The sequence below is a fragment of the Microbacterium sp. TS-1 genome (genome assembly GCF_000509385.1).
GTDB lineage: Bacteria > Actinomycetota > Actinomycetes > Actinomycetales > Microbacteriaceae > Microbacterium > Microbacterium arborescens.
Genome location: NZ_BASQ01000001.1, coordinates 2441281 through 2496371 on the forward strand (window position 1 = coordinate 2441281; position 55091 = coordinate 2496371).

63 protein-coding genes (2 of these 63 only partly in view) are annotated in these 55091 nt (G+C 69.6%); 55 read left to right on the forward strand and 8 right to left on the reverse strand.

Going from position 1 to position 55091, the window contains the following annotated elements:
• Window positions 1–455, forward strand: the 3' portion of a protein-coding gene (locus MTS1_RS11410) for an ABC transporter ATP-binding protein (protein ID WP_023953979.1). It extends 307 nt beyond the left edge of the window; the window shows 455 of its 762 coding nt (coding positions 308–762); its start codon lies beyond the left edge, outside the window; it ends in the stop codon at window positions 453–455.
• Complete coding sequence (locus MTS1_RS11415; protein WP_023953981.1) at window positions 452–1942, forward strand: ABC transporter permease; 1491 nt, start codon at window positions 452–454, stop codon at window positions 1940–1942. Before MTS1_RS11410 ends, MTS1_RS11415 begins: the two co-directional genes overlap by 4 nt.
• A gap of 37 nt (window positions 1943–1979) precedes the next feature.
• On the opposite strand, the gene MTS1_RS11420 is transcribed toward MTS1_RS11415, so the two are convergent.
• Together MTS1_RS11420 and MTS1_RS11425 are read right to left on the reverse strand one after the other, a co-directional pair.
• Window positions 1980–2540, reverse strand: a complete 561-nt coding sequence (locus MTS1_RS11420) for a GNAT family N-acetyltransferase (protein WP_023953983.1) — start codon at window positions 2538–2540, stop codon at window positions 1980–1982.
• On the reverse strand, window positions 2537–3067 hold the full coding sequence (locus MTS1_RS11425; protein WP_023953985.1) for a hypothetical protein: 531 nt from the start codon (window positions 3065–3067) through the stop codon (window positions 2537–2539). Before MTS1_RS11425 ends, MTS1_RS11420 begins: the two co-directional genes overlap by 4 nt.
• A 32-nt stretch (window positions 3068–3099) precedes the next feature.
• On the opposite strand from MTS1_RS11425, the gene MTS1_RS11430 reads away from it, so the two are divergent.
• Window positions 3100–3744 carry a 2-phosphosulfolactate phosphatase gene (locus MTS1_RS11430; protein WP_023953987.1) on the forward strand — a complete coding sequence of 215 codons (645 nt, stop codon included), beginning with the start codon at window positions 3100–3102 and terminating at the stop codon, window positions 3742–3744.
• Between the two features lie 88 nt (window positions 3745–3832).
• On the opposite strand, the gene MTS1_RS11435 is transcribed toward MTS1_RS11430, so the two are convergent.
• From MTS1_RS11435 to MTS1_RS11445, 3 genes are all read right to left on the reverse strand, one after another.
• Window positions 3833–4321 (reverse strand): SprT-like domain-containing protein, encoded by a 489-nt coding sequence (locus MTS1_RS11435; RefSeq protein WP_023953989.1) that lies wholly within the window; start codon window positions 4319–4321, stop codon window positions 3833–3835.
• Window positions 4322–4364: 43 nt separating this feature from the next.
• On the reverse strand, window positions 4365–4889 hold the full coding sequence (locus MTS1_RS11440) for a hypothetical protein (RefSeq protein WP_036305638.1): 525 nt from the start codon (window positions 4887–4889) through the stop codon (window positions 4365–4367).
• Between the two features lie 79 nt (window positions 4890–4968).
• Window positions 4969–5832, reverse strand: a complete 864-nt coding sequence (locus tag MTS1_RS11445) for a spermidine synthase (RefSeq protein ID WP_023953993.1) — start codon at window positions 5830–5832, stop codon at window positions 4969–4971.
• Window positions 5833–6005: 173 nt separating this feature from the next.
• On the opposite strand from MTS1_RS11445, the gene MTS1_RS11450 reads away from it, so the two are divergent.
• The 3 genes from MTS1_RS11450 (at window position 6006) to MTS1_RS11460 (ending at window position 9716) form a co-directional block, all read left to right on the forward strand.
• Complete coding sequence (locus MTS1_RS11450; protein ID WP_023953995.1) at window positions 6006–7679, forward strand: ABC transporter substrate-binding protein; 1674 nt, start codon at window positions 6006–6008, stop codon at window positions 7677–7679.
• Window positions 7680–7761: 82 nt separating this feature from the next.
• Entirely contained in the window at window positions 7762–8766 is a 1005-nt protein-coding gene (locus MTS1_RS11455) for an ABC transporter permease (RefSeq protein WP_023953997.1), read from the forward strand.
• Entirely contained in the window at window positions 8763–9716 is a 954-nt protein-coding gene (locus tag MTS1_RS11460) for an ABC transporter permease (RefSeq protein ID WP_023953999.1), read from the forward strand. Before MTS1_RS11455 ends, MTS1_RS11460 begins: the two co-directional genes overlap by 4 nt.
• Window positions 9717–9872: 156 nt before the next feature.
• Here MTS1_RS11460 and MTS1_RS11465 read toward each other — a convergent pair whose 3' ends face one another.
• Window positions 9873–11570, reverse strand: coding sequence for an ABC transporter ATP-binding protein (locus MTS1_RS11465; protein ID WP_023954001.1), 1698 nt, complete (start codon window positions 11568–11570; stop codon window positions 9873–9875).
• 210 nt (window positions 11571–11780) lie between these two features.
• Here MTS1_RS11465 and pxpA point away from each other — a divergent pair, with 210 nt between their 5' ends.
• The 7 genes from pxpA to MTS1_RS11500 all read left to right on the forward strand — a co-directional run bounded on the left by pxpA (window position 11781) and on the right by MTS1_RS11500 (window position 23971).
• Window positions 11781–12527 carry a 5-oxoprolinase subunit PxpA gene (gene pxpA / locus MTS1_RS11470; RefSeq protein WP_023954003.1) on the forward strand — a complete coding sequence of 249 codons (747 nt, stop codon included), beginning with the start codon at window positions 11781–11783 and terminating at the stop codon, window positions 12525–12527.
• Window positions 12528–12600: 73 nt separating this feature from the next.
• Window positions 12601–14220 carry a carboxyltransferase domain-containing protein gene (locus MTS1_RS11475; protein ID WP_052007672.1) on the forward strand — a complete coding sequence of 540 codons (1620 nt, stop codon included), beginning with the start codon at window positions 12601–12603 and terminating at the stop codon, window positions 14218–14220.
• A 70-nt stretch (window positions 14221–14290) separates the two neighbouring features.
• On the forward strand, window positions 14291–14929 hold the full coding sequence (locus tag MTS1_RS11480) for a hypothetical protein (protein ID WP_023954007.1): 639 nt from the start codon (window positions 14291–14293) through the stop codon (window positions 14927–14929).
• 98 nt (window positions 14930–15027) lie between these two features.
• Complete coding sequence (locus tag MTS1_RS16105; protein ID WP_023954009.1) at window positions 15028–15636, forward strand: hypothetical protein; 609 nt, start codon at window positions 15028–15030, stop codon at window positions 15634–15636.
• A 249-nt stretch (window positions 15637–15885) separates the two neighbouring features.
• Window positions 15886–19380: a DNA-directed RNA polymerase subunit beta gene (locus tag MTS1_RS11490; protein ID WP_023954011.1), complete on the forward strand. Its 3495-nt coding sequence runs from the start codon at window positions 15886–15888 to the stop codon at window positions 19378–19380.
• A gap of 41 nt (window positions 19381–19421) precedes the next feature.
• Entirely contained in the window at window positions 19422–23294 is a 3873-nt protein-coding gene (rpoC, locus tag MTS1_RS11495; protein WP_023954013.1) for a DNA-directed RNA polymerase subunit beta', read from the forward strand.
• A 95-nt stretch (window positions 23295–23389) separates the two neighbouring features.
• Window positions 23390–23971 (forward strand): hypothetical protein, encoded by a 582-nt coding sequence (locus MTS1_RS11500; protein WP_023954015.1) that lies wholly within the window; start codon window positions 23390–23392, stop codon window positions 23969–23971.
• Between the two features lie 31 nt (window positions 23972–24002).
• Here the strand turns inward: MTS1_RS11500 and MTS1_RS11505 are convergent, their stop codons facing one another.
• A complete protein-coding gene (locus tag MTS1_RS11505) occupies window positions 24003–24650 on the reverse strand; it encodes a hypothetical protein (RefSeq protein ID WP_023954017.1) in 648 nt (215 codons plus the stop codon).
• 129 nt (window positions 24651–24779) lie between these two features.
• Here MTS1_RS11505 and MTS1_RS11510 point away from each other — a divergent pair, with 129 nt between their 5' ends.
• The 41 genes from MTS1_RS11510 to MTS1_RS11710 all read left to right on the forward strand — a co-directional run bounded on the left by MTS1_RS11510 (window position 24780) and on the right by MTS1_RS11710 (window position 52784).
• Window positions 24780–25871 carry a hypothetical protein gene (locus tag MTS1_RS11510; RefSeq protein ID WP_023954019.1) on the forward strand — a complete coding sequence of 364 codons (1092 nt, stop codon included), beginning with the start codon at window positions 24780–24782 and terminating at the stop codon, window positions 25869–25871.
• Window positions 25871–26344, forward strand: a complete 474-nt coding sequence (locus MTS1_RS11515) for a hypothetical protein (protein ID WP_023954021.1) — start codon at window positions 25871–25873, stop codon at window positions 26342–26344. Before MTS1_RS11510 ends, MTS1_RS11515 begins: the two co-directional genes overlap by 1 nt.
• Window positions 26345–26389: 45 nt before the next feature.
• Entirely contained in the window at window positions 26390–27052 is a 663-nt protein-coding gene (locus MTS1_RS11520; RefSeq protein ID WP_023954023.1) for a hypothetical protein, read from the forward strand.
• Window positions 27053–27092: 40 nt separating this feature from the next.
• A complete protein-coding gene (locus tag MTS1_RS11525; protein WP_023954024.1) occupies window positions 27093–28820 on the forward strand; it encodes a DUF5684 domain-containing protein in 1728 nt (575 codons plus the stop codon).
• 261 nt (window positions 28821–29081) lie between these two features.
• A complete protein-coding gene (gene rpsL, locus MTS1_RS11530; protein ID WP_018187369.1) occupies window positions 29082–29450 on the forward strand; it encodes a 30S ribosomal protein S12 in 369 nt (122 codons plus the stop codon).
• 5 nt (window positions 29451–29455) lie between these two features.
• On the forward strand, window positions 29456–29926 hold the full coding sequence (gene rpsG, locus MTS1_RS11535) for a 30S ribosomal protein S7 (RefSeq protein WP_023954027.1): 471 nt from the start codon (window positions 29456–29458) through the stop codon (window positions 29924–29926).
• Between the two features lie 69 nt (window positions 29927–29995).
• Window positions 29996–32110: an elongation factor G gene (fusA, locus tag MTS1_RS11540; RefSeq protein ID WP_023954028.1), complete on the forward strand. Its 2115-nt coding sequence runs from the start codon at window positions 29996–29998 to the stop codon at window positions 32108–32110.
• A 144-nt stretch (window positions 32111–32254) separates the two neighbouring features.
• Complete coding sequence (gene tuf / locus MTS1_RS11545; RefSeq protein WP_023954029.1) at window positions 32255–33448, forward strand: elongation factor Tu; 1194 nt, start codon at window positions 32255–32257, stop codon at window positions 33446–33448.
• 138 nt (window positions 33449–33586) lie between these two features.
• Window positions 33587–33802: an Rv0909 family putative TA system antitoxin gene (locus MTS1_RS11550; protein WP_023954031.1), complete on the forward strand. Its 216-nt coding sequence runs from the start codon at window positions 33587–33589 to the stop codon at window positions 33800–33802.
• 178 nt (window positions 33803–33980) lie between these two features.
• Window positions 33981–34937: a hypothetical protein gene (locus MTS1_RS11555; protein ID WP_023954033.1), complete on the forward strand. Its 957-nt coding sequence runs from the start codon at window positions 33981–33983 to the stop codon at window positions 34935–34937.
• Window positions 34938–35414: 477 nt separating this feature from the next.
• Complete coding sequence (gene rpsJ / locus MTS1_RS11560) at window positions 35415–35723, forward strand: 30S ribosomal protein S10 (protein WP_017201594.1); 309 nt, start codon at window positions 35415–35417, stop codon at window positions 35721–35723.
• 8 nt (window positions 35724–35731) lie between these two features.
• A complete protein-coding gene (rplC, locus tag MTS1_RS11565; protein ID WP_023954036.1) occupies window positions 35732–36391 on the forward strand; it encodes a 50S ribosomal protein L3 in 660 nt (219 codons plus the stop codon).
• 2 nt (window positions 36392–36393) lie between these two features.
• Window positions 36394–37056: a 50S ribosomal protein L4 gene (gene rplD, locus MTS1_RS11570; protein ID WP_023954038.1), complete on the forward strand. Its 663-nt coding sequence runs from the start codon at window positions 36394–36396 to the stop codon at window positions 37054–37056.
• Window positions 37053–37352, forward strand: coding sequence for a 50S ribosomal protein L23 (gene rplW, locus MTS1_RS11575; RefSeq protein WP_023954040.1), 300 nt, complete (start codon window positions 37053–37055; stop codon window positions 37350–37352). Before rplD ends, rplW begins: the two co-directional genes overlap by 4 nt.
• A gap of 24 nt (window positions 37353–37376) precedes the next feature.
• Window positions 37377–38216, forward strand: a complete 840-nt coding sequence (rplB, locus tag MTS1_RS11580; RefSeq protein WP_023954042.1) for a 50S ribosomal protein L2 — start codon at window positions 37377–37379, stop codon at window positions 38214–38216.
• A 12-nt stretch (window positions 38217–38228) separates the two neighbouring features.
• On the forward strand, window positions 38229–38510 hold the full coding sequence (gene rpsS / locus MTS1_RS11585; RefSeq protein WP_023954043.1) for a 30S ribosomal protein S19: 282 nt from the start codon (window positions 38229–38231) through the stop codon (window positions 38508–38510).
• Window positions 38511–38548: 38 nt separating this feature from the next.
• Window positions 38549–38947 (forward strand): 50S ribosomal protein L22, encoded by a 399-nt coding sequence (gene rplV, locus MTS1_RS11590; protein WP_036304774.1) that lies wholly within the window; start codon window positions 38549–38551, stop codon window positions 38945–38947.
• Window positions 38947–39705, forward strand: a complete 759-nt coding sequence (gene rpsC, locus MTS1_RS11595) for a 30S ribosomal protein S3 (protein ID WP_023954045.1) — start codon at window positions 38947–38949, stop codon at window positions 39703–39705. Before rplV ends, rpsC begins: the two co-directional genes overlap by 1 nt.
• Entirely contained in the window at window positions 39705–40124 is a 420-nt protein-coding gene (gene rplP, locus MTS1_RS11600) for a 50S ribosomal protein L16 (RefSeq protein ID WP_023954047.1), read from the forward strand. Before rpsC ends, rplP begins: the two co-directional genes overlap by 1 nt.
• Complete coding sequence (gene rpmC / locus MTS1_RS11605; protein WP_023954048.1) at window positions 40124–40432, forward strand: 50S ribosomal protein L29; 309 nt, start codon at window positions 40124–40126, stop codon at window positions 40430–40432. The genes rplP and rpmC overlap by 1 nt, the downstream gene beginning before the upstream one ends.
• Entirely contained in the window at window positions 40432–40761 is a 330-nt protein-coding gene (rpsQ, locus tag MTS1_RS11610) for a 30S ribosomal protein S17 (protein WP_023954049.1), read from the forward strand. The genes rpmC and rpsQ overlap by 1 nt, the downstream gene beginning before the upstream one ends.
• A gap of 4 nt (window positions 40762–40765) precedes the next feature.
• Entirely contained in the window at window positions 40766–41134 is a 369-nt protein-coding gene (gene rplN / locus MTS1_RS11615) for a 50S ribosomal protein L14 (RefSeq protein ID WP_023954050.1), read from the forward strand.
• A gap of 2 nt (window positions 41135–41136) precedes the next feature.
• Window positions 41137–41496 carry a 50S ribosomal protein L24 gene (gene rplX / locus MTS1_RS11620; protein WP_023954051.1) on the forward strand — a complete coding sequence of 120 codons (360 nt, stop codon included), beginning with the start codon at window positions 41137–41139 and terminating at the stop codon, window positions 41494–41496.
• 2 nt (window positions 41497–41498) lie between these two features.
• The gene (gene rplE, locus MTS1_RS11625; RefSeq protein WP_023954052.1) at window positions 41499–42089 is read left to right on the forward strand and encodes a 50S ribosomal protein L5; all 591 of its coding nucleotides are present in this window, start codon (window positions 41499–41501) and stop codon (window positions 42087–42089) included.
• Between the two features lie 133 nt (window positions 42090–42222).
• Window positions 42223–42621: a 30S ribosomal protein S8 gene (rpsH, locus tag MTS1_RS11630; RefSeq protein ID WP_023954054.1), complete on the forward strand. Its 399-nt coding sequence runs from the start codon at window positions 42223–42225 to the stop codon at window positions 42619–42621.
• 4 nt (window positions 42622–42625) lie between these two features.
• Entirely contained in the window at window positions 42626–43162 is a 537-nt protein-coding gene (rplF, locus tag MTS1_RS11635) for a 50S ribosomal protein L6 (RefSeq protein WP_023954056.1), read from the forward strand.
• A gap of 2 nt (window positions 43163–43164) precedes the next feature.
• The gene (gene rplR / locus MTS1_RS11640) at window positions 43165–43524 is read left to right on the forward strand and encodes a 50S ribosomal protein L18 (RefSeq protein ID WP_023954058.1); all 360 of its coding nucleotides are present in this window, start codon (window positions 43165–43167) and stop codon (window positions 43522–43524) included.
• Window positions 43521–44219 (forward strand): 30S ribosomal protein S5, encoded by a 699-nt coding sequence (gene rpsE, locus MTS1_RS11645; RefSeq protein ID WP_023954060.1) that lies wholly within the window; start codon window positions 43521–43523, stop codon window positions 44217–44219. Before rplR ends, rpsE begins: the two co-directional genes overlap by 4 nt.
• Window positions 44219–44404: a 50S ribosomal protein L30 gene (gene rpmD, locus MTS1_RS16715; RefSeq protein ID WP_023954062.1), complete on the forward strand. Its 186-nt coding sequence runs from the start codon at window positions 44219–44221 to the stop codon at window positions 44402–44404. Before rpsE ends, rpmD begins: the two co-directional genes overlap by 1 nt.
• Window positions 44404–44895 (forward strand): 50S ribosomal protein L15, encoded by a 492-nt coding sequence (gene rplO, locus MTS1_RS11655; protein WP_023954063.1) that lies wholly within the window; start codon window positions 44404–44406, stop codon window positions 44893–44895. Before rpmD ends, rplO begins: the two co-directional genes overlap by 1 nt.
• 131 nt (window positions 44896–45026) lie before the next feature.
• Complete coding sequence (secY, locus tag MTS1_RS11660; RefSeq protein WP_023954067.1) at window positions 45027–46352, forward strand: preprotein translocase subunit SecY; 1326 nt, start codon at window positions 45027–45029, stop codon at window positions 46350–46352.
• Window positions 46349–46936 (forward strand): adenylate kinase, encoded by a 588-nt coding sequence (locus tag MTS1_RS11665; protein WP_023954070.1) that lies wholly within the window; start codon window positions 46349–46351, stop codon window positions 46934–46936. Before secY ends, MTS1_RS11665 begins: the two co-directional genes overlap by 4 nt.
• Window positions 46933–47766 (forward strand): type I methionyl aminopeptidase, encoded by an 834-nt coding sequence (gene map, locus MTS1_RS11670; RefSeq protein WP_023954072.1) that lies wholly within the window; start codon window positions 46933–46935, stop codon window positions 47764–47766. The genes MTS1_RS11665 and map overlap by 4 nt, the downstream gene beginning before the upstream one ends.
• Before the next feature lie 11 nt (window positions 47767–47777).
• Window positions 47778–48464 carry a thioredoxin domain-containing protein gene (locus MTS1_RS11675; RefSeq protein ID WP_023954074.1) on the forward strand — a complete coding sequence of 229 codons (687 nt, stop codon included), beginning with the start codon at window positions 47778–47780 and terminating at the stop codon, window positions 48462–48464.
• Window positions 48465–48620: 156 nt separating this feature from the next.
• The gene (gene infA, locus MTS1_RS11680; protein ID WP_017201569.1) at window positions 48621–48842 is read left to right on the forward strand and encodes a translation initiation factor IF-1; all 222 of its coding nucleotides are present in this window, start codon (window positions 48621–48623) and stop codon (window positions 48840–48842) included.
• A gap of 76 nt (window positions 48843–48918) precedes the next feature.
• Window positions 48919–49035: a 50S ribosomal protein L36 gene (gene rpmJ / locus MTS1_RS11685; RefSeq protein WP_005050492.1), complete on the forward strand. Its 117-nt coding sequence runs from the start codon at window positions 48919–48921 to the stop codon at window positions 49033–49035.
• Between the two features lie 156 nt (window positions 49036–49191).
• On the forward strand, window positions 49192–49566 hold the full coding sequence (rpsM, locus tag MTS1_RS11690; RefSeq protein WP_023954076.1) for a 30S ribosomal protein S13: 375 nt from the start codon (window positions 49192–49194) through the stop codon (window positions 49564–49566).
• Between the two features lie 34 nt (window positions 49567–49600).
• Entirely contained in the window at window positions 49601–49999 is a 399-nt protein-coding gene (gene rpsK / locus MTS1_RS11695) for a 30S ribosomal protein S11 (RefSeq protein WP_023954078.1), read from the forward strand.
• Window positions 50000–50121: 122 nt separating this feature from the next.
• On the forward strand, window positions 50122–51111 hold the full coding sequence (locus tag MTS1_RS11700) for a DNA-directed RNA polymerase subunit alpha (protein ID WP_023954080.1): 990 nt from the start codon (window positions 50122–50124) through the stop codon (window positions 51109–51111).
• A 29-nt stretch (window positions 51112–51140) separates the two neighbouring features.
• Window positions 51141–51710 carry a 50S ribosomal protein L17 gene (gene rplQ, locus MTS1_RS11705; RefSeq protein ID WP_023954082.1) on the forward strand — a complete coding sequence of 190 codons (570 nt, stop codon included), beginning with the start codon at window positions 51141–51143 and terminating at the stop codon, window positions 51708–51710.
• A 72-nt stretch (window positions 51711–51782) separates the two neighbouring features.
• Complete coding sequence (locus MTS1_RS11710; RefSeq protein ID WP_052007674.1) at window positions 51783–52784, forward strand: GNAT family N-acetyltransferase; 1002 nt, start codon at window positions 51783–51785, stop codon at window positions 52782–52784.
• Between the two features lie 21 nt (window positions 52785–52805).
• On the opposite strand, the gene MTS1_RS11715 is transcribed toward MTS1_RS11710, so the two are convergent.
• Window positions 52806–54680 carry an acyltransferase family protein gene (locus MTS1_RS11715; RefSeq protein ID WP_052007675.1) on the reverse strand — a complete coding sequence of 625 codons (1875 nt, stop codon included), beginning with the start codon at window positions 54678–54680 and terminating at the stop codon, window positions 52806–52808.
• A gap of 133 nt (window positions 54681–54813) precedes the next feature.
• Here MTS1_RS11715 and MTS1_RS11720 point away from each other — a divergent pair, with 133 nt between their 5' ends.
• Window positions 54814–55091, forward strand: the beginning of a protein-coding gene (locus MTS1_RS11720; protein ID WP_023954085.1) for a PfkB family carbohydrate kinase. 607 nt of this gene lie beyond the right edge of the window; 278 of the gene's 885 nt are visible here — the first part of the coding sequence; its start codon is at window positions 54814–54816; its stop codon lies beyond the right edge, outside the window.

Sequence of the window (55091 nt, forward strand, 5' to 3'; positions counted from 1 at the left end):
ACCTCGTGCCGACCCTCGACGTCATCGGCAACATCACACTGCCGTTCGAGCTCGACGGGCGCTCGCCCTCGGCGCTCGAGCGCTCGCGCATCGACGGGCTCGTCGACTCCCTCGGGCTCGGGGCCCGCCTCCGGCACCGTCCGCACGAGCTGTCGGGCGGACAGCAGCAGCGAGTCGCGATCGCCCGAGCGCTCGCGACCGCTCCCGACCTCGTCTTCGCCGACGAGCCGACCGGCAACCTCGACTCCCGCTCGGGTCGAGAGGTGCTCGCCCTCCTCGCCACCGCGAGCCGCGAGCACGGTCAGTCCATCGCGATGGTCACGCACGACCCGGTCGCCGCCTCGCACGCCGACCGCGTGATCTTCCTCGGCGACGGTCGCATCGTCGCCGACAAGCCCCGGCAGAGCGCCGAGGAGATCTCGGCCCACATGCTCGCCGCCGAGGTGTCGGCATGACCGCGGTGACCGTGCCCGGCGCCGCATCCGCATCGGCGTCCGAGCGTCCCGGGCCGCGCCCGTCGGCCAGGACGTCCGGGCGGTGGGCGTGGCTGCGCGAGCGGGGCATGGGGGCCTCGGTGCTCGTCGCCGCGATCTCCGGCGGGTTCGGCGTGCTGCTGGTCGCGGTGACCGGACTCATCGGCGCGTGGCTCATGGCCGATCCGTTCCTCTCCGGTGGCGAGACCATCATCATCGTCGTCGCGATCCTCAGCGTGCTGCTCGTCGCCGTCGCGATGTACGTCGCCGCGATCGTGACGGCCAACACCTTCGCCACGATCGTCGCGGGGCGCACCCGTCAGATCGCACTCATGCGTCTCATCGGGGCGTCGGCCCGCTCGCAGCGCTCCCGTATCGCGCGGCAGGGCCTCATCGTCGGCGCGATCGGAGCCGTGATCGGGCTCATCGGCGGAACCGCCGCGGCCGCTGGGCTGCAGGAGCTCGCCGCCCGGGCGTGGGGACTGAACGTCGACTACAGCATCGTTCAGCCGGTGCTCCTCGCGCCCGCGCTCGTCGTCGCGCTGACGACCTGGGTCGCCGCGTGGGCCGGCTCGCGCCGCGTGCTCGAGGTCACGCCCCTCGCCGCCCTCGCGGGATCCGCGCCGCGCACGGCGGAAGAGGCCGCCGGCCGCACGCGTCGCCGCGTCACCGCGGTGTCGCTCTTCGCGGTAGGTGCGGTCCTGCTCGCCCTCGGCATCCTCGCCGGCTTCGTCACACCCCTCGGCGTCGTCGTCGCGTTCTTCGGCGGGCTCGCCTCGTTCACCGGGCTGAGCCTGGGCGCCGCCCTCGTCATGCCGCCGCTGCTCCGCCTGACCGGTCGGCTCTTCGGTCGGTCGGCGTCGGCGCGGCTCGCGGCCGAGAACGCGCTGCGCTACCCGGAGCGGTCGAGCCGAATGGCGATCGGCGTGGTGATGGGCGTCACGCTCGTGACGATGTTCGCCGTCGCCTCGGAGTCGGTCAAGGGCGTCATGGCCGCGTCGGGCGGGGGTGAGGTGTCGGGTGAGATGGCTCGCCTGCTCGACACGTTCAGTGCGGTCATGATGGCCCTCGTCGGCGTGTCGGCCGTGATCGCGGCAGTCGGTCTGGTCAACCTCCTCACGATCGGCGTCGTGCAGCGAACCCGAGAGCTCGGGCTGCTGCGCGCCCTGGGGCTCACGGGGCGCCAGATCCGCTCGATGGTGCTGTTCGAGGCGGCGCACATCACGATCACCTCGGTCGTGTTCGGCCTGCTCCTCGGCATCGCCTACGGCTGGGCCGCGGCGCAGTCGCTGCTCGGGTCGGTGCGAGTGCCGCCGCTGTGGCTTGCGCCGAACTTCGTCCTGCCGGGCATCCCGTGGCTCACCGTCGCCGGGATCGTCGTCGCCACCGCCGTGCTCACGCTCGTGGCCGCCGTCGTTCCCACCCGCCTCGCAACCCGGGTGTCGCCGGTGGAGGCGCTCGCCGAGTGACGCGGCTCACCCGTCGCCGGCCGGTCCGGCTCGCCCGTCATCCGCGGACGAGCCGGACCTCGCTGATGCTCTCGCCCCAGCTGGTGTCGTCCTTCGCCGCGCCGTCCGGGCGGAATCCGTTGCGGGCGTAGAACGCGTGGGCACGCGGGTTGTCGTCGAGGACCCACAGCGACGCGCGCTCGTCGCCGAGGGCGGCGTCGATCAGGGCCTGTCCCGCGCCGGTGCCGTGGTGGGCGGCGAGGACGTAGATCGCGTACAGCTCGACGGGGGCGACGGGAGGGTCGTCGCGGGAGGCGCCGCTGACCGCGAACCCCACGATCGACCCGGCCGTCACGGCGACCCACGTTCGGCCGAGGTCGTGCGTGCGCGCGGGTCCGGGCCGCACCGTCCCGGTCGTCTGCGACGGCAATCGGTCGCTGATCCGTTCCTCATGGCCGAGCAGCTCGCGTCGTACCCGCGTCAGGCGGTCGAGATCGAGCCGATCGAGGATGCTCTGCGGCATCCGCCCCGTGTACGCCTCGTGCCACCCGCGGACGTGCACGCGCGCGATCGCCGCGGCATCGGCGGGCACCGCCCGCCGTACGGCGACCGCGGTCACGATGCCGGATCGGCGGCAGGCTCGGGGTCGTAGGCCCAGGTCGGCGCGACCTGCCGCAGGCGCGTCGAACGCCACTGCCACGTCGCCCAGAGCATCGGCCACAGCGCCGGCGCGGCGAGGCCTCCGATGACCAGGCGCTCGCGCCACAGCGTCCGGGTCGGGTCGCCGGGAGCGGGCGAGACCGCCATCTGGTGGTCCCATACGTCGAGCACCGAGAGGGGGCCCGTCAGCGGGATGCCGCTGTCGCGCAGGATCCGCACCGTCGATGCCTCCGTCGCGCCGGGGCGGCGTTCCTCGACCGCGCGGTCCGACACGTGGATCAGCTGGCGCCCCACCGGGACCCCGAGAGCCGACAGCTGCACGGGCACGTCGGCGCCGGGCTCGAGCGAGGTCGGCATGCCCTCGGCGGCGAGGGGCTCGAGCCCCATGAGCGGCGCGTAGAGCTCGGCGAGGGCGCGCGGCGAGTGGAGGGCGCGCCAGGCGGCGTCGGCGTCGCAGTCGAGCACGAGCTTCTGGAGGATGCGCATGAGCCCAGTCTGCCCCGTCGTAGGCTGATCGGATGCCGTCGCCCGCCGTATCGTCGCCGTTCGACCAGTCGCGCTACCAGGTTCGCCTGGACTGGGGAGTCGCCGGTCTTCGTCGTACGGCACCCGCCGACGTCGTCGTCGTGGTCGACGTGCTGCGGTTCTCGTCGACCGTCTCGGCACGCGTGGCTGCGGGCGAGCACGTCCCGCTCGACGACGCCGCGCGGGCGGTCTCACGCAACGGCGCGGTGATCGCCGCGTCGGCATCCGATTCGGTCGTGCTGCTCGGCTGCCTGCGCAACGCCGAGGCGGTCGCGGCCGCTGCGCTCGCGGAGCAGCAGCGGCGCGGCGCTCGGACGAGCATCGCCGTGATCGCGGCGGGCGAGCTCTCGCCGGACGGGCAGGCCGAGCTGCGGTTCGCGGTCGAAGACCTGCTGGGCGCCGGTGCCGTCGTCGACGCGCTGTCACGGCTCGGCATCGACCACTCCTCGCCCGAGGCCGCGGCGGCCTGCGAATCGTTCCGCGGACTCGGCGGCGCGGTGCGCCATCTGCTCACGGCGAGCGGTTCGGGGCAGGAGCTGCTCGACCGCGGGCTTCGCGACGACGCGCTCGCCGCCGCGCAGATCGGGGTCGACCGGGTCGCTCCGATGCTCCGCGACGGCGTCTTCACCGCCGCCTGACGTCGACTCCTCAGAATCCGCGAGATTCGAGCTCGAGGCGCCCGGGGCGGCGGCGGTGCGTCCAGAACTGAGGAGTTCGTGCCATCGGTCAGCGCGGGGTCGCGGCAGCGCGCCGGTCGGCCGAGGAGATCTCGCGGCGCACCCACCGGAAGAGGTAGCGCTCGTCGTACGACGACGCGCACATCCGGCACGACGCCGCGCGCGTGGGACGCCGGTGACGGTAGGCCACATGACCGGCGGGGCAGTGGCCCACCCAGGGGGCCAGCTCGACGGCCGTCTCACCACGATGGGTCGTGCCGCCGACGTACCCGAGCTCACGGGCCGTGCGCAGCCAGTCGCGACCGTGGCGGGCGGCGGGCCCCGCGATCGCGTGCGCGACCTCGTGCAAGAGGGTCTGGTGGTTCTCGTCGTCGTCGAACCGGGCCGCGAGGTAGCGCGAGACGCTGATGCACCGGCGCGTGTAGTCGCACTGGCCCGCGCGGCGCTTGGCGTTGTCGAACCGGAACGTCCACGAGTCGTCGAGGTGCGCTGCGATCAGCGCCTCCGCCCAGACCCGGACCCGATCGAGATCACTCATGCGGTCGACGCTACGCGCGGGGTGAGACAGCGGTACGCGGCGCTCAGCTGGCGATGATGGAGCGCGAGCGGCGCTCGGCGGCATCGACGGCGAGCAGGGTGGACTCGAGCTGGTCCTCGGGAGCGCCGCCCTCCTGACGGAGGAACAGTGCACGCTTGAAGTCGGTGCGGGCGTCGGCGTACTCGCGGGCATCGTACGAGACCTTGCCGCGGTGCTGGTACGCGAAGGCCGCCAGGAGCGGCCAGCTCTGACCCTCCGCCTCTTCCGCACACGTCGTCAGCTCCTGGATCGCCGCAGCGAACGCACCGCGGTGCTGCAGGATCGTCGCGTGCAGCACCCGGGCGCGCAGCAGGTCCTTGCGGGTCCCGGCCATGCGGGCCACCCGCACCGCCTGCTCCGCGAGGACGAGTGCCTCGTCGAGCCGGTCGAGCACCTTCAGCAGCCAGACGCGCTCGAGAAGCGCGGGCAGGCTGCGCTGCTCGCCGATCTCGGCGAGGCGCTCTGCGCACTGTTCCGGGTCGACGATCTCCCGCAGCGTGTCCGGGTCGTACCCGAGGATGTAGCCCACCGTCATCCACCTCCGCGACTCGAGAACGGTGGATCCCAGTCTCCTCGAAAGCGCCGGATGCAGCCGCCCGCCGCGCCGATCACCGTTCGAACACGGATGCCGACGGCTTCGGCGACGGGGTCGCGTCGGCGTCGGTCGAGACCCGGGCTCCCCGGGCGAACTCGTCGATCTCCGCACCCTGCGCGACCTTCGCGGGGAACGGCCCGGCGGCCATCAGGCGCGGGAGCCACTCCGACGGCAGGGGCGAGGCCGACGCGGCGATGACGATGTTGCCGAAGCGCCGGCCCTTCAGCAGCTGCACCTCGGCGAGCAGCAGCACCTCGGGAAGCACCTCGCGGACGGTGGCGACCTGGCGCCGGGCGAAGGTCAGCCCCGCGCCGTCGGCGACGTTGACCAGGAGCACGCCGCTGGGGTCGAGCAGCCGCGCGAGGGAGCGGTAGTACTCCACCGTCGTCAGGTGGGCGGGGGTCTGCGCCCCCGCGAACACGTCGGAGACGACGAGGTCGGCCGCGCCGGTCAGGCCCGCGGGAAGCTTCTCGGCGACGGCGCGGGCATCGCCGATGCGCACGCGCACCTGCGCGCCTCGGGGGAGGGGCAGCGCCTCGCGCACGAGGTCGACGAGGGGCTGCTCGAGCTCGATCACCTGCTGACGTGATCCCGGCCGGGTGTGCGCGATGTAGCGCGGGAGGGTGAGCGCGCCGGCGCCCAGGTGGACCGCGGTGAGCGGCTGTCCCGGCATCCGCAGGCGGTCGATGACGGCCGCCATCCGGGCGATGTACTCGAAGTGCAGGTGCGTCGGATCGTCGAGGTCGACGTGCGACTGGGGCGTGCCGTCGACGTCGAGCTCGAAGCCCGACGTGAACGAGGACGCCAGGATGCGCGCGATCGTGCCATCGGACAGGCGGGTCTGCGGACCGGACTCCTCGACGCGCGCTCGTGCCATCCCTCAACGCTATCGGCCCGTGTCGGCACGTGGGCGAGCCGGTCTGCGCAGTCGAAACACGATCGAGACATCGATGTAATGACTTCGACCCTCCGGCCCGTATAGGTTCGGACCCAATTACCTCGGAGCGCGCCGCGGTGGGCCCGCTCCGGACCTCAGAAAGGGACACCCCCATGCTCTCCACTCCTCGCAAGCGCGCGCTCGCGGGACTGGCGGCGGTCGCCATCGGCGCCCTCGCCCTCTCGGCGTGCACCAGCCAGCGCGGAGGTGGCGGCGAGACGGATGCCGCGACCGACGTCGACGGCACCTTCGTCTTCGCCGCCTCCGCCGACCCGGCCAGCCTCGATCCCGCCTTCGCGCAGGACGGCGAGACTTTCCGCGTCTCCCGCCAGATCTTCGAAGGCCTCGTCGGCACCGAGCCCGGCACGGCCGACCCCGCGCCCCTGCTCGCCGAGAGCTGGGAGTCGTCCGAGGACGGGCTGACCCACACTTTCCAGCTGAAGGAGGGCGTGACCTTCCACGACGGCACCCCGTTCAACGCCGAAGCGGTGTGCGCCAACTTCGACCGCTGGTACAACTGGACCGGCCTGGCGGCCAGCGAAGCCCTGTCGTATTACTACGGCAAGCTCTTCCGCGGCTACGTCGAGACCCCCGACACCGCCGTGTTCGACTCGTGCACCGCCGACGGCGACCTCGAGGCCACGGTGACGCTGAAGCAGCCCTTCGCCGGCTTCATCCCCGCCCTCTCGCTCCCCGCCTTCGCCATGCAGAGCCCGACCGCGCTCGAGGAGTACGGCGCCGACGAGATCGGCGGCACCGAAGAGGCCCCCTCGCTCTCGGAGTACGGCGCCGGGCACCCGACGGGCACCGGCCCGTACAAGTTCGACGAGTGGTCGCCGGGCGAGGAGCTCACGCTCTCGGCCTACGACGACTACTGGGGCGAGTCGGGCCAGGTGAACAAGATCATCTTCCGCGTCATCGACGACCCCACCGCGCGCCGTCAGGCCCTCGAGGCCGGATCGATCGACGGCTACGACCTCGTCGGCCCCGCCGACACCGCCGCCCTCGAAGAGGCCGGTTTCACGATGGTCTCGCGCCCGCCGTTCACGATCCTCTACCTCGCCTTCAACCAGGCGCAGCCCGAGCTGCAGGACGTGCGCGTCCGTGAGGCCCTGTCGCACGCGATCGACAAGGAGGCCCTCATCTCGCAGGTGCTCCCCGAGGGCACCGAGGTCGCGACGCAGTTCATGCCCGACACCGTCAACGGCTACAACCCCGACGTCACCACCTACGACTACGACCCCGAGAAGGCCAAGGCGCTCCTGGCCGAGGCCGGCTACACCGAGGCCAACCCGCTGACGCTGACCTTCAACTACCCGGTCAACGTCTCGCGCCCCTACATGCCCGACCCCGAGCAGATCGCGACGGTCATCTCGACGCAGCTGACCGACGTGGGCGTGCAGCTGACGCCGCAGACGGATGCCTGGAGCCCCGACTACCTCGACAAGATCACGGGCACCGCCGACCACGGCATCCACCTGCTGGGCTGGACGGGCGACTACAACGACACCGACAACTTCGTCGGCGTGTTCTTCGGTGCGCCCTCGGCCGAGTGGGGCTTCGACAACCCCGAGCTGTTCGCGGCGCTCAACTCCGCGCGCGGCGTGCCGAACCTCGAGGAGCAGACCGCGCTGTACGAGCAGATCAACGAGCAGGTCGCCCAGTTCATCCCGGGCGTCCCGCTGGCCCACCCGGCCCCGACGCTCGCGTTCGACCCGCGCGTCGAGAGCTACCCGGCCAGCCCGGTCAACGACGAGGTGTTCACGGACATCGTCCTGACCGAGTGACGACGACCCGCTGATCCCCGCGGGGCGGGCCACCGCCTCGGGCGCGAGCCCGCCCCGCACTCCTCGACCGAAAGATTCCGCGTTGCTGCGAACCATCGGCCAACGGCTGCTTCTGCTGATCCCGACGCTCCTCGGGCTCAGCATCCTCCTCTTCCTCTGGGTCCGCGCCCTGCCCGGCGGTCCCGCCGTCGCCCTCCTCGGCGAGAAGGCGACCCCCGAGGCGATCGCCCGGATCAACGAGCTGTACGGCTTCAACCGGCCGATCCTCGAGCAGTACGCCACCTATGTGGGGCGGCTGCTCACCGGCGACTTCGGGTCGTCGATCGAGACCGGTCGCCCCGTCGTCGAGGAGTTCCTCCGGCGCTTCCCGGCGACCGTGGAGCTCTCGATCGCCGCCCTCATCTTCGCCGTCGGCATCGGCATCCCGCTCGGGTACCTCGCCGCGCGTCACCACGGCAAGATCAGCGATCACGTCGCGGTCGTGCTGAGCCTCGTGGGCGTCACGATCCCGGTGTTCTTCCTGGCGTTCATCCTCAAGTACGTCTTCGCCGTCCAGCTCGGCTGGCTGCCCTCCGACGGCCGCCAGGACCCGCGCATCGACGCGACCCACTACACGAACTTCTACGTGCTCGACGGCCTGCTCACGGGGGAGTTCGACGCCGCGTGGGATGCCGCCCTGCACCTCATCCTGCCGGCGCTCGCCCTCGGCACCATTCCGCTCGCGATCATCGTGCGCATCACCCGCGCCTCGGTGCTCGAGGTGCAGAACTCCGACTACGTCCGCACCGGCCGGGCCAAGGGCATCGCCCGGCGGACGCTCCGCGGTCGCTTCATCCTGCGAAACGCCATGCTGCCGGTCGCCACGACCGTCGGCCTCCAGGTCGGGCTGCTGCTGGCGGGGGCGATCCTGACCGAGACCGTGTTCGCGTTCCCCGGGATCGGCTCGTTCCTGGCCCGGGCCATCAGTGCCCGCGACTTCCCGGTGCTGCAGGGGTTCATCCTCTTCATCGCCGTCATCTACGCGCTCATCAACCTCATCGTCGATGTCTCGTACAGCCTGATCGATCCGAGAGTGAGGGTCTCATGAGCACCAACGCGCTCCCGCCCGCCCCCGGCGACGGACCCGCCACCGCCGTCGCCGAGCACGAGGTGCTCGAGGCCCGCACCGGCGGCGGGTTCTGGCACGACGTCTTCGCGCGCCTGCGCCGCAACCCGGTGGCCTGGATCGGCGCCGCCATCGTGCTGGTGTTCCTGCTCGTGGCGATCCTCGCGCCCTGGCTCGCGCCGTACCCCGAGACCGCCCTTCCCGGCGCACGGGAGGTCACCCCGACCCACATCCCCGGTCCCGGCGAGATCGCCGGCTTCCCGCTCGGCCTCGACCGCTTCGGCGGCGACGTGCTGTCGAAGCTCATCTGGGGTGCGCGGGCCTCGCTGCTCATCGGCGTCATCTCGACCGCGTTCGGTCTCGCCGGCGGCATGCTCCTGGGCCTGATCGCCGGCATGTTCGGGGGCTGGGTCGACACGGTCGTCATGCGATTCGTCGACATCCTCCTGTCGGTCCCCAACCTGCTGCTCGCGGTCTCGATCGCGGCGATCCTCGGTCAGTCGCAGCTCGCGATCATGATCGCGATCGGAGCCTCGCAGGTGCCGATCTTCGCGCGCCTCCTGCGGGCGTCGATGCTGCAGCAGCGCAGCGCCGACTACATCCTCTCGGCGCAGACCCTCGGACTCGGCCGCGGCAAGATCACCATGAGCCACGTGCTGCCCAACAGCCTCGGGCCCGTCATCGTCCAGGGGACGCTCACCCTCGCGACCGCCGTCATCGACGCCGCGGCGCTGTCGTTCCTCGGTCTCGGCGGCGGGGGAGCGGCAACCGCCGAGTGGGGCCGCATGCTCACCTACGCGCAGAACGAGCTCGCGATCGCGCCGTGGCTCGCCTTCCTCCCGGGCCTGTGCATCATGATCACCGCCCTCGGCTTCACGCTGCTCGGCGAGTCGCTGCGCGAGGCCATGGACCCCCGCACCCGCGCCCGCTGACCCGGCCCGGGGTCGCCGCTCGGCGATACACCTGCAGGACCGGTGGGGCTGGTGTCGCCGCACCGGTCTTCGCGGGTCGCGCCAGCCCCACGGGTCCGACGGCTGTATCGCCGCCGGGCGCGACGGGGAGCCGGCGGCGTGGCAGGAGGCGCCGGCTCAGGAGGCGATGTCGAGCTCGTTGCCCGGGATCGACGACAGCAGTCGCCGCGTGTACGGGTCGCGCGGGTTGGTGAAGATCTCCTCGCTCGACGCCGCCTCGACGAGGGCACCGTCCTTCATGACGCAGACGTAGTCCGAGATGAGGCGCACCACGGCGAGGTCGTGCGAGATGAAGAGGTAGCTCAGCCCGTACTCGCCCTGCAGGTCGCGCAGCAGCGTGAGGATCTGGTCCTGGACGAGCACGTCGAGCGCCGACACCGGCTCGTCGCAGACGATCAGCTCGGGGTTCAGCGCGAGGGCCCGCGCGATCGCGACGCGCTGACGCTGGCCGCCCGAGAGCTCGGAGGGGTACCGGCGCAGCATCGTCTGCGGCAGGGCGACGTCGTCGAGCAGCTTCCGGACGCGGACGGCGCGGTCCTTCGCGGAGCCGCGCCTGTAGAACTCCAGCGGCTCGGCGATGATCCGCTCGATCGTGAACATGGGGTTCAGCGACGAGTACGGGTCCTGGAAGATCGGCTGCACTCTCTGCCGGAACTCGCGCAGCTGCGCCCCCTTCAGCCCCGCGACGTCCTGCCCCTCGAACCGGATCGTGCCCGACGTCGGCTCGATCACCTTCAGCAGCATCCGGGCCGTCGTCGTCTTGCCCGACCCGGACTCGCCGACGATCGCGACCGTCTCACCCCGCGGGATGGACAGCGAGAAGTCGCTGACGGCGGCGAAGTCGTCCTTGCGCCCGCGGATCTTGTAGAGCTTCGTGAGGTTCTCGATCTCGACGATGTTGTCGCGCCGCGCCGGCTCAGCCGGTGCCTGCGCTGCGGGGGAGACGGATGCCGCGGGGCCGGCGATCGCAACGGGCGGCGGTGTCGCGCGGTAGGCCTCGGGCCGCAGGCGCACCGCCGCGACCGACGGGGCCGCCTTGACGAGAGCCTGCGTGTAGGGCTGCTGCGGATCCTCCAGGATCTGGCGGGCCGGGCCCTGCTCGACGATCCGGCCGCGGTGCATGACGACGACGCGGGCGGCCCGCTCGGCGGCGAGGCCGAGGTCGTGGGTGATCAGCAGCACCGATGTGCCCAGCTCGCCCGTCATCCGGCCGAGCTGGTCGAGGATCGTCTTCTGCACCGTCACATCGAGCGCGCTCGTCGGCTCGTCGGCGATGAGCAGCCGAGGGTTGCATGCCAGCCCGATCGCGATGAGCGCCCGCTGCCGCATCCCGCCCGAGAACTCGTGGGGGTACTGCTTCGCGCGCTCGGCGGCATCCGGGAGGCCCGCGGCGGCGAGGGTCTCGATGACCTTGGCGTCGACGTCCTTCGAGGTGGCGAGTCCGTGCGCGAGCAGGGTCTCGGCGACCTGCGTGCCGATCTTCGAGACCGGGTTCAGGTTGGACATCGGATCCTGCGGCACGAGTCCGATCGACCCCCCTCGGATGCGGCGCAGCGTGCTCTCGGGCGCGCCGACGAGCTCTTCGCCGTCGAGGCGGATGCTGCCGCGCACGACGCGTCCGTTGCCGGGGAGCAGTCCGATCACGGCCATCGCCGTCGTCGACTTGCCCGAGCCGGATTCGCCAACGATCGCGACGGTCTCGCCTGCCGAGATCTCGAGGTCGACGCCCTCGACCGCGTGCACCGGGCCTTCGAGCGTGCGGAAGTCGACGGCCATGTCGCTCACCCGCAGCAGGGGAGTGGAGGAGTCTGCCATTGGCCCATCCTGCCCGCCCGCGGCGTCGAGCGCACCGTGTCGGGCCCACCCGTTACATCGACGTAACGCCGGCCCGTCGTGTCGCGGACCGGGCGTGCTCGTGCCGTGGACAGGCTGAGCCGCGCCGGAGTGGCGTTCGCGGGGGCTGGCGGAGCCGTTCAACCTGTCGACGGCACAGCCGGGTACGGCGGCGCGGGCTAGCGTTGGTCCATGGACCTCAACGCAGATCTGGGCGAGACGGTCGGCGGTGTCGCGACGGCGGACGACGCCGCGATGTTCGCCCTCGTGTCGAGCGCGTCGATCGCCTGCGGCGGCCACGCCGGCGACGCGGCGTCGATGCGGACAGCGGTGGCCGGAGCGGCAGCCGCCCGCGTCGCGGTCGGGGCTCACCCCTCCTACCTCGATCGGGCCGGCTTCGGGCGGGTGCGGGTCGCCGTCGAGCCTGACGTGCTGCGGCCGCAGGTCGTCGCGCAGCTGCGCGCGCTCGTCGCGGCGGGAGGAGACATCCGCTACGTCAAACCGCACGGGGCCCTCTACCACGCTGCGACGGAGGATGCCGCGACCGCGCGCGCCGTCGCCGCCGCGGTCGCGGACCTCTCGGCCGAGCTCGGCCGGGCGGTCCCGGTGCTGGGTCTGGGCGGTGCGATCGCGTCGGCGGCGTCGGACGCCGGCCTGCCGTTCCATCTCGAGGCCTTCCTCGACCGCGGCTATCGTGCCGACGGCTCGCTCGTCCCGCGCGGGGCTCCCGGCGCCCTGCTCGACGACCCGAGCCTGGTCGCCGAGCGCGCGCTGCGCCTCGCGTCCGAGGGGGTCGTGGTCGCCGTCTCGGGCGAGACGGTGCACAGCGAGGCGGCGTCGCTCTGCGTGCACGGCGATTCCCCCGGTGCCGTCGCGATGGCTCGCGCGGTGCGGTCGGCGCTCGATGCCGCCGGGATCGAGGTGCGCTCGCCGTGGTGACCGTCGGGCCCGCTTCGCCGGCAGGATCGCCGAGACGGGGTCGTTGTCGGCGTGCCGAGCCCGGGACGCCGGCATGAGGATGCTGCCCATCGGACCCGACGCGGTGCTCGTCGAGGTCTCGGACCTGGCGGAGGTGATGGCGCTGCACGCGCGGCTGACCGCCGCGCCGCCGGCGGGCGTCGTCGACGTCGTGCCCGCGGCGGCGACGGTGCTCGTCCGCGTCGATCCCGTCGTGCTGTCCCTCGCCGCGACCCGCACCTGGGTCTCGACCGCTGCGACGTCAGCAGCGCCGCCGGCATCCGCCCCCGCGCCCGTGACGCTGCCGATCCGCTACGACGGCGACGACCTCGACGACCTCGCCGCCGCGCTCGGCTTCAGCCCCGAGGCGCTCGCCGCTCGCCATGTCGCCACGGACTGGACGGTCGCCTTCACGGGCTTCGCCCCCGGGTTCGGTTATCTCGTCGGTGCGGGCTGGGATCTCGACATCCCGCGCCGGCCCTCGCCGCGGACGAGGGTGCCGGCGGGATCGGTCGGTCTGGCCGGGGTCTTCTCGGGCGCGTACCCCCGCGAGACCCCCGGAGGGTGGCAGCTCATCGGCACGACGGACGCGCCGCTGTTCGACCCCGATGCCGCCCAGCCCGCGCTCCTCGTTCCCGGTGGCGCGGTGCGATTCGATGTCGTCCGCGCCCGCGCCCGCGCCCGCGCCATCGGGTCGGATGCCGCCCTGCCCGGTGACACCGCGTCGCCGACTGCGGGGGAGCCGCGCGCCCGCTCGGAGTCCGCCGCCGCTCCCGGCGGCATCCGCGTCATCGCGCCGGGGCCGCAGGCGACGGTTCAGGATGCCGGCCGCTCGGGTCGTGCCGCCGAGGGCGTCGGCGCTGCGGGCGCGGCCGACCCCGCCGCCTGGGCGCTCGCCAACCGTCTCGTCGGCAATCGGGACGGAGCGGCCGCGATCGAGATCGCCGTCGGCGGTTTCCGGGCCGTGGCGGAACGCGATCTGACGGTGGTCGTGACGGGCGCGTGGGCGCCGGTCGCGATCGACGGCCGGACCGGTGACCCGTACGTCGTACATGCGTGGACCGCCGGGACCGAGCTGCGCCTCGACGGATTCCTCGCGGGCACCCGCGCCTACCTCGCGGTGCGCGGCGGCTGGGACATCGCCCCCGTTCTGGGCTCGCGGTCCACCGATACGCTCTCAGGGCTCGGCCCGCCGCCGCTCCGGCCGGGCGACGTCGTCGCCGCCGGATGTGAGACCGCGGGTCCGGTCCCCGCGCTGCCCCTTCATCCGTGGGGTCTGCCGCCGACGGGCACGGATGCCGTTCCCCTCGACATCCCGTTCACGACCGGCCCGCGCGCGGACTGGCTCACCCCTTCGTCCCGTCGCCTGCTCGCCGAGGCCACCTGGGTCGTGTCGGCGGCGGCTGACCGGGTCGGCATCCGCCTGGAGGGGCCGCGCCTCGAACGCGCGCGCGCCGAGGAGCTGGCGAGCGAGGGGATGGTTCCGGGGGCGATTCAGGTTCCGCCGGCCGGCCACCCCGTCGTGTTCGGAGTCGACGCGCCCGTGACGGGCGGGTACCCCGTCGTGGGTGTCGTGACGTCGACGGGCCGGAACCGGCTCGCGCAGGCCCGGCCCGGCGATCGCGTGCGGTTGCGTCCGACGTTCCGGGGCGCGTCTGACGCTCAGCGAGGCTGATTCGTCAAGGGGGAGAACTCCCCGTGTCAAGACCCCGTGCGGATCCGGCGGGTCCCCTAGCGTCGAAGCCATGACTCGCACCAAGACCACCACGTCCGCCGCGCTGCTCGTCTCCGCGGCTCTTCTCCTCGCCGGATGCGGCGGGCAGTCGGGCGACACCGCGGCGTCGGGGGACGCCGGCGCGTCGTCCGCCCCGTCGTCGTCCGCCTCGTCCGCGCCGGGCGCGAGCGCGCCCGATGTCGCGCCGGCCTCCGGCGAGATGATCACGGGCACCGGCTACAGCTTCTCGGTTCCCGAGGGCTGGGCGATCCCCGAGCAGCAGCTCCCCGGCATGGAGAAGGTCGACGTGTTCGTCGCCGATCTCTCCGACCCCTCGGCGACGTTCGCCGACAACGTCAACGTCGTGCTCTCGCCCGCGCCGCAGGCGATCTCCGCCGACGACGTCGAAAAGTACGGCGTCGAGGAGCTCGAGGGGCAGGCGGGCGCGACCGACGTCACCGTCCAGGAGCGCACCTCCATCGCCGGCGGCGAGTCGGCCCACATCACGGCATCCGTCACGCAGCAGGACGTCACCTACAACGTCGACCAGTTCTACCCGTCGCACGACGACCAGACCTACGTCGTGACCTTCTCGTTCAGCCCCGACGTCTCGGAGGCCGACCGTGCGGCGGTCTACGACGCGGTCCTCGCATCGTGGGCGTGGGCCTGATCCACACGTCCGCAACGCGCCGTCCGCTCTCGCAGCGGGCGGCGCGTTCTCGTGTCAAGGGGAGTTCCGGCGCGGCGGATTCGCCTAGCGTGTGACGCATGACGCGCTCCCGGATCGCTCCGATCGCCGCCGCGCTCATCTCGGCGGCGCTGCTGCTCGCGGCGTGCGACGCGCGGCCGGGCGGGACCGGCGGATCCTCCGAGTCACCCGCACCCGGCTCGGCATCGGGGACTCCGACGCCCACCGCGACCTCGCCGAGCGACGCCGCCCCCGGCGAGACCGTGCGCGGAACCGGATACAGCTTCGCCGTGCCGGCCGGCTGGGCGGTGCCCGCCGAGGACCCGACGGGCGGCCAGGTCGACGTCTTCGTGTCGGAGTCCGCGGATGCGGACAGCCGCTACGTCAGCGTCGTCGTCTCGCCCGGTGTCATCACCGCTGCCGACGTCGAGGCGGACGGGGTGGCGAGCCTCGAAGCGGTCGGGGCCACCGACGTGTCGCTGGAGGATCGTGTCGACATCGCCGGGAGCGAGTCGGCGCACCTCGTGGCATCCCTGGCCCAGGACGGGGTGGAGACGGTGATCGATCAGTACTACGCCACGCGCGACGAGCAGACGTTCGTCATCACCTTCGCTTCGCCGGCCGACACGAGCGACGACGACCGCCGCCGACTCGCCGACACCGTGCTCTCGAGCTGGGCCTGGGAGTGACCGCGATGCCGGGTGGCGCGCATTTATACCGCAGCATCCGGGGGTCGTCAAGGATTGTGCTGGACATGGCGCGTCGCGCCGCCTATAGTTGGTAGTTGCGCTCCCGTCCCCCTTGCCCTCATATGGTGGTCGGCTTGTGCTCTGCGCGATTCCGCCCCGTCCGACGGCGTGAGACGCGCGAGCTCGGACCGGGAGCACTCCACCTGACGACAAGGAACCGGCCCCACCCGGGCCACGGAGGTAATCCCCTTGGCTGCTGCGAGCAACGCATCCACCACCACCCCCAAGAACGGTCGCGGCGCTTCCCGCCTCTCGTTCGCGAAGATCTCCGACAAGCTGACGGTCCCCGACCTGCTGGCGCTGCAGACGGAGTCTTTCGACTGGCTCGTCGGCAACGACGCCTGGAAGGCCCGCCTCGCCGAGGCGCAGGCCGCCGGCCGCACCGACGTCGCCCTCCAGAGCGGCCTCGAGGAGATCTTCGAGGAGATCTCGCCCATCGAGGACCTCGGCGAGACGATGCAGCTGTCGTTCACCAACCCCTACCTCGAGCCCGAGAAGTACTCCATCGAGGAGTGCAAGGAGCGCGGCAAGACCTACGCGGCCCCGCTCTACGTCGAGGCCGAGTTCATGAACCACCTCACCGGTGAGATCAAGACCCAGACGGTCTTCATGGGCGACTTCCCGCTCCAGACCGGCAAGGGCACCTTCATCATCAACGGCACCGAGCGCGTCGTCGTGTCGCAGCTCGTGCGCTCGCCCGGTGTCTACTTCGACAAGACGCCCGACAAGACCTCCGACAAGGACATCGTCTCGGCGCGCGTCATCCCCTCGCGCGGTGCGTGGCTCGAGTTCGAGATCGACAAGCGCGACCAGGTCGGCGTCCGCATCGACCGCAAGCGCAAGCAGTCGGTCACCGTCTTCCTCAAGGCCCTGGGTCTGACCAGCGAAGACATCATGGCCGAGTTCGCCGGGTACGACTCGATCGAGGAGACCCTCGCGAAGGACACGATCCTCACCAAGGAGGACGCGCTCCGCGACATCTACCGCAAGCTCCGTCCGGGCGAGCAGGTCGCCGCCGAGGCAGCCCGCGCGCTCCTCGACAACTTCTACTTCAACGCCAAGCGCTACGACCTCGCCAAGGTCGGCCGCTACAAGATCAACCAGAAGCTGGGTCTCGACACCCCGATCGAGGAGTCGGTGCTCACCGTCGCCGACATCGTCGCGACCATCAAGTACCTGGTTCGCCTGCACCGCGGCGACGCCACCTTCGAGGGCGTCCGCGACGGCAAGCCCGCCGAGATCCGCCTCGACACCGACGACATCGACAACTTCGGCAACCGTCGTATCCGCGCCGTCGGCGAGCTCATCCAGAACCAGGTCCGCACCGGTCTGTCGCGCATGGAGCGCGTCGTCCGCGAGCGCATGACCACGCAGGACATCGAGGCGATCACGCCGCAGACCCTGATCAACGTGCGCCCGGTCGTCGCCGCGATCAAGGAGTTCTTCGGAACCTCGCAGCTGTCGCAGTTCATGGACCAGAACAACCCGCTCGCGGGTCTGACCCACAAGCGCCGCCTGTCGGCGCTCGGCCCCGGCGGTCTGTCGCGTGAGCGCGCCGGCGTCGAGGTCCGCGACGTCCACCCCTCGCACTACGGCCGCATGTGCCCGATCGAGACGCCGGAAGGCCCGAACATCGGTCTGATCGGGTCGCTCGCCTCCTTCGCGCGCATCAACGCGTTCGGCTTCATCGAGACCCCGTACCGTCGTGTCGTCGACGGCAAGGTCACCGACGAGATCGACTACCTCACCGCCAGCGAGGAGAACGACTACGTCGTCGCGCAGGCCGGTGTCGAGCTCAACAAGGACGGCTCGTTCGTGGCCGACCGCGTCCTCGCCCGCCGCGGCAAGGGCGGCGAGGTCGACCTCTTCCCGAACGAGGAGATCGGCTACATGGACGTCTCGCCGCGCCAGATGGTGTCGGTGGCGACCTCGCTCATCCCCTTCCTCGAGCACGACGACGCGAACCGCGCCCTCATGGGTGCGAACATGCAGCGTCAGGCCGTGCCGCTGCTGCGCAGCGACTCGCCTCTGGTCGGAACCGGTATGGAGGGCTACGCCGCGATCGACGCCGGCGACGTCATCACCGCGCAGAAGGCCGGTGTCGTCTCCGAGGTCTCGGCCGACGTCGTCACGGTGCAGCTCGACGAGGGCGGCACGCAGGACTACTTCCTCCGCAAGTTCGACCGTTCGAACCAGGGCACGTCGTACAACCAGCGCGTCGTGGTCTCGGCCGGTGAGCGCGTCGAGGTCGGCGAGGTCATCGCCGACGGTCCCGCCACGGAGAACGGCGAGCTCGCGCTCGGCAAGAACCTCCTCGTCGCATTCATGACGTGGGAGGGTCACAACTTCGAGGACGCGATCATCCTCAGCCAGGAGCTCGTGAAGAACGACACGCTCTCCTCGATCCACATCGAGGAGTACGAGGTCGACGCCCGCGACACCAAGCTCGGCAAGGAGGAGATCACCCGTGACCTCCCCAACGTCGCGCCCGACCTGCTGAAGGACCTCGACGAGCGCGGCATCATCCGCATCGGTGCCGAGGTGCGCCCCGGCGACATCCTCGTCGGCAAGGTCACGCCCAAGGGCGAGACCGAGCTGTCGGCCGAGGAGCGTCTGCTCCGCGCGATCTTCAACGAGAAGAGCCGCGAGGTCCGCGACACGTCGCTGAAGGTGCCTCACGGTGAGCAGGGCACGATCATCGCGGTCAAGGAGTTCAACGCCGAGGACGGCGACGATGAGCTCGGCTCGGGCGTCAACCGCCGCGTCGTGGTCTACATCGCCCAGAAGCGCAAGATCACCGAGGGCGACAAGCTCGCCGGCCGCCACGGCAACAAGGGTGTCATCGCGAAGATCCTCCCCGTCGAGGACATGCCCTTCCTCGCCGACGGCACGCCGGTCGACGTCGTGCTGAACCCGCTCGGCATCCCGGGTCGAATGAACTTCGGCCAGGTCCTCGAGCTGCACCTCGGCTGGATCGCCGCCCAGGGCTGGAAGGTCGAGGGCAACCCCGAGTGGGCCGAGCGCCTGCCCGAGATCGCCCGCGAGGCCGCTCCCGGCACGAAGGTCGCGACGCCCGTGTTCGACGGCGCGTTCGAGTCCGAGATCGCCGGGCTCCTCGACTCGACGAACCTCACCCGCGACGGTGAGCGTCTCATCGACTCCTCGGGCAAGACGAAGCTGTTCGACGGTCGCTCCGGCGAGCCGTTCCCGGCTCCGATCTCGGTCGGCTACATGTACATCCTGAAGCTCCACCACCTCGTCGACGACAAGATCCACGCGCGTTCGACGGGCCCGTACTCGATGATCACCCAGCAGCCGCTCGGTGGTAAGGCGCAGTTCGGTGGCCAGCGCTTCGGTGAGATGGAGGTGTGGGCCCTCGAGGCCTACGGCGCCGCGTACGCCCTCCAGGAGCTCCTGACGATCAAGTCCGACGACATCGTCGGCCGCGTGAAGGTCTACGAGGCCATCGTCAAGGGCGAGAACATCCAGGAGCCCGGCATCCCCGAGTCGTTCAAGGTGCTCATGAAGGAGATGCAGTCGCTCTGCCTGAACGTCGAGGTCCTCTCGGCCGACGGCACCGAGGTCAACCTCCGCGACACCGATGACGAGGCCTTCCGTGCAGCGGAGGAGCTCGGCATCAACATCTCCAGCCGCTTCGAGTCCTCGTCGATCGACGAGATCTGATCCGGCCAGGCAACGAACAGAATTCCGACACAGGAGAATCAGTGCTCGAGTCACACACCTTCGATCAGCTTCGCATCGGCCTGGCCACTGCTGACGACATCCGTCGTTGGTCCTTCGGCGAGGTCAAGAAGCCCGAAACCATCAACTACCGCACGCTCAAGCCCGAGAAGGACGGCCTCTTCGGCGAGCAGATCTTCGGCCCCTCCCGCGACTGGGAGTGCGCCTGCGGAAAGTACAAGCGCGTCCGCTTCAAGGGCATCGTCTGCGAGCGCTGCGGCGTCGAGGTCACCAAGTCCTCGGTCCGTCGTGAGCGCATGGGCCACATCGAGCTCGCCGCTCCCGTGACCCACATCTGGTACTTCAAGGGCGTGCCCTCGCGCCTCGGGTACCTGCTCGACATGGCGCCGAAGGACCTCGAGAAGGTCATCTACTTCGCCGCGTACATGGTCATCTCGGTCGATGAGGATGCGCGTCACCGCGACCTCCCCACCCACGAGAACAACCTCCGCCTCGAGATCAAGAACCTCGGCGACCGCCGTGACGCCCGCGTGGCGTCGCGTCTGGCCAAGCTGGAGGAGGAGCTCGCGACCCTCGAGGCCGACGGCGCCAAGGCCGACCAGAAGAAGAAGGCCAAGGACTCCGCCGAGAAGGACATGGCGACGGTCCGCAAGAACTTCGACGAGCAGATCTCGCGCCTCGAGCGGGTGTGGGAGGAGTTCCGCTCCCTCGAGGTCGGCCAGCTCAAGCAGGAGGACGACGTCTTCCACGAGCTGCAGGACCGCTTCGGTCAGTACTTCGAGGCCTACATGGGCGCCGAGGGCATCCAGCGCCGCCTCGCGTCGTTCGACCTGGCCGCCGAGGCCGACTCGCTGCACCTGCAGATCTCCGAGGGCAAGGGCCAGCGCAAGATCCGTGCGATCAAGCGCCTGAAGGTCGTCAACTCGTTCCTGCAGACCGGCATGTCGCCGGCCTCGATGGTGCTCGACGTCGTCCCGGTGATCCCGCCGGAGCTGCGTCCGATGGTCCAGCTCGACGGTGGCCGCTTCGCGACCTCCGACCTCAACGACCTGTACCGCCGCGTGATCAACCGCAACAACCGTCTGCGTCGTCTGATCGACCTCGGGGCTCCCGAGATCATCGTCAACAACGAGAAGCGGATGCTGCAGGAGGCCGTCGACGCGCTCTTCGACAACGGCCGTCGCGGTCGCCCGGTCACCGGCACCGGCAACCGTGCGCTGAAGTCGCTGTCGGACATGCTCAAGGGAAAGCAGGGACGTTTCCGTCAGAACCTGCTCGGAAAGCGCGTCGACTACTCGGGTCGTTCGGTCATCATCGTCGGACCCCAGCTGAAGCTGCACCAGTGCGGTCTGCCCAAGCAGATGGCTCTCGAGCTCTTCAAGCCGTTCGTCATCAAGCGCCTGATCGACCTCGGTCACTCGCAGAACATCAAGGCGGCCAAGCGGGCCGTCGAGCGCACGCGTCCCGAGGTCTGGGACGTGCTCGAGGAGATCATCCGCGAGCGCCCCGTGCTGCTCAACCGTGCACCCACCCTGCACCGCCTGGGCATCCAGGCCTTCGAGCCCCAGCTCGTCGAGGGCAAGGCGATCCAGCTGCACCCGCTCGTGTGCGCCGCGTTCAACGCGGACTTCGACGGTGACCAGATGGCCGTCCACCTGCCGCTCTCGGTCGAGGCTCAGGCCGAGGCCCGCATCCTGATGCTCGCGTCGAACAACATCCTCAAGCCCTCCGACGGCCGTCCGGTCACCCTGCCCTCGCAGGACATGATCATCGGCCTGCACCACCTGACCACGGTCATCGAGGGTGCCAAGGGCGAGGGTCGCGTGTTCGGCTCCGTCGGCGAGGCGATCCTGGCGAAGGACGAGGGCACCCTCGACCTGCAGGCCAAGGTCCGCATCCGCATCCCCGGTCTCGCGTTCCTCGAGGGCGACGCCCCCGAGGGCTACGAGCGCCACGGTCTGGTCGACGCGTCGCTCGGACAGGCGATCTTCAACGACACCCTGCCCAAGGGCTACCCGTTCGTCCGCGAGCAGGCCGACAAGGGCAAGCTGTCGCAGATCGTCAACAAGCTGGCCGAGGAGTACCCCAAGACCGAGGTCGCGGCATCCCTCGACCGGATCAAGGACGCCGGCTTCCACTGGGCGACCCGTTCGGGCGTCACCGTGGCGCTCAGCGACGTCCTGACGCCGCCGAACAAGGCCGAGATCATCTCGAAGTACGAGAAGCTCGCGTCGAAGGTCCAGGGCCAGTTCGAGAAGGGTCTCGTGACCGACGCCGAGCGTCGCCAGGAGCAGATCAAGATCTGGACCGAGGCGACCGACGAGGTCCAGGCCGCCATGAAGGCGAACTTCCCGGCCGAGAACACCATCAACCGCATGGTCTCGTCGGGCGCCCGTGGTAACTGGCTGCAGATCCGTAACATCGCCGGTATCCGAGGCCTGGTCAACAACACCAAGGGTGAGATCATGCCGCGTCCGATCATCTCCTCGTACCGCGAGGGGCTGTCGGTGGCGGAGTACTTCACCGCGACGCACGGTGCCCGTAAGGGTCTGGCCGACACCGCTCTGCGTACCGCCGACTCGGGTTACCTGACCCGTCGTCTGGTGGACGTCTCGCAGGACGTCATCATCCGCGAGGACGACTGCGGCACCTCGAAGGGCCTCGAGCTCCCGATCGCCGCAGCCGGCGCCGACGGCGCCCTCATCAAGGACGCCAACGTCGAGAACTCGGTGTTCGCCCGTACGCTGGCGGCCGACGCCGTCTCGCCCTCGGGCGAGGTGCTGGCCGCGGCCGGCGACGACGTGGGCGACGTGCTGATCAACAAGCTCGTCGAGGGCGGGGTGACCTCCATCAAGGTCCGCTCGGTCCTGACCTGCGACTCCGCCGTCGGCGTCTGCGCGAAGTGCTACGGCCGTTCGCTGGCCACCGGCAAGATCGTCGACATCGGCGAGGCGGTCGGCATCATCGCCGCCCAGTCGATCGGTGAGCCCGGTACCCAGCTGACGATGCGTACCTTCCACACGGGTGGTTCGGCTTCGGCCGATGACATCACGCAGGGTCTGCCCCGCGTGCAGGAGCTCTTCGAGGCCCGTACCCCCAAGGGTGCGTCCCCGATCTCCGAGGTCACCGGCCGCGTGACGATCGACGAGACCGAGAAGTCGAAGAAGATCATCATCACGCCCGACAACGGCGACGAGCCCGTGGTCTACCCGGTCCTCAAGCGTGCGACCCTCCTCGTCGAGGACGGCCAGCACGTCGAGGTCGGCGACCCGCTGCAGGTCGGCACGCTCGACCCGAAGGACATCATGCGCGTGCAGGGTGCCCGTGAGGTGCAGAAGTACCTCGTCGGCGGCGTGCAGGGCGTGTACCGCTCGCAGGGTGTGCCGATCCACGACAAGCACATCGAGGTCATCGTCCGTCAGATGCTGCGGAAGGTCACCGTGGTCGACCACGGCGACACGACGCTGCTGCCGGGTGAGCTGGTCGACTTCAAGCGCTACCAGCAGATCAACCGCGAGGCGGTCGGCGAGGGCAAGCGTCCCGCGTCGGGTCGTCCCGAGCTGATGGGTATCACCAAGGCGTCGCTCGCGACGGAGTCGTGGCTGTCGGCCGCGTCGTTCCAGGAGACCACCCGCGTCCTCACGCAGGCGGCCATGGAGGGCAAGAGCGACCCGCTCGTCGGCCTCAAGGAGAACGTCATCATCGGAAAGCTCATCCCCGCCGGAACGGGCCTTGCGAAGTACCGCAACGTGGCCGTCGAGGCGACGGAGGAGGCGAAGAGCGAGCGGTACCCCAACCGCATCTTCGCGTCGGACGGCGCGTACAGCGACGCCGACCTGAGCTACGTCGACTTCGACAGCTTCTCCACCGACGGCGACTTCACCAGCTACAACTGATCGATCGCTGATCTCGCGAAGGGCCCCGGGCATGTCCCGGGGCCCTTCGTCGTGTCGGTCGGTCCGAGTCGGCGCCGCCGGATTAGCGTGGAGAGGTGGCACGCATCGGGGGTCGGAACGTCGTCTTCGCCTGGATCGTCGGCGTCATCTGCGCCGGAGTGATCGGCGCGCTCGCGATCTTGACGGTCCCGCTGGTCACGACGGGGATGGGGCTCCTCGGTGAGAGCGGCGGTGCCGGAGGTGCTGCCGCGGCCGACGGGCCGCAGGAGTGCCGCGACCTGTACCCCGAGGCGCTGTGGGTGACGTTGCAGTACTCGGCCGGCGCGCAGCTCGAGCAGACCTCGGACGCCCCCGTCTCGACGGCCGTCGCCCTCGTGGAGGCTCTCGCCCCCGAGGTGCGTTTCACGTGCACCTGGACCTCGGACGCCGGCTCGATCTCGACCACCGTCGGGTCGGTGGGAACGGATGCCGGCTCGATCGCGGCATCCGCTCTGCCCGCTCAGGGATTCGCCTGCGACGAACGCGGCGTGCGCACGCTCTGCTCGCGCACCGACGGCGACCTCGTCGAGACGATCGAGGCGGGGGAGGGGCATTGGGTCTCGACGTCGCAGTCGGCCTGGCATCCCGAGCAGTACGCGAGCCGGGTGGGCAACGCGGTCTTCGCCGCGGACGACTGATCCGGCGCGACCACCACGGCCGCGCGAAGCCTCAGGGGGCGGGGGTGGCGGCCCCCGCGGGCCACAGCGACGCGATGATCCCGGAGGTGTAGCCCTCGGGCGCGAGGTGCGAGAACTGCGTGTCGATCAGCACGCCGTCGCGGAAGAACAGCGTCCGCCCGTCGGTGACGGGATAGCGCGCGTTCTGCCAGGTCTTCTCGCAGCGCACGCCGCCGGCCGGCTCGTAGCAGGTGAACCCGATGCCGGTGAGCTCGTTGAAGAAGTCGATCACGGGGTTGCGCTCGGCGTAGGCGATAGTGGTCTCGATCTTCGCGGTGTCGGCGGCGGGGTCGGCCCAGACGCAGCGCAGTGATCCGTCGGGCCGGGTGCCGCTCTCGCCGAAGCCCGGGTCGTTCAGGGGCACGGCGGCGAGCGCCGCCCGGGCGGGGGCGCCGAGGATGCCGGCGCAGTCGCGCGGCAGCACGGTGGTCGACACGACCGAGCCGGATGCCGCGGGCGGCGGTCCGCCCGCTTCGGCGGAAACGGTCATCGCGGGGGTCGGGGTCGGCGCATCGCTCGCCGCCGTATTATCCGGCGTCGCCGCTGCGCCGGTGCCGGGCTCGGGGGCGCACCCCGCGAGCAGCGCGACCGCGACGAGCAGCGCTGCGGGCGCGAGGCGGGGGAGGGCGCGCGAGGTCATGGGACGACGATACGTCCGGCCGCCCGGACGGGTGCGCAGACACGTCGGCACGCCTGCGCGGTGCGCCCGCGTCGCCGGGATATCCTCGCCTCTGCGGCGGCACCGGCCACCGCGTGAGGAGCACATCGCATGAGCGACCCCAAGTACGGCGAGCCGGTCGACGAGCCGAAGCCGGTGGACGACGTCGTGGGCAGCGCCCGGGCAGGGCTCGCCGACGCCGAGGCGTCGCGCGATGCGGTCTCGGCCGATGACTGGGATGCCGCTTACGCCGGCTCCGGGACTCTGCCCGAGCGATCCGCCGACGCCGCCGACGCAGAACGCCCCGCAGTCGACCGCACGACCTCCGACGCCGACGCCGCCCGGCTCGACGCCGCCGCACGCGACGAGCGCACCGACACCGTCGGCTCGTCCGCGACCGCCGACAGCTGGAACTCCCCGAGCGAGTGGGACACCCCGCGCGATGCCGGCGACACGTCCACCGCGGACCGGGATGCGGATGCCGCCGCAGCCGGCACCACTGCAGCCGGTGGCGCCGCGGGCGCAGCCGCCAGCGACACCGCGACGCGCGCCTACCGCGCCGACGACGCCGACGGCACGAGCAGCGTGAGCGCGAGCGAGCCCGTGGCCGAGACGCCGGCTGCTGCTCCGAGCCCGCAGCCGATCTTCGTGCAGGCCCCCGAGGCGCCGACGCCGCGCGGCAACCGCGGAGCGGCCGGGGCCATCGGCCTCCTCGCCGCCATCGCCTTCGCCCTGGTCTACCTCGGTGCCGCTCTGGGCATCGACGCCGTCCGCGGTGAGGTCACGACCGCGAACATCGGCGAGCAGGCTCTCGCCGCCGCCACCTCCTGGTGGCTCTGGGTTCCCGTCGTCGTGTTCTTCCTGGCGTTCTGGATCCTGGGCGCCTTCATCAACCGCGGCCGCTGGGGCCTTTGGGTCCTGCTCGGCCTCCTGGTGGGTCTGGCGTCCTACGCGGGGCACATCGCGGGACAGCTCTTCCAGGCGCCGTTCTGGACGATCGCGCCGAGCCAGGCGCTCACGATCGTCGGTGAGCAGGCCTTCGCCCCGCTCGCGCTCGTCGCACTGGTCGCGGGCCGCGAGCTGACGATCTGGTTCGGTGCGTGGGTCGCCGCCCGCGGCCGTCGGGTCACCGAGCTCAACGCCGAGGCGCAGCGCGAGTACGAGCGCACGCTCGAGGCGGGACCGCAGCTGCACCGCTACTGATGACCACTGCCTCCGGCGGAATGCGCCCCGGGCTCGCCACCGCTTTCGCGGTCGTGGGCTTCGGGGCGCTCGCCATCTGCGGCCTGGGCATCCTGAGTCTGGTGACCGGTCAGGACGTCCTCGCGGTCCGCGGGCTCGGGCCGATCCCCGGCGCCGTCGGCTTCGCCGCCGCGGTCGTCGGGATCGCGCTCACGCTGATGGTCGCGCTGCGGGCACCGCATCCGTCGTATGCGATCTCGGTCCTCACGGGGGTTGTCGCGCTGCTGTCGTACCTCGCGGGCCTGGTCGCGTCCGCGCTGATCGTGGGGGTCGACGCGGCTCGTGCCTTCGCCGCTGCCGGCGGGTTCGCGGTGTCGTGGTTCGGTGTCCTGCTCGTCGCCGCAGCGGTCATATCGGGATGGTCGGCCGTCGCGCTGGTGCGGACGCGGGCGACGCCGCCGCGGTGGGCCTGGGAACGCGACGAGGACGAATGACGCGAAATCCCCGCGTCACCGGCCCGGATCGGCGACAATAGCCCCGTGGAGCGGTCGCTCGAGACCCAGGTCAGCCAGGCGGTGGATGCCTGGCTGCGCTGGCTGCCGCGCTGGCAGCCGGCGACCCACCGAGGCCGGGTCGCTCCCTGTCGTCGATGCATCGGCTCGCCCGTGCTGTCTGCGGTGGGACTGGGGGCGGACGTGCCGCACGGGGTGCAGCACGGCCTGTCGACGAGGATGAAGGCGATCGTGGATGCCGCCGTCGCCGAGTACACCTCGCGGAACCTGCCGATGCTGCAGGCCGAGCTCGACCAGCAGGCCGCACGCAACCGGGCCCGGAGCTACCGCCCTGCCGAGGGGCTCGCGCCCGAGTTCGAGGGGTTGCCGCTCGACCCCGAGCCGGTGGCCGGGGCGCCCTTCCTGTTCACGATCTCGGGGCTCGCGCAGGAGTCCGACGACGCCGTGCCCGAGCTTCCCCCGCTCAGCAGCGAGGCGAAGGCGGCCCTCCGCCAGGAGGTCGGCCTCGCCGACGACTACGCCAACATGATCGGTCGGGAGGTCTGCGCCGTGCTCCTGCATCACCGGCTGCGCGTGCAGGCGGCCGTCGCGCAGCACGTCGAACCTCAGATCGAGGCCATGCTCGCCGAGCTCACCCGATCGCTCGACGCGCCCTTCGAACCCGGCGCCGAACGCGGGGGCGACACGTGACGACGGTGCGCGGCGCCCGCGGGCTCTATCGTGGGATGCGATGACCACCTCCGGCAACGAATCGCTCCTCATCCTCCTCGTCGTGCTCTCGACGGTTCTGGGTGCGGTCCTCTACGTCTGGACGGCGCTCGCGCTGGCCGGCCTGTTCCGCAAGACGGACGAGGAGCCCTGGCAGGGGTGGGTGCCGGTGCTGAACATCGCGGTCGTGCTGCGCATCGGCGGTTTCAGCCCGTGGCTCGTCCTCATCGGTCTCGTCCCCGTGGCCGGCCCGATCGTGGTCTACGTGCTGCTGGTGATGGCCGCGCACCGCATCGGTCGCGGCTTCGGCGTCGGCCCCGGGATGACGGTGCTGGCCGCCCTGCTGTTCGTCGTGTGGGCGAGCATTCTGGGGCTCGGGCCCGCCCGCTGGCGGGAGGAGCGCGCCGCCGAGGTGGCACCGCCGCCGTGGGTCTTCACACCGCCGCTGTCGGACGCGGAGCAACAGGACGCCCCCGGTCTCGGCGTGCGGCGCACTCCCGAGCCCGCGGCGCCCCCGACGCTGGCCACCCCGACGCTGTCGGCGCGCCACTTCAGCCCCGAACCGCTCGCCGCCAGCGGTGAAGCCGCTCCCGAACGCGAACCCGAGCCGACCGACCTGCAGCCCTCGCCGTGGGCACCGCCGTCGCCGTTCGCCCCTGCCGAGGTGCCCGCCGCCGGCGCGGCGGTCGCTGCCCCGCCTGCCGTGGACGAGCCCGCTGCCGTGACCCCCGGTGCTCCGGCTCCGGCATCCGTCCCGGCTGATCCGGGAGCCGACCCCGTTGCCGTGCTCTTCGCCCCGGCCGCCGAGCAAGCGGCGCGACCCGCTGCCCCTGCCGAGCCCGCGCCGCCTGCGGCGGCCGCCGAGTCGGCCATGGCGGCCGCGCCCCCGGCGCAGCCCCCGGCCCCGGCAGAGCCCGAGGCTCGGCCGGCGTTCTCCGAGCCCGCGCCGCGCGAAGCGCGCGAGCCGATCCTCCGCGACCCCGCTCCGGCGGCCGAGACCCGCACGGAGGCCGCCAGTGCCGGAGCGGCCGGGGACGCCGACGACGGCTCGGACGACGCCCGCTGGCCGTCCGAGATCGACGACGTCTCGGCGATCTCGCCGTCGCCGTTCCCCTCGCGCGCCGCATCCGACCGCCCCGGGGTCATCCCCTCGTTCGCCGACCCGGATTCCGCCGCCGGGATGGGGCCGGGACGCCGGACGTGGGATGCCGTGCCCGCGACCCCGATCGCCCGTCGGGCCTTCGCGCGGACTCCCGACGAGTTCCCGGAGCTCTCCGACGAGGTCTCGGCCGTCGCGAGCGCGCCGGCGGCCGGCGAGCCGCGCACGGCTGAGGCGGCGGTGCCCGCGCAGCTGCGCCGCGCCGAGGTTCCCGACGACGGCGAGATCGACCACACCGTCGTCGTCGCGCGGCGCCGGGTCTACTGGCAGCTCGTCCTGCCCGACGGCGAGGTCGCGCCGCTCACCGGCGACGTCGCGATCGTGGGCCGTCAGCCCGCGCCCGACCCCGCCTACCCGCGGGCCCAGCTCGTGGCCATCGAGGACCGTACGCGCACCGTGTCGAAGACGCATGCACGCCTGGAACTGCGCTCGGGCCTGTGGCACATCACCGATCTCCACTCGACCAACGGCGTCGTGCTGACCAACTTCCTCGGCACCGAAATCGAGCTCGAGCCCGGATCGGATGCTCCGGCAGGCGAGCGCTTCCTCCTCGGCGACGCGGAACTGCGCATCGAGCGCCCCGGAACCTGACCCCGATACCACCGGCATCCACCGGCGTTTGCCCGCCTCGCCGGAGAGGCGTATCATTGATCGGGTGTGCGCTCGTGCGCGCCCTGCGTCGTGCCTCGGTCCGATGGTCAGGTCGAAGCGGAGCACGCGAATCGGGATCGTTCTGCGAACAGGACGCCCCCACGGCATATCCACCCTTCGAAAACGCAGCATTCGTGACGCGCCGGTGGATCTGTGGTGAAACCACGACGCTGTCACCGTGCAGCACTACAAGGAGAGAACGTGCCAACCATTCAGCAGTTGGTTCGCAAGGGTCGCTCGCCGAAGGTCACCAAGACCAAGGCGCCCGCACTGAAGGCGAACCCCCAGCAGGCGGGTGTCTGCACCCGCGTGTACACGACCACGCCCAAGAAGCCGAACTCGGCCATGCGCAAGGTCGCTCGTGTCAAGCTCCGCAACGGCACCGAGGTCACCGCGTACATCCCCGGCGAGGGCCACAACCTGCAGGAGCACTCGCTCGTGCTCGTCCGCGGCGGTCGTGTGAAGGACCTCCCCGGTGTCCGCTACAAGATCGTCCGCGGTGCGCTCGACACCCAGGCCGTCAAGAACCGTAAGCAGGCTCGCAGCCGCTACGGCGCGAAGAAGGGTTGAGTTAGATGCCTCGTAAGGGACCCGCACCCCGCCGCGTCGTCGTCAACGACCCGGTCTACGGTGCTCCGATCGTCACGCAGCTCGTGAACAAGATCCTCGTCGACGGCAAGAAGTCGATCGCCGAGTCGATCGTCTACACCGCCCTCAAGGGTGTCGAGGCCAAGAACGGCCAGGACGCCGTCGCGACGCTGAAGAAGGCGCTCGACAACGTCCGCCCGACCCTCGAGGTCAAGAGCCGCCGCGTCGGTGGCTCGACCTACCAGGTGCCCGTCGAGGTCAAGCCGCACCGTGCGAACACGCTCGCGCTGCGCTGGCTCGTCTCGTACGCCAAGGGCCGTCGTGAGAAGACGATGACCGAGCGCCTGCAGAACGAGATCCTCGACGCCTCGAACGGCCTCGGTGCCGCGGTCAAGCGCCGCGAAGACACCCACAAGATGGCCGAGTCGAACCGCGCCTTCGCGCACTACCGCTGGTAAACAGCTTCTCGGCGCCGGCCGGGGGACCCTCCCCGGCCGGCGCTCCCGACCAAACGTAAGGAACAGCCCGTGGCACAAGAAGTGCTCACCGACCTCAACAAGGTCCGCAATATCGGCATCATGGCGCACATCGATGCCGGCAAGACGACGACGACCGAGCGCATCCTGTTCTACACGGGCGTCAACCACAAGCTCGGCGAGACGCACGACGGCGCCTCGACCACCGACTGGATGGAGCAGGAGAAGGAGCGCGGCATCACGATCACGTCTGCCGCCGTGACCTGCTTCTGGAACAAGAACCAGATCAACATCATCGACACCCCCGGCCACGTCGACTTCACGGTCGAGGTCGAGCGTTCGCTGCGCGTCCTCGACGGCGCCGTGGCGGTCTTCGACGGCAAGGAGGGCGTCGAGCCCCAGTCCGAGACCGTCTGGCGTCAGGCCGACAAGTACGACGTGCCCCGCATCTGCTTCGTCAACAAGATGGACAAGCTGGGCGCCGACTTCTACTTCACCGTCGACACGATCGTCAGCCGCCTGGGCGCCAAGCCGCTCGTGCTGCAGCTCCCGATCGGCGCCGAGAACGACTTCGTGGGCGTCGTCGACCTCGTCGAGATGCGCGCGCTGGTCTGGCCCGGCGACGCCAAGGGTGACGTGACCATGGGCGCGAAGTACGAGATCCAGGAGATCCCGGCCGACCTCGCCGACAAGGCCGCCGAGTACCGCCAGCGTCTCCTCGAGACCGTCGCCGAGTCCGACGACGCGCTGCTCGAGAAGTTCTTCGGCGGCGAAGAGCTGACCGTGGCCGAGATCAAGGGCGCCATCCGCAAGCTCACCGTCGCCGGCGAGCTGTACCCGGTGCTCTGCGGCTCGGCGTTCAAGAACCGCGGCGTGCAGCCCATGCTCGACGCGGTGGTCGACTTCCTCCCCTCGCCCCTCGACGTGCCCGCCATCGAGGCGCACGACCCGAAGGACGAAGAGAAGATCATCGAGCGTCACCCCGACGCCAACGACCCGTTCGCGGCGCTGGCGTTCAAGGTCGCCGTGCACCCGTTCTTCGGTCGCCTCACCTACGTCCGCGTGTACTCGGGTCACCTCGACTCGGGCGCGCAGGTCATCAACTCGACCAAGGGCAAGAAGGAGCGCATCGGGAAGATCTTCCAGATGCACGCCAACAAGGAGAACCCGGTCGACTCGCTCACCGCGGGCAACATCTACGCCGTCATCGGCCTGAAGGACACCACCACCGGTGACACCCTCGCCGACCCGGCCGAGCCCGTCGTCCTCGAGTCGATGACGTTCCCCGAGCCCGTCATCGAGGTCGCGATCGAGCCGAAGACCAAGGCCGACCAGGAGAAGCTGGGTGTCGCCATCCAGAAGCTCGCCGAAGAGGACCCGACGTTCCGCACCGAGCTCAACCCCGAGACGGGTCAGACCGTCATCAAGGGCATGGGCGAGCTGCACCTCGACATCCTCGTCGACCGCATGAAGCGCGAGTTCCGCGTCGAGGCGAACGTCGGCAAGCCGCAGGTCGCGTACCGCGAGACGATCCGCAAGGCCGTCGAGCGTCACGACTACACCCACAAGAAGCAGACCGGTGGTTCGGGTCAGTTCGCGAAGATCCAGTTCGCGATCGAGCCGCTCGAGGTCACGGCCGACAAGACGTACGAGTTCGAGAACAAGGTCACCGGTGGCCGCATCCCGCGCGAGTACATCGAGCCGACCAACCAGGGCTTCCAGGACGCGATGAACGTCGGCGTGCTCGCCGGCTACCCCATCGTGGGTGTCAAGGCGATCCTCATCGACGGCGCGTCGCACGACGTCGACTCGTCCGAGATGGCGTTCAAGATCGCCGGCTCGATGGGCTTCAAGGAGGCGCTGCGCAAGGCCAACCCGGTCATCCTCGAGCCCCTGATGGCTGTCGAGGTGCGTACGCCCGAGGAGTACATGGGCGACGTCATCGGCGACCTGAACTCGCGTCGTGGCCAGATCCAGTCGATGGAGGACGGCTCGGGCATCAAGATCGTCCGCGCGCTCGTCCCGCTGTCGGAGATGTTCGGCTACATCGGCGACCTGCGTTCGAAGACCTCGGGCCGCGCGGTCTACTCGATGGAGTTCGACAGCTACTCCGAGGTCCCGCGCGCGGTGGCCGACGAGATCGTCCAGAAGAACAAGGGCGAGTAAGCCCTCGGGATGCCGGGGGCCCATGCTCCCGGCATCCACTCAAACTGAATATCGACCTCTCTACTAGAGTGAAAACATCCCCGTAGAGAACCGGTCGCAATCCAGCGCCCGGAGATCTACAACGACAGTCCTGAGGAGGACCCAGTGGCTAAGGCCAAGTTCGAGCGGACCAAGCCGCACGTCAACATCGGAACCATCGGTCACGTCGACCACGGCAAGACGACGCTCACCGCGGCGATCTCGAAGGTGCTCGCCGACAAGTACCCGTCGGCCACCAACGTGCAGCGTGACTTCGCGTCCATCGACTCGGCGCCCGAAGAGCGTCAGCGTGGTATCACGATCAACATCTCGCACGTCGAGTACGAGACCCCCAAGCGTCACTACGCTCACGTCGACGCCCCGGGTCACGCTGACTACATCAAGAACATGATCACCGGTGCCGCTCAGATGGACGGCGCGATCCTCGTGGTCGCCGCCACCGACGGCCCGATGGCTCAGACCCGCGAGCACGTGCTGCTCGCCAAGCAGGTCGGCGTGCCCTACCTGCTGGTCGCGCTCAACAAGTCGGACATGGTCGACGACGAGGAGATCCTGGAGCTCGTCGAGCTCGAGGTCCGCGAGCTCCTCTCGTCGCAGGACTTCGACGGCGACAACGCTCCCGTCGTCCGCGTCTCGGGCCTGAAGGCTCTCGAGGGCGACGAGAAGTGGGTCAACGCGATCGTCGAGCTCATGGACGCCGTCGACGAGTCGATCCCCGACCCCGTGCGTGACAAGGACAAGCCGTTCCTCATGCCCGTCGAGGACGTCTTCACGATCACCGGTCGTGGAACCGTCGTCACGGGCCGCGCCGAGCGCGGCACCCTCGCCATCAACTCCGAGGTCGAGATCGTCGGCATCCGCCCGACGCAGAAGACCACGGTCACGGGTATCGAGATGTTCCACAAGCAGCTCGACGAGGCCTGGGCCGGCGAGAACTGTGGTCTGCTCCTCCGCGGCACCAAGCGTGACGACGTCGAGCGTGGCCAGGTCGTCGTGAAGCCGGGTTCGGTTACCCCGCACACCAACTTCGAGGGCACTGCCTACATCCTCTCGAAGGAGGAGGGTGGCCGTCACAACCCCTTCTACACGAACTACCGCCCGCAGTTCTACTTCCGCACCACGGACGTCACCGGCGTCATCTCGCTGCCCGAGGGCACCGAGATGGTCATGCCCGGTGACACCACCGACATGTCGGTCGAGCTCATCCAGCCGATCGCCATGGAAGAGGGCCTCGGCTTCGCGATCCGTGAGGGTGGCCGCACCGTCGGCGCCGGCACGGTGACCAAGATCATCAAGTAAGTCCTTCGACTTCCTTCGCGAAACCCCTCGGACCTTCGGGTCCGGGGGTTTCGTCGTTCCGGCGTCTGCGCAACCTGTTGACGTCGCGGCGGCGGGCGCGCTGTCATAGCGGTACATCGACCCGACGAAAGGACGATCATGGGCGTCGACGACATCATCAACAAAGGCAAGCAGATGTTCGAGCAGAACCGAGACAAGATCGAGGAGGCGCTCAAGAGCGAGAAGGCCGAAGAGGTCAGCGACAAATTCCTTCAGGGTGCGGCGGACGCCGTGAAGAAGGTCGTTCCCGAGCAGCATCACGGCAAGGTCGACGAGGTCCGCGAGAACGTCGACAAGAACATCGGCAACCAGTAGCCCGCGCCGAGAACGCACCCTCTCCGCGAGAGCGCACCGTGAATGGTGCGTCGTCGCGGAGAGGGTGCGTTCTCGCGTTGACGGTGGGGATTCCTCCCCCGGGAAGCGGGGCGCCGGCGAGTCCACGGGGAGTCGGGCGCGGGGGGATGCGGGGCGGCGCCGGGGGCACCGTGGGGGAGTGACCGAGCGCGACGAACTGATCCTGCGGGGCGATGCACATGTGCGCGGCGAGACCGCGGCCCTCGACCGTGCCGTCCGGGCGGGAGAGCTCGTGCGCGTGCGGCGGGGCGTCTATATTGCGGCGACGCGCTGGGCCGCCGCGCGGCCGGAGGAGCGGATGCGGCTGCGCGCGCACGCCCTCGCCGCGGTGGCGATTCGTGAACCGGTGTTCTCGCATGCGACCGCGGCCGCTCTCCACGGGCTACCCGTCCATCGCGGTGATGACGGCCGGGTCCACACCCTCGAGCTCGGGACCGCGCCCGCGCCGAGCCGCAGCGACGTCGTGCGCCACCGGCACGAGGTCGCGGGTGCCGATGTCTCGCACATCGGGGGGCTTCAGGCGACGAGCATCGCGCGCACGCTGTTCGATGTGCTCTGTGCCGAGAATGCCGAGACCGCGACGGCGGCGATGGACGCGGCGCTGCGAGCGGCGGCGTGGCGCGGGCAGGGCGCATACGACCCTGCCGCCGCCGCGGCGCTCGCCACTGACGTGACCGCCCGCATGGAGCAGTCGCCCGGGGCCCGCGGCATCCGTCGTGCGCGCTTGGTCGCCTCGATCGCCGACGGCCGGGCGCAGCTGCCCGGTGAGAGCATCAGCCGCCTGTGGATGCGGCAGCTCGGCGCCGCGGAACCGGTGTTGCAGCATCCTGTCGCGCTCGGTGGCGGGCGGTGGGCGTTCCTCGACTTCGCGTGGCCGCGGTTGCGGCGCTTCGGCGAGTTCGACGGCGACGGCAAGTACCTCGATCCCGCTCTCGTCGCGGGCCGTTCGCCGCGCGACGTGCTGCGCGCCCAGCGCGAGCGCGAGAGCCGCATCGTGGCGGCGACCGGCTGGACCCCGGTGCGCTGGGGCTGGGAGCGCCTCGCGTCGCGCCCGTCATTCGCCGCGTTCCTCCGCTCGCACGGCCTGCTGCGCTGAGTCGCAATCGTCCCGTGAGAGCGCACCATCGACGCGAGGGTGCACCATTGAAGGTGCGTGGTCGCGGGGAGGGTACTCGTTCGGCGGGCCCGCCCTCACGGCACGCGGCGCGACGCGGATATCGCGACACGCCCGGGTTTGCGACACGCCCGGGCGGCACGTAGACTATTCAGGTTCCACATTCCGATGGGTGCCAGCATCCCGGATCACTGTCACGAGAGTGCATAGGCGGCGCGCAGCGCAGAGTCCTAGGCCGCGGGCAGATGAACATCGAACCCCACACCGACCTGGAGACAGGATGCGCGCGTGCGCGCACGGTGCGGAACCGCGGGGAGACCCGCGGGTTTGACATCAGAACAGTGGTGCAGCATCACCGCCCCGGCGGTGAGAAGTGCCCGGCGCAGACCGCGCCACCGGGCGTCCAATGCGCTCGCGACCAGCGAGACGTAAGACGCGATAAAGAGAGTGAGCAGACAAATGGCGGGACAGAAGATCCGCATTCGCCTGAAGTCGTACGACCACGAGGTCATCGACACCTCGGCACGCAAGATCGTCGACACCGTGACCCGTGCGGGCGCGACTGTCGTCGGACCCGTGCCGCTGCCGACCGAGAAGAACGTCGTGTGCGTCATCCGGTCGCCCCACAAGTACAAGGACAGCCGCGAGCACTTCGAGATGCGCACCCACAAGCGTCTGATCGACATCGTCGACCCGACGCCCAAGGCTGTCGACTCGCTCATGCGACTCGACCTCCCGGCCGACGTCAACATCGAGATCAAGCTCTGAGGTTCGACATGGCTGACATCAACTCCAAGGTTTCCAAGGGCCTCCTCGGCACCAAGCTCGGCATGACCCAGGTCTGGAACGAGCAGGGCAAGCTCGTCCCCGTCACGGTCATCGAGATCGCGCCGAACGTGGTCACCCAGGTCCGTACGCCCGAGAAGGACGGCTACTCGGCCGTTCAGATCGCTGCCGGCCAGATCGACCCCCGCAAGGTCAACAAGCCCCTCACGGCCCACTTCGAGGCCGCCGGCGTGACCCCGCGTCGCCACCTCACCGAGGTGCGCACGGCGGATGCCGCTGACTACTCACTCGGTCAGGAGCTCACCGCCGGTGACACGTTCGAGGCCGGCCAGCTGGTCGACGTCGTCGGCACCAGCAAGGGCAAGGGCACCGCGGGTGTCATGAAGCGCCACAACTTCAAGGGCGTCTCGGCCTCGCACGGTGCGCACCGCAACCACCGCAAGCCCGGTTCCATCGGTGCCTCGTCGACGCCCAGCCGCGTCTTCAAGGGCATGCGCATGGCCGGCCGCATGGGTGGCGAGCGCGTGACCGTCCTCAACCTCACGGTGCACGCCGTCGACGCCGAGAAGGGTCTGCTGCTCGTCAAGGGCGCCGTCCCCGGTGCACGCGGCCGCATCGTCTACGTCCGCAACGCTGTGAAGGGTGCCTGATCATGGCTGACTCGACTCTCGCGCTCGACGTCCGGAGCGCTTCCGGCAAGAAGGCCGGCTCCGTGGAGCTGCCCGCCGCGCTCTTCGACGTCAAGACCAACGTTCCCCTCATCCACCAGGTCGTCGTCGCGCAGCTCGCGGCGGCTCGCCAGGGCACTCACTCGACCAAGCGTCGCGGTGAGGTCTCGGGCGCCGGCCGCAAGCCCTTCAAGCAGAAGGGCACGGGTAACGCCCGTCAGGGCTCGATCCGCGCGCCGCACATGACCGGTGGTGGCATCGTGCACGGCCCCAAGCCGCGCAACTACTCGCAGCGCACCCCCAAGAAGATGGTCGCCGCCGCACTCCTCGGAGCGCTCAGCGACCGTGCTCGCGGCCAGCGTCTGCACATCGTCGACTCGTTCGGTGTCGAGGGCACGCCCTCGACCAAGGCTGCTGCGGCGGTTCTGACCGGCCTCGGCGCCACGAAGAACGTCCTCGTGGTCATCGAGCGCGGTGACGAGATCACCGTCAAGAGCGTGCGCAACCTCGCGTACGTCCACGTGCTGACGTTCGACCAGCTCAACGCCTACGACGTGCTCGTCTCGGACGACCTCGTCTTCACCAAGGCCGCCTACGACGCGTTCGTCGCGTCCAAGGCCGGCGCCACCGAGGAGGTCTCGGCATGACCGCCGTCAACAAGGACCCGCGCGACATCATCCTGAAGCCGGTCGTCTCCGAGAAGAGCTACGGGCTCATCGACGAGGGCAAGTACACGTTCCTCGTGGACCCCCGTGCGTCGAAGACCGAGATCAAGCTCGCGATCGAGAAGATCTTCGGCGTCAAGGTCGCAGCGGTCAACACGCTCAACCGCGCGGGCAAGTCCCGTCGCACCCGCTTCGGCACCGGCAAGCGCAAGGACACCAAGCGCGCCATCGTCACCCTGAAGTCGGGCACCATCGACATCTTCACGGCAGTCGGCTGACGGTCGGGATAGAGGACAACGAACATGGCTATTCGCAAGTACAAGCCCACGACCCCGGGTCGCCGCGGTTCGTCGGTGGCCGACTTCGCCGAGATCACCCGATCGACGCCCGAGAAGTCGCTCCTCCGCCCGATCGCCAAGACCGGTGGCCGTAACAACCAGGGCCGCATCACGACGCGTCACATCGGTGGTGGCCACAAGCGCCAGTACCGCGTGATCGACTTCCGTCGCAACGACAAGGACGGCGTCAACGCCAAGGTCGCTCACATCGAGTACGACCCCAACCGCACCGCGCGCATCGCGCTGCTGCACTACTTCGACGGCGAGAAGCGCTACATCATCGCCCCGAACAAGCTCCAGCAGGGCGACATCGTCGAGTCGGGTGCCGGCGCCGACATCAAGCCCGGCAACAACCTGCCGCTGCGCAACATCCCGACCGGTACGGTCATCCACGCCATCGAGCTCCGCCCCGGCGGCGGCGCGAAGATGGCCCGCTCGGCCGGCGCCAGCGTGCGTCTGGTCGCGAAGGACGGCCCCTACGCCCAGCTGCGTCTGCCCTCGGGCGAGATCCGCAACGTCGATGCGCGCTGCCGCGCGACCATCGGCGAGGTCGGCAACGCCGAGCAGTCGAACATCAACTGGGGCAAGGCCGGCCGCAAGCGCTGGAAGGGCGTTCGCCCGACGGTTCGTGGTGTCGCCATGAACCCGGTCGACCACCCGCACGGTGGTGGTGAGGGCAAGACGTCCGGTGGACGTCACCCCGTCACTCCCTGGGGCCAGGCTGAGGGTCGCACCCGCCACCCCAACAAGGAGAGCGACAAGTACATCGTCCGCCGTCGCAACGCCGGCAAGAAGCGCAAGTAGGAGTAGAGGAAGATGCCTCGCAGCCTGAAGAAGGGCCCCTTCGTCGACGAGCACCTGCTTCGCAAGGTGGTCGCGCAGAACGAAGCCGGCTCCAAGAACGTCATCAAGACCTGGTCGCGCCGTTCGATGATCATCCCGGCCATGCTCGGCCACACGATCGCCGTGCACGACGGACGCAAGCACATCCCCGTGTTCGTGTCCGAGACCATGGTCGGCCACAAGCTGGGCGAATTCGCGCCCACCCGCACCTTCCGCGGCCACGTGAAGGACGACAAGAAGGGCCGCCGCCGCTGACGCGGGGGCAGTTCCAGAGAGGACAGAGGAGGAGAGACATGGTGGAATCCACCGCGCGCGTGAAGCACATCCGCGTGACCCCTCAGAAGGCTCGTCGTGTCGTCGCGCTCATCAAGGGCAAGCAGGCTCAGGAGGCACTCGCCATCCTGAAGTTCGCACCCCAGAGCGCCAGCGAGCCGATCTACAAGCTCGTCGCCTCGGCCGTCGCGAACGCTCGCGTCAAGGCCGACAAGGACAACGAGTTCCTGGACGATGCAGACCTGTACGTGAAGAACGCGTACGTCGACGAGGGCACGACGCTCAAGCGTTTCCAGCCCCGCGCCCAGGGTCGTGCCTTCCAGATCAAGAAGCGCACGAGCCACATCACGGTCGTGCTGTCGACGCCGGAGAACGCGGATGCCGCGGCCGCCGGTACGAGCAAGAAGGCGAGCAAGTAATGGGACAGAAAGTCAACCCGTACGGCTTCCGCCTCGGCATCACCACGGACCACGTGTCGCGTTGGTTCTCGGACTCGACCAAGCCGGGCCAGCGTTACGCCGACTACGTCGCCGAGGACATCAAGATCCGCCGTCTGCTGACCACGTCGCTCGACCGCGCCGGTGTCAGCAACATCGAGATCGAGCGCACCCGTGACCGCGTCCGCGTCGACATCCACACCGCCCGCCCGGGCATCGTGATCGGTCGCCGCGGCGCCGAGGCCGAGCGCATCCGCGCCGACCTCGAGAAGCTCACCGGCAAGCAGATCCAGCTCAACATCCTCGAGGTCAAGAACCCCGAGGCCGACGCCCAGCTCGTCGCGCAGGGCATCGCCGAGCAGCTCTCGGCTCGTGTGGCGTTCCGCCGCGCGATGCGCAAGGGTCTGCAGGGCGCTCAGCGCGCCGGCGCCAAGGGCATCCGGATCCAGGTCTCGGGCCGCCTCGGCGGCGCGGAGATGAGCCGCTCGGAGTTCTACCGCGAGGGCCGCGTGCCCCTGCACACGCTCCGCGCGAACATCGACTACGGCTTCTACGAGGCCAAGACCACCTTCGGCCGCATCGGTGTGAAGGTCTGGATCTACAAGGGCGACCTGACGGCCAAGGAGCTCGCTCGCGAGCAGGCCAACGCGCCGAAGACCTCGCGCGGTCGCGACGACCGCGGTGACCGCCGTCGCGGTCCCCGCAACGAGGCCCCCGTGGCAGAAGGAGCGTCGGCCTGATGCTTATCCCCCGTAAGGTCAAGTACCGCAAGCAGCACCACCCCAAGCGCGATGGCCAGGCCACCGGCGGCACGAAGGTCTCCTTCGGCGAGTTCGGCATCCAGGCACTCACGCCCGCTTACGTGACCAACCGTCAGATCGAGTCCGCTCGTATCGCCATGACGCGTCACATCAAGCGTGGCGGCAAGGTGTGGATCAACGTCTACCCCGACCGTCCGCTCACCAAGAAGCCCGCCGAAACCCGCATGGGTTCGGGTAAGGGCTCGCCGGAGTGGTGGGTCGCCAACGTCAAGCCGGGTCGCGTCCTCTTCGAGGTCGCCGGAGTCAACGAGGAGCTCGCTCGCGAGGCCCTGACCCGTGCCATTCACAAGCTGCCGCTGAAGGCACGCATCATCAAGCGCGAGGAGGGCGACGCGTAATGGCTGTCGGCACCAAGACGCTCGCCCCGAGCGAGCTCGACACGTTCGAAGACCAGCGCCTCGTCGAGGAGCTGCGCAAGGCCAAGGAAGAGCTGTTCAACCTGCGCTTCCAGTCGGCCACCGGCCAGCTCGAGAGCCACGGCCGCATCCGTGCGGTCAAGCGCGACATCGCGCGGCTCTACACGGTGATCCGCGAGCGCGAGCTCGGCATCCGTGCCACGCCCGTCGCGGAGGCGCCGAAGGCGAAGAAGACCAAGGCCAAGAAGGCGGATGACGCCACCGAGGCCGCGAAGGAAGAGACCGAGTAATGGCTACCGACAAGAACGCCGCTGAGGCTGTCGCCGAGGGCCACGAGCACGGCGAGCACGACGTCCGCGACCCGCAGGCCCGCGGTTACCGCAAGGCTCGTCGCGGCTATGTCGTGAGCGACAAGATGGACAAGACGATCGTCGTCGAGGTCGAGGACCGCGTGAAGCACCCGCTCTACGGCAAGGTCATCCGCCGCACGTCGAAGGTCAAGGCCCACGACGAGGCCAACACCGCCGGCATCGGCGACCTCGTCCTCATCAACGAGACTCGCCCGCTGAGCGCCACCAAGCGCTGGCGTCTGGTCGAGGTCCTCGAGAAGGCGAAGTGATCTCATGATTCAGACCGAATCCCGCCTCAAGGTCGCCGACAACACCGGCGCCAAGGAGCTGCTCACCATCCGCGTGCTCGGCGGCTCCGCCCGCCGGTACGCCGGACTGGGCGACATCATCGTCGCCACCGTCAAGGACGCGATCCCCGGTGGCAACGTCAAGAAGGGTGATGTCGTCAAGGCCGTCATCGTCCGCACCGTCAAGCAGACGCGCCGTCCCGACGGCTCGTACATCAAGTTCGACGAGAACGCCGCCGTCATCCTGAAGAACGACGGGGAGCCCCGCGGCACCCGCATCTTCGGACCGGTCGGTCGTGAGCTTCGCGACAAGAAGTTCATGAAGATCGTCTCGCTCGCCCCGGAGGTCATCTGATCATGGCGAACATCAAGAAGGGTGACCTGGTTCAGGTCATCACGGGCGCCAAGCCCGAGCGCGGCGGCGACCGTGGCAAGCAGGGCAAGGTCCTCGAGGTCCTCGTCGAGCAGAACCGCGTCATCGTCGAGGGCGTCAACTACGCCACCAAGCACACCCGCGTCGGCCAGACGCAGCGTGGCACCAAGACGGGTGGCATCGAGACCATCGAGGCCCCCATCCACATCTCGAACGTCCAGCTCGTGGACCCCGAGACGAAGAAGCCGACCCGCGTCGGTCACCGCGTCGAGGAGAAGACGAAGGACGGCGTGAAGCGCACCGTCCGCGTGCGTTACGCGAAGAAGAGCGGCAAGGACCTCTGAATATGAGCAGCACCACTGCCGCGGCGGCTGGCAAGATCCAGCCCCGCCTGAAGCAGAAGTACCAGAGCGAGATCAAGAAGGCTCTGCAGGACGAGTTCGGCTACGCCAACGTCATGCAGATCCCCGGTCTCGTGAAGGTCGTCGTGAACACCGGTGTCGGCGAGGCAGCTCGCGACAGCAAGGTGATCGACGGCGCCGTGGACGACCTGACGAAGATCACGGGTCAGAAGCCGATCGTCACGAAGGCCCGCAAGTCCATCGCGCAGTTCAAGCTGCGCGAGGGCCAGGCCATCGGCGCGCACGTCACCCTCCGCGGTGACCGTGCGTGGGAGTTCATCGACCGTCTCGTGAACCTCGCGCTGCCCCGCATCCGCGACTTCCGCGGTCTGTCGCCCAAGCAGTTCGACGGTCACGGCAACTACACCTTCGGTCTGCAGGAGCAGGCGGTCTTCCACGAGATCAACCAGGACCGGATCGACCGCGTCCGCGGTTTCGACATCACGATCGTCACCACGGCGAAGACGGATGACGAGGGACGCTCGCTGCTCCGCCAGCTGGGCTTCCCGTTCAAGTCGGACGACGCTCAGGCGTAATCCGGTACAATCGATCGTTCGGCCTCGGGGCATGCTCCGGGGCCGAACGACTGCACAACTGAATATGGACATTCATCGAAGGTCGCCTGTCGTGTAACGGCAGTCGAAACCTCATGATCGAAGGAACAAACCTATGACGATGACAGACCCGGTCGCAGATATGCTGACCCGTCTGCGCAACGCGAACTCGGCGCACCACGACTCCGTGTCGCTCCCGAGCTCGAAGCTCAAGACCAACATCGCCGAGATCCTCAAGCAGGAGGGCTACATCTCCAGCTGGGAGGTCACCGATGCCCGCGTCGGCCAGACCCTCACCATGACGCTGAAGTACGGCCCCAACCGCGAGCGGTCGATCGCCGGCATCAAGCGCGTCTCCAAGCCCGGTCTCCGCGTGTACGCGAAGTCGACCGAGCTGCCCACGGTCCTCGGTGGCCTGGGCGTCGCGATCCTGTCCACCTCCTCTGGCCTCCTCACGGACCGCCAGGCCGAGTCGAAGGGCGTCGGCGGGGAAGTCCTCGCCTACGTGTGGTGATCTGATGTCGCGTATTGGACGTCTTCCCATTGACATCCCTGCCGGTGTGACCGTCGAGGTCACCGGACAGGACGTCCTCGTCAAGGGCCCCAAGGGCGAGCTGCGACTGACGGTCGCCAAGCCCATCGAGGCCAAGGTCGAGGAGAACCAGGTTCTCGTCACCCGTCCGGACGACGAGCGCGAGTCGCGTGCCCTGCACGGCCTGACCCGCACCCTGATCAACAACAACATCATCGGCGTGACCCAGGGCTACACCAAGGGTCTCGAGGTCGTCGGAACCGGTTACCGCGTCGCTCAGAAGGGCTCGTCCGTCGAGTTCGCTCTCGGCTTCTCGCACCCCGTCACCGTCGAGGCGCCCGCCGGCATCACCCTGACCGTCGAAGGCAACAACAAGCTCACGGTCAGCGGCATCGACAAGCAGGCGGTCGGCGAGACCGCGGCCAACATCCGCAAGATCCGCAAGCCCGAGCCCTACAAGGGCAAGGGTGTGCGGTACGCGGGCGAGGTCGTCCGCCGCAAGGCCGGAAAGGCTGGTAAGTAAGCATGGCTGTGAAGAGCAAGTCCGACGCGCGTGCGCGTCGTCACGCCCGCCTTCGCAAGAAGATCGTGGGCACCGAGGCCCGGCCGCGCCTGGTCGTGACCCGCTCGGCCCGCCACGTCTTCGTGCAGCTCGTCGACGACGCCAAGGGCCACACCGTGGCTTCGGCGTCGACCCTCGAGGCCGACCTGCGCACGTTCGACGGTGACAAGACCGCCAAGGCCCGCAAGGTCGGCGAGCTCGTCGCCGAGCGTGCCAAGGCCGCCGGCGTCGCAGACGTCGTGTTCGACCGCGGTGGCAACCGCTACGCGGGCCGTGTCGCAGCGATCGCCGAAGGCGCTCGCGAGGGAGGTCTGAACCTGTGAGCGATGCAGTGACCAACAACAACGGAGAGAACCCTGTGACCGAACAGGCTACGACCGAGCAGGCCGCCGGCACCGCTCCCGTCGAGCGCGAGGCCCGCGAGCCCCGCCGCGGCAGCCGCGAGCGCAGCAACAACCGCGACCGCGGTTCGCGCGACGCCGACAAGAGCCAGTTCCTGGAGCGCGTCGTCACCATCAACCGCGTCTCGAAGGTCGTCAAGGGTGGTCGTCGCTTCAGCTTCACCGCTCTCGTCGTCGTCGGCGACGGCAACGGTCTGGTGGGCGTCGGCTACGGCAAGGCGCGTGAGGTCCCCCTCGCCATCTCGAAGGGTGTCGAAGAGGCCAAGCGCAACTTCTTCCGCGTCCCCCGCACCGGCTCGACCATCCCGCACCCCGTGCAGGGTGAGGCAGCCGCCGGCGTGGTGCTCCTGCGCCCCGCCGCCGCCGGTACCGGTGTTATCGCCGGTGGTCCCGTCCGCGCCGTGCTCGAGTGCGCCGGTATCCACGACGTCCTGTCGAAGTCGCTCGGCTCGTCGAACACGATCAACATCGTGCACGCGACCGTCGAGGCACTGAAGCAGCTCGAGGAGCCCCGTGCGGTCGCCGCACGCCGTGGCCTGGACTTCGACCAGGTCGCACCGGCTCGTCTCGTGCGCGCTGAGGCCGAGGCGAACGCCGCACAGAAGGTAGGTGCCTGATGGCCGCTCGACTGAAGGTCACCCAGGTCAAGTCCAAGGTGAGCGAGAAGCAGAACCAGCGCGACACGCTGCGTTCGCTGGGTCTCAAGCGGATCGGCGACTCGGTCGTCCGTCCCGACGACGCGCAGACGCGCGGATACGTCAAGACCGTCGCGCACCTCGTGAAGGTTGAGGAGATCGACTGATGGCTGAGAAGAAGGACGACAAGAAGGCGAAGGCCGAGACCACGGCCGCTCGCCCCGGTGTGCTGAAGGTGCACCACCTGCGTCCGGTCCCCGGGTCCAACACCGCGAAGACCCGTGTCGGTCGCGGTGAGGGCTCCAAGGGCAAGACGGCGGGCCGCGGTACCAAGGGTACGAAGGCTCGCTACCAGGTCAAGGTGGGCTTCGAGGGTGGCCAGATGCCGCTCCACATGCGCACCCCCAAGCTGCGCGGGTTCAAGAACCCGTTCCGCGTCGAGTACCAGGTCGTGAACCTGGACAAGCTCGCGGAGCTGTACCCGCAGGGCGGCGACGTCACCATCAGCGACCTCGTCGCCAAGGGTGCCGTCCGCAAGAACGAGAAGGTCAAGGTGCTCGGCACCGGCGACATCTCGGTGGCGCTGAACGTGTCGGTCGACAAGGTCTCGGGCTCTGCCGAGCAGAAGATCGTCGCAGCCGGCGGTTCCATCAAGTAATTCGCCAGCGAGGGCCGGAGTTCGCTCCGGCCCTCGCTTCGTCGTATCCGAGGCGCGCCTGTGAACGGCCTGGGATACCCTGGTTGACGGTGTCTTCCCGAGACGCCGCCCATCCCTTGGGAGGAATCCACTTGTTCAGCGCCATAGCGCGGGTCTTCCGCACTCCGGATCTCCGGCGGAAGATCGGCTTCACCCTGGCGATCATCGCCATCTACCGCCTGGGCGCGCACGTGCCGACGCCGTTCGTGAACTTCCCGAACGTGCAGAGTTGTCTCGATCAGAGCGGGACCGCCCAGGGCCTGCTCTCGCTCGTGAACCTGTTCTCGGGCGGTGCGCTGCTGCAGCTGTCGATCTTCGCGCTCGGCGTGATGCCCTACATCACCGCGACGATCATCGTGCAGTTGCTGCGCGTTGTCATCCCTCACTTCGAGACCCTCTACAAGGAGGGCCAGTCGGGCCAGGCGAAGCTCACGCAGTACACCCGCTACCTCACCATCGCGCTGGCTCTGCTGCAGTCCACGACGCTCGTGACGGTCGCACGCTCGGGTCAGCTGATCCCGGTGACCGGGGTCCCCGAGTGCGCGCAGCTGGTGACCTCGGAGGCCTGGTACGCCCAGCTCCTCATGATCATCACGATGACCGCCGGCACGGGCCTCATCATGTGGTTCGCCGAGCTCGTCACCGAGCGCGGCGTCGGCAACGGCATGTCGATCCTCATCTTCACCTCGATCGCGGCGACGTTCCCGGCGGCACTGTGGTCGATCGCGGTCGCCCGCGGCTTCGAGGTCTTCCTCCTCGTGCTGGCCGTCGGCATCGTCGTCGTGGCCCTCGTCGTCTTCGTCGAGCAGTCGCAGCGGCGGATCCCCGTTCAGTACGCCAAGCGGATGGTGGGACGTCGCACGTACGGCGGCACGAACACGTATATCCCGATCAAGGTCAACATGGCCGGTGTCGTCCCGGTCATCTTCGCCTCGTCGCTGCTGTACATCCCGGCGCTCATAGCGCAGTTCAACCAGAACCCGGATGCTGACGGCAACGTGCCCGGCTGGGTCGCGTGGATCCAGCAGTACTTCACGACCGGCGACCACCCGCTCTACATGGCGGTGTACTTCCTGCTGATCATCGGATTCACGTACTTCTACGTCGCGATCACGTTCAACCCGGTCGACGTCGCCGACAACATGAAGAAGTACGGCGGCTTCATCCCCGGCATCCGTGCCGGCCGGCCCACGGCGGAGTACCTCGACTACGTCCTCACCCGCATCACCGCCCCCGGCTCGATCTACCTGGGTCTCATCGCCCTGCTCCCGCTGATCGCGCTCGCGACGGTCGGTGCGAATCAGAACTTCCCGTTCGGCGGCGCATCGATCCTCATCATCGTGGGCGTCGGTCTCGAGACGGTGAAGCAGATCGACGCGCAGCTCCAGCAGCGTCACTACGAAGGGTTGCTGCGATGACGGCTGCACGTCTCCTGATCGTCGGGCCGCAGGGCTCGGGCAAGGGCACTCAGGGAGTGCGCATCGCCGAGGCGCTCGGCGTCCCCGCCGTCTCGACGGGCGACGTCTTCCGGGCGAACGTCAAAGAGGGCACCGAGCTCGGACAGCAGGTCAAGGCGATCATCGACGCCGGCGACCTGGTGCCCGACGAGCTGACGAGCGCGATCGTGCGCGACCGGCTCGCGCAGGATGACGCCGCCGGCGGGTTCCTGCTCGACGGTTACCCCCGGAACCTCGCGCAGGTGGCCGACCTCGACGCGTTCCTGGGTGGCCGCGGTGAGGAGCTGACGGGTGTCATCGAGCTCGTCGTGCCCCGAGAGGAGTCGATCGCGCGGCTGTCCAAGCGCGCCGCGGAGCAGGGCCGCGATGACGACAACGAGGAGTCCATCGCCAAGCGACTCTCGATCTACGAGAACGAGACCGCGCCGATCCTCGACGTGTTCCGCGAGCGCGGCATCGTCGACCAGATCGACGGCGTCGGCTCGCTCGACGAGATCACCGAGCGGATCACCGCGGCGCTGACCGCCCGCGGCATCACGGCGTGATCGGCCGCCGCTCCATCTACAAGTCGCCCGCTCAGCTGCAGGCGATGGTCGAGCCGGGCCTGATCACGGCCGCTGCGCTGCAGGCGGTGCGCGAGCACGTCGCGCCCGGCGTGACCACGCTCGAGCTCGACGCCATTGCGGCCGACGTGATCCGCTCGCGCGGCGCGGAGTCGAACTTCCAGCTCGTGCGCGGGTATCGCCACACGGTGTGCGCGTCGGTGAACGAGCAGGTCGTGCATGGGATCCCGGGCGCGCGCCCGCTCGAGCCCGGAGACATCCTGTCGATCGACGCCGGGGCGCAGTTCCGCGGCTGGAACGGCGACTCCGCGTTCACGATCGTCATCCCCGACCCGGACCGGCCGGAGCTGGTCGCGGCGCGGGAGCGGCTGTCGCAGGTCACCGAGGAGTCGCTGTGGGCGGGCATCGCCGCGATGGCGAACGCGAAGCGCATCGGCGAGATCGGCGACGCGATCCAGACCTCGATCGAGTCGTCCGGTGATGGCTACGGCATCCTGCGCGACTACGTCGGGCACGGCATCGGACGCAAGATGCACGAGGCGCCGTCGGTGTTCAACTACCGCGTCGCCGATCTCGGGCCCGAGGTGAAGCCGGGTCTCGTCCTCGCGATCGAGCCCATGGTCGTGGCCGGCTCGGAGGAGACCTTCACCGAGGACGACGACTGGACCGTGTCGACGATCGACGGCTCGGACGGCTCCCATTGGGAACATAGCGTCGCCGTGCATGATGGGGGCATCTGGGTTCTCACGGCGCCCGACGGTGGCGCCGCGGGGCTTGCTCCGTATGGAATCGTGCCGACGGAAATCGGCTGAGGAGAGAAGTGATGGCTGCTGCGGCGACGGGTAAGACCAACTGGTTCGCGATCTGGGTGTCGACGGCCGTGGTGGTCGTCGTGGCTCTCATCGTCGCGCTGGTCGTGTGGATGAACAACAGCGCGACCGACCCGGGCACCCCGCCGACGGGATCCGGCATCAACCAGGAGACCGGCGCCGTCGTGGTCGGTGAGGGATCGCAGACCCTCGACACGTACATCGACTTCATGTGCCCGATCTGCGGCCAGTTCGAGACGACGTACGGGCCCGAGATCCTCGACCTCGTGGCTGACGGCACGATCACGCTGAACATCCACCCCATCTCGATCCTCGACCGCTACTCGCAGGGCACGGAGTACTCGACCCGCGCGGCCAATGCGATGTACTGCGTCGCGGAGGCGGACCCCGACACGGCGGTGCCGTTCATGCAGGCGATGTTCGAACAGCAGCCCGCCGAGCAGTCGACGGGTCTGACCGACGATCAGATCCTCCAGATCGCCTCGGACGCCGGCGTGACCGGCATCGACTCGTGCGTCACGGATCGCACCTACGCCTCGTTCGTCACCGCGAAGACCAAGGAGACGCCGATCCAGCCCGGTGCCAGCGGTATCGGAACGCCGACGATCGCGGTCAACGGTGAGACGATCTCGAACAGCACCATCCCGGCACGCGGCTCGTTCGCCACGCTCTTCAACTGAGCGGGGGCGGGCGACGCGCCGTGCGAGATACGGCGAGTTGCCGGAGCGTGCGGTAGCGCGTATGCTTGCTCTTTGGTGCGTTGCGCCTCTCTTGGCGTGTCACCGAAAATCCCATCCAACGCAGACCGACCGGCCTGCACAACTGTAAGCGAGCGTATGGCGAAGAAAGACGGTGTCATCGAGATCGAGGGCGTGATCTCCGAGGCCCTGCCCAACGCGATGTTCCGCGTCGAGCTGAGCAACGGACACAAGGTCCTCGCAACGATCTCGGGCAAGATGCGGCAGAACTACATCCGCATCATCCCCGAAGACCGTGTGGTCGTGGAGCTCAGCCCCTACGACCTGACGCGCGGCCGCATCGTCTACCGCTACCGCTGAGCCCAGCGCACGCCGGTCGAGAAGTAACGCCCCGGAGCTCCTGCTCCGTCGGCGAAGACAGCGAATCAGGAACATCATGAAGGTCAACCCCTCCGTCAAGCCCATCTGCGACCACTGCAAGGTCATCCGTCGCCACGGTCGCGTCATGGTCATCTGCAAGTCGAACCCGCGTCACAAGCAGCGCCAGGGCTGATCGGATGCCGCGTCCGCGCGGCACCCGGTACGACGACAACTCAATACACCTCAGGCAGATCAGAACCCGTACGGCACCGCCGGCGGGGGACACCTCGGGACGAAGGCCCGAGCACCGATCCTGCTCCACACCTTCGATTACTCCTAGGAGAACCGCATGGCACGTCTTGCCGGCGTTGACATCCCGCGCGACAAGCGCGTGGTGATCGCCCTCACGTACATCTACGGCGTGGGCCGTACCCGTTCGAACGAGATCCTCGCTGCGACGGAGATCGACGAGAACATCCGCGTCAAGGACCTCACCGACGACCAGCTCGTCGCGCTCCGCGACTACATCGAGGGCAACTACAAGGTGGAGGGTGACCTGCGCCGCGAGGTCGCCGCCGACATCCGCCGCAAGGTCGAGATCGGTTCCTACGAGGGTCTGCGCCACCGCCGTGGCCTGCCCGTGCGCGGTCAGCGCACCAAGACCAACGCGCGTACGCGCAAGGGTCCCAAGCGCACCGTCGCCGGCAAGAAGAAGGCGCGCTAAGGCGCGGCCCCCACAGGTTTAGGAGAACACGCACATGGCACAGGCCAAGTCCGCAGCGCGCAAGCCGCGCCGCAAGGAGAAGAAGAACATCGCGCTGGGCCACGCCCACATCAAGTCGACGTTCAACAACACGATCGTCTCGATCACCGACCCGTCGGGCGCCGTCATCAGCTGGGCCTCCTCGGGTGGCGTCGGCTTCAAGGGCTCGCGCAAGTCGACCCCCTACGCCGCCGGCATGGCCGCCGAGTCCGCTGCGCGTCAGGCGCAGGAGCACGGCGTCAAGAAGGTCGACGTCTTCGTCAAGGGCCCCGGTTCGGGCCGTGAGACCGCGATCCGCTCGCTGACGGCCGCCGGCCTCGAGGTGGGGTCCATCCAGGACGTCACCCCCCAGGCCCACAACGGCTGCCGTCCCCCCAAGCGCCGCCGCGTCTGAGCTGACACGGATCCGGATGCCGCACGTCGCGGCATCCGGACTTCCGTCGTTTCCTTGAAAACTCAACACCTCACTGAATTGCACGTGTCATATAGCGGTCACGTGATCGAAAGGAACACATAGTGCTCATCGCACAGCGTCCCACTCTGACCGAGGAGAAGATCGGCGAGTTCCGCAGCCGGTTCGTCGTCGAGCCGCTCGAGCCCGGCTTCGGCTACACCATCGGCAACGCGCTGCGCCGCAGCCTGCTGTCGTCCATCCCGGGTGCCGCCGTCACCAGCATCCGCTTCGACGGTGTGCTGCACGAGTTCAGCACCATCCCGGGCGTGAAGGAGGATGTCACCGAGATCATCCTCAACATCAAGCAGCTGGTCGTCTCGTCCGAGCGCGACGAGCCCATCACGGCGTACCTGCGCAAGACCGGTGCCGGTGAGGTCACGGCCGCCGACATCTCGGCTCCGGCCGGTGTCGAGGTCCACAACCCCGACCTGGTCATCGCGACGCTCAACGACAGCGCGAAGTTCGAGCTCGAGCTCGTCATCGAGCGCGGTCGCGGCTACGTCTCGGCGACGCAGAACCGCAACGAGTACGCCGAGGCCGGTCAGATCCCGATCGACTCGATCTACTCGCCCGTGCTCAAGGTCAGCTACCGCGTCGAGGCGACTCGTGCCGGTGAGCGCACCGACTTCGACAAGCTCGTCCTCGACGTCGAGTCGAAGGCGTCCATCTCGCCGCGCGACGCCGTCGCATCGGCCGGTCGCACGCTCGTCGAGCTGTTCGGTCTCGCCCGCGAGCTGAACGTCGAGGCCGAGGGCATCGAGATCGGCCCCGCGCCGGTCGCCGAGGTCCTCACCAACGAGCTGTCGATGCCGATCGAGGACCTCGACCTGTCGGTCCGTTCGTACAACTGCCTCAAGCGCGAGGGCATCAACACGGTGTCCGAGCTGGTCGCCCTCTCGGAGACCCAACTCATGAACATCCGCAACTTCGGTCAGAAGTCGGTCGACGAGGTGCGCGACAAGCTCGTCTCCCTCGGCCTGTCGCTGAAGGACTCGGTTCCCGGGTTCGACGGTGCGCACTTCTACGGCGGATACGACGACGAGAACCTCTGAGCCCCCTTTTCTTCCTGGAGTAATCAAACATGCCTAAGCCCACCAAGGGTCCCCGCCTCGGAGGCGGCCCCGCACACGAGCGCCTGCTTCTCGCGAACCTCGCCGCGGCCCTGTTCACGCACAAGTCGATCACCACGACCGAGACCAAGGCCAAGCGCCTGCGTCCGTACGCCGAGCGCCTGGTCACCTTCGCCAAGCGCGGCGACCTGCACGCCCGCCGCCGCGTCGCGTCGGTCATCGGCGACAAGAGCGTCGTGCACGAGCTCTTCGCCGAGATCGCTCCGCTGGTCGCCGAGCGCGAGGGTGGCTACACCCGCATCACGAAGATCGGCAACCGCAAGGGCGACAACGCCCCCATGGCCGTCATCGAGCTCGTTCTCGAGCCGGTGAACCCGAAGCCGAAGTCCGCGAAGAAGTCGGCTGCCGCCGCTCCTGCCGCTGAGGCTCCGGTCGAGGAGGCTCCCGTCGAGGAGACCACCGAGGCTCCCGCCGACGACACGGCCGCCGACGCCGGCGCCGAGTCGCCGGAGGAGGGCGCAGCCGCCGAGGCTGCGGCCGAGGACGCCGCTGAGGCTCCCGCCGAGGACGACAAGAAGTAACCAGCGCATCGCGCCGACATCGGGCCCGCACTCTCTCCGGAGGGTGCGGGCCCGATGTGCGAGGCTGGAGAGGTGAACGAGCCGAACGCACCCTCCTGCCCCGCCGTAGCGCACTGGCGCACGGCGACCTCGGATGACATCGACGTCATCCACGGCGTCCTGGAGGCCGCCGACCGGGTAGACCACCCGACGTGGACGACGCCGCGGGAGGAGGTCGCCGAGACGTTCGAGCTGTCGCACATCGACCACTCTCGCGACACGATGATCGCGTTCGACGAGGCCGGCGAAGCCCTCGCGGTCGGCACCGTCACCCTGCATCCCTCGCGCGACGAGCATCTGCACATCTATCTCACCGGTGCGGTGCGGCCCGATCGGCGCGGGCGCGGGATCGGCACCGCGCTGTTGACGTGGCAGCACGCGCGCGCCGAGGAGCAGCTGCGCGAGGCGGTGGCAGCGGATGCCGCGGCCGCGAGCCGCCCCGCCGAGATCCAGGTGTACGCGTCGGAGAAGGACACGGCTCTCGAGCGCATCGCCGAGTCGCTCGGCTACCGCACCGAGCGCTGGTTCTCGACGATGCACCGTGATCTAACGCAGCCGATCGCCGACGTCGTCGCTCCTTCCGGCATCGAGCTGGTGCCGTTCTCGGCCGACCGGGCGGAGGACGCGCGCCTCGCGCGCAACGACGCGTTCCGCGATCACTGGGGGAGCCTCCCCAGTCCGCCCGAGCGGTGGCAGCAGTTCATCGGCGGCCCGTTCCTCCGGCCCGACCTGTGCACGCTCGCACTCGACGACGGGCGGATCGTCGCGTTCTGCCTCGCGTCCGTGAACGAGGGAGACTTCGACGTCCTCGGGCCGAACGCCTACATCGACCTCGTCGGGGTCGTCCGCTCGCACCGTCGGCGCGGCCTGGCCCCCGCCGTGATCTCGCGCTCGCTCGCGGCGATGCGCGACGCGGGGCTCGGCGTAGCAGTGCTCGACGTCGACACCGAGAGTCCGACCGGGGCGAACACGCTCTACGGCGGTCTCGGATTCACACCCTATGAGCGCGAGCGCGTGCTGGTGCGCCGGTACTGATCCGCGGTCGTCGATCCGCGATTACCGATCCTCGGCGCGCCCCAGGATCTCCAGCAGCGTCGTCCGCGTCTGATCCGCGGCCCACTGCGCCGTCGCGAGCTGGGTAGCGGCGCCGTCGACCGCACGCTTCACCGTGCGCGCGTAGAGGTCGCCGCCGGCCGCCTCGGGATGGATCTGATCACCCGCGAGCAGGTCGGTGTGGTCTGCGACGGCACCCGCCCAGTCGGCGACGGCCACCCGAGGGTGAGCGGCGGCGAAGGCGGTGAGGTCGCGGTTGACGCCGGGGATCCAGTCGCGCGGGCCGGCGGCGTTCACGAGAATGACGTAGCGCTCGGGTCCCGCCGCATCCGCGATGCGCTGCAGCGCCTCGGTCGAGACGGGGCCGTTCGTGCCGAGGCCGACCACGACGTACTCGCGCAGGGCGCCGGACGCCGCGAGGTCGTCGATGATGCGGACGCCCGCCCACAGCGACCGTGACACCTCGGCGTCGACCGCGATCCCCGGCATCGCTTGGAGCAGCCCGGGAGCGGAGGCGAGCATGACCGAGTCGCCGACGGCGCTCACGCGCGTACCGTCGACCGTCTGCGCGCCCGGCGCGGGGGCAGGCGTGGGATGCCGGTCGGCCTGCGCGAGGGCGTCGCGCCCGGCGTCGACCGCGCTCTGGCTCGTCGTCTCGCGCGGTGCCGCCGCGACCGCGGCCGTCGTTCCGCCGAGGGCGAGGGCCGCAGCCGTGGCGGCCGCCAGGGTCGCTGCCCGGCGAGACGGGCGCGATCGCAACCCGCGTCGCGCGATCGCGAAGGCGCCGCGGAACCCGTGACGCCGCACCGGCTGCTCGATCCACCGGTAGGACGCCGCCGCCAGCGCGACAGAGGCGATCGCGACGACCGTACCCGTGGCGACGGGGACGCCCGCCTCGGGGCCGGCGCCGCCGAGCTGGAACGACAGCAGGACGAGGAGCGGCCAGTGCCAGAGGTACACCGCGTACGACCGCTCGCCCAGCCAGCGCAGCGGTGCGACATCCAGCGCCCGGCCGAACCACGAGCCCGGCCACGCCGCGACCAGCAGCACGACGGCGGTGAGGAGCGACGCGGCGAGGCTCGAGGCCGGGAAGGTGATCGCCTCCCCACCGCCCGCGGCGGCCGCGGTGACGATCCCGGCGGTGGCGAGCGCTCCGACGACGACGCCCCAGACCGGGCCGACGCCGGCTACCGAAGAGCGGCGCACGACGAGACCGTGCAGCGCGAAGGCGACGGCGACACCGATGAGGAGCCCGAAGGCGTGCGTGTCGGTGCCGAAGTAGACCCGCGTGAGGTCGGCCCCCGCCGCGACGCACGCGGATGCCCACGCGGCCGACAGCGCCGCGAGGACGAGGGCGACCGCGGCGCGCGAGCGCCGGCCCGGAAGCAGCAGGAAGAGGGGCACCAGCAGCGGCCAGAGCAGATAGAACTGCTCCTCGACCGCGAGCGACCAGAGGTTCCGGAAGATCTCCGGGTCGGCCGCGGAGAAGTAGGTGCCGCCGTCGGCCATCGACACCCAGTTGTACGAGAAGGTCGCGGCTCCCAGGACCTGCAGGCCCATGTCGACCAGCACGTCGCCACCGACGAGCCAGGCGAGGGAGGCGCTGACGGTGACGACGGTCGCGAGCGCCGGGAGCAGGCGTCGCGCGCGCCGCGTCCAGAACCGCCGCAGCCGGATGCGCCCCTCGCGGGCGCTTTCGCGCAGGAGCAGCGTCGTGATGAGGAAGCCGGAGATGACGAAGAAGACGTCGACGCCGACGTAACCGCTGCGCAGGAAGGCCGCGGGGAACAGGTGGTAGACGACGACGAGCACCACGGCGACGGCGCGCAGGCCGTCGAGTCCCGCGATGCGGGCGCGCGGAGGAAGCGGAGAAGTCATCGGGCTGTATCCGGGGTCGTCGGGGGGACGGGCGGCGGCAGCCTCCCAGTGTAGAGCGGCCGCCTGGGGGCGATGTGGTAGACCGGAGGAGGTGCGCGGATCCCGCGTATCGGCTTTCGAGAACAGGTGGAACATGGGCGCTCCCGAGGTCCTGGTGCTGGGCGAAGCGTTGGTCGACATCGTCGAGACCGACGACCGTGTGACCGAGCACGTCGGCGGCAGCCCCGCCAACGTCGCGGTGGGCGTCGCCCGCCTCGGCGTTCCCGTGCGTCTGGCGACGCGGCTGGGACGGGACGAGCGCGGCGAGCGGATCGCGCGTCACGTGCGCGAGGCAGGCGCCGAGGTCGCCGAGGCGTCGTGGACCGAGGCGCCGACCGACACGGCGCGCGCCCGCATCCGTCCCGACGGGTC

Bases quoted from the DNA above. Each gene is read 5' to 3' on its own strand.
- rpsS (WP_023954043.1), top strand. From the start codon at position 38,229: ATGCCTCGCAGCCTGAAGAAGGGCCCCTTCGTCGACGAGCACCTGCTT.
- MTS1_RS11715 (WP_052007675.1), bottom strand. From the start codon at position 54,680: ATGACTTCTCCGCTTCCTCCGCGCGCCCGCATCGCGGGACTCGACGGC.
- rplE (WP_023954052.1), top strand. From the start codon at position 41,499: ATGAGCAGCACCACTGCCGCGGCGGCTGGCAAGATCCAGCCCCGCCTG.
- rplO (WP_023954063.1), top strand. From the start codon at position 44,404: ATGGCTGAGAAGAAGGACGACAAGAAGGCGAAGGCCGAGACCACGGCC.
- rplF (WP_023954056.1), top strand. From the start codon at position 42,626: ATGTCGCGTATTGGACGTCTTCCCATTGACATCCCTGCCGGTGTGACC.
- MTS1_RS11475 (WP_052007672.1), top strand. From the start codon at position 12,601: ATGAGGATGCTGCCCATCGGACCCGACGCGGTGCTCGTCGAGGTCTCG.
- rpsK (WP_023954078.1), top strand. From the start codon at position 49,601: ATGGCACAGGCCAAGTCCGCAGCGCGCAAGCCGCGCCGCAAGGAGAAG.
- rplQ (WP_023954082.1), top strand. From the start codon at position 51,141: ATGCCTAAGCCCACCAAGGGTCCCCGCCTCGGAGGCGGCCCCGCACAC.
- rplD (WP_023954038.1), top strand. From the start codon at position 36,394: ATGGCTGACTCGACTCTCGCGCTCGACGTCCGGAGCGCTTCCGGCAAG.
- pxpA (WP_023954003.1), top strand. From the start codon at position 11,781: ATGGACCTCAACGCAGATCTGGGCGAGACGGTCGGCGGTGTCGCGACG.
- MTS1_RS11465 (WP_023954001.1), bottom strand. From the start codon at position 11,570: ATGGCAGACTCCTCCACTCCCCTGCTGCGGGTGAGCGACATGGCCGTC.
- MTS1_RS11515 (WP_023954021.1), top strand. From the start codon at position 25,871: ATGACCACTGCCTCCGGCGGAATGCGCCCCGGGCTCGCCACCGCTTTC.
- rplP (WP_023954047.1), top strand. From the start codon at position 39,705: ATGCTTATCCCCCGTAAGGTCAAGTACCGCAAGCAGCACCACCCCAAG.
- rplN (WP_023954050.1), top strand. From the start codon at position 40,766: ATGATTCAGACCGAATCCCGCCTCAAGGTCGCCGACAACACCGGCGCC.
- rpmD (WP_023954062.1), top strand. From the start codon at position 44,219: ATGGCCGCTCGACTGAAGGTCACCCAGGTCAAGTCCAAGGTGAGCGAG.
- rplC (WP_023954036.1), top strand. From the start codon at position 35,732: ATGGCTGACATCAACTCCAAGGTTTCCAAGGGCCTCCTCGGCACCAAG.
- MTS1_RS11510 (WP_023954019.1), top strand. From the start codon at position 24,780: ATGAGCGACCCCAAGTACGGCGAGCCGGTCGACGAGCCGAAGCCGGTG.
- MTS1_RS11460 (WP_023953999.1), top strand. From the start codon at position 8,763: ATGAGCACCAACGCGCTCCCGCCCGCCCCCGGCGACGGACCCGCCACC.
- MTS1_RS11675 (WP_023954074.1), top strand. From the start codon at position 47,778: ATGGCTGCTGCGGCGACGGGTAAGACCAACTGGTTCGCGATCTGGGTG.
- MTS1_RS11665 (WP_023954070.1), top strand. From the start codon at position 46,349: ATGACGGCTGCACGTCTCCTGATCGTCGGGCCGCAGGGCTCGGGCAAG.
- rpsQ (WP_023954049.1), top strand. From the start codon at position 40,432: ATGGCTACCGACAAGAACGCCGCTGAGGCTGTCGCCGAGGGCCACGAG.
- rplV (WP_036304774.1), top strand. From the start codon at position 38,549: ATGGTGGAATCCACCGCGCGCGTGAAGCACATCCGCGTGACCCCTCAG.
- MTS1_RS11480 (WP_023954007.1), top strand. From the start codon at position 14,291: ATGACTCGCACCAAGACCACCACGTCCGCCGCGCTGCTCGTCTCCGCG.
- infA (WP_017201569.1), top strand. From the start codon at position 48,621: ATGGCGAAGAAAGACGGTGTCATCGAGATCGAGGGCGTGATCTCCGAG.
- MTS1_RS11450 (WP_023953995.1), top strand. From the start codon at position 6,006: ATGCTCTCCACTCCTCGCAAGCGCGCGCTCGCGGGACTGGCGGCGGTC.
- MTS1_RS11445 (WP_023953993.1), bottom strand. From the start codon at position 5,832: ATGGCACGAGCGCGCGTCGAGGAGTCCGGTCCGCAGACCCGCCTGTCC.
- rplW (WP_023954040.1), top strand. From the start codon at position 37,053: ATGACCGCCGTCAACAAGGACCCGCGCGACATCATCCTGAAGCCGGTC.
- MTS1_RS11550 (WP_023954031.1), top strand. From the start codon at position 33,587: ATGGGCGTCGACGACATCATCAACAAAGGCAAGCAGATGTTCGAGCAG.
- MTS1_RS11435 (WP_023953989.1), bottom strand. From the start codon at position 4,321: ATGAGTGATCTCGATCGGGTCCGGGTCTGGGCGGAGGCGCTGATCGCA.
- rpmJ (WP_005050492.1), top strand. From the start codon at position 48,919: ATGAAGGTCAACCCCTCCGTCAAGCCCATCTGCGACCACTGCAAGGTC.
- rpsC (WP_023954045.1), top strand. From the start codon at position 38,947: ATGGGACAGAAAGTCAACCCGTACGGCTTCCGCCTCGGCATCACCACG.
- MTS1_RS11430 (WP_023953987.1), top strand. From the start codon at position 3,100: ATGCCGTCGCCCGCCGTATCGTCGCCGTTCGACCAGTCGCGCTACCAG.
- MTS1_RS16105 (WP_023954009.1), top strand. From the start codon at position 15,028: ATGACGCGCTCCCGGATCGCTCCGATCGCCGCCGCGCTCATCTCGGCG.
- rpsH (WP_023954054.1), top strand. From the start codon at position 42,223: ATGACGATGACAGACCCGGTCGCAGATATGCTGACCCGTCTGCGCAAC.
- rpsG (WP_023954027.1), top strand. From the start codon at position 29,456: ATGCCTCGTAAGGGACCCGCACCCCGCCGCGTCGTCGTCAACGACCCG.
- rplR (WP_023954058.1), top strand. From the start codon at position 43,165: ATGGCTGTGAAGAGCAAGTCCGACGCGCGTGCGCGTCGTCACGCCCGC.
- rplX (WP_023954051.1), top strand. From the start codon at position 41,137: ATGGCGAACATCAAGAAGGGTGACCTGGTTCAGGTCATCACGGGCGCC.
- MTS1_RS11415 (WP_023953981.1), top strand. From the start codon at position 452: ATGACCGCGGTGACCGTGCCCGGCGCCGCATCCGCATCGGCGTCCGAG.
- MTS1_RS11425 (WP_023953985.1), bottom strand. From the start codon at position 3,067: ATGCGCATCCTCCAGAAGCTCGTGCTCGACTGCGACGCCGACGCCGCC.
- rpmC (WP_023954048.1), top strand. From the start codon at position 40,124: ATGGCTGTCGGCACCAAGACGCTCGCCCCGAGCGAGCTCGACACGTTC.
- rplB (WP_023954042.1), top strand. From the start codon at position 37,377: ATGGCTATTCGCAAGTACAAGCCCACGACCCCGGGTCGCCGCGGTTCG.
- rpsJ (WP_017201594.1), top strand. From the start codon at position 35,415: ATGGCGGGACAGAAGATCCGCATTCGCCTGAAGTCGTACGACCACGAG.
- rpsM (WP_023954076.1), top strand. From the start codon at position 49,192: ATGGCACGTCTTGCCGGCGTTGACATCCCGCGCGACAAGCGCGTGGTG.
- MTS1_RS11525 (WP_023954024.1), top strand. From the start codon at position 27,093: ATGACCACCTCCGGCAACGAATCGCTCCTCATCCTCCTCGTCGTGCTC.
- MTS1_RS11505 (WP_023954017.1), bottom strand. From the start codon at position 24,650: ATGACCTCGCGCGCCCTCCCCCGCCTCGCGCCCGCAGCGCTGCTCGTC.